This window comes from Nocardia sp. CDC519, assembly GCF_059509835.1.
In genome coordinates, this window is record NZ_CM183377.1 from 2,386,524 (window position 1) to 2,435,225 (window position 48,702).

A 48,702-nucleotide genomic window follows, 5' to 3' on the forward strand; every position below is an offset into this window, starting at 1 on the left:
GCGGCGTTCCTGGCCATGCGCGAGCTGGCCGACCGCTACGCCGAGGGTCGCTGGCTGGCGGTGGGTGGGGGCGGATACGGATTGGTCCGGGTGGTGCCGCGGGCCTGGACCCATCTGCTGGCCGCCGCGCTGGATCGCGACCTCGCACCCGAGACCGACATTCCGCAGGACTGGATCGATCTGGTGCAGGCTGCCGCACCACGGGTCGATCCACCGCGCACGATGAGCGACGGCGCCGATGTGTCGTTCCAGCGCTGGGACGGCCCCGGCGGGACCGCCGAAACCGGTGATGCCCGGACGGACCGAGCCCAACGCGCCATCGATACCGCCGTGCTGGCCACCCGCCGTGCGTGCTTCGGCCCGCTCGGCCTCGACCCGGAGGACCCCCGTGACTGAGATCGACACCCCGGACACCCCCGCGGTGCCGCCACCACCGCCGCAGCACTGGTTCGCCGATGTGCTGGCCTCCGACGGCGGTGTGGTGCGGCTGCGCCCGATCACACCCGACGACGCCGAACGGCTGCAGCAATTCCATGCCGCGCTATCGGATCGCACCAGGTACCTGCGCTATTTCGGGCCCTACCCGCGGATCTCGCCGAAAGACCTGTACCGCTCCACCCATGTCGATCATCACAATCGGGTCGGGCTGGTGGCCGAGCTGGGTGAGTCGATCATCGCGGTCGGGCGCTACGAACTGCTCGACCGCACCGGCCCGCGCGCCGCGGAGGTCGCGTTCGTGGTGGCCGATGGGCATCAGGGGCGCGGTCTCGGTTCCATTCTGCTCGAGCATCTGGCCGGCGCGGCCGCCGAGAACGAGATCGAGACGTTCGTCGCGGAGGTGCTGGCCGAGAACACGGTGATGGTGACGGTGTTCCGGGAGGCCGGCTATCAGGTGGAGCGCAGCAGGGACGGTTCGGTGCTGCACCTGGAGTTCGCGATCGACCCGACCGAGGCGCTGTTGTCGGTACGTGATGCGCGCGAACGCGCTTCGGAGGCCCGCAGTGTGGGCAACCTGCTGACACCGCGCTCCATCGCCGTCATCGGCGCAACGCCGAGCGCCGGGCGCGTCGGTGGCGCGGTGCTGACCAACCTGCTCTCGGGAGCGTTCCAGGGTCCGGTGTTCCCGGTGAATCCGGCCCGTCGTTCGGTGCGGGGCGTGCACGCCTACGCGACGGTGCGCGAAATCCCCGATGAAGTGGATCTTGCGGTGGTGGCGGTGCCCGCGGAGTCCATCGGATCGGTGCTCGACGACTGTATGGCCAAGGGCGTCAAGGGTTTGGTGGTGCTCACCGCCGGCTTCGGTGAGACCGGCGAGGCGGGGCTGGAGGCGGAGCGTGCCCTGGTCGCGGCCGCTCGCGGCCACGGTATGCGGGTGGTGGGGCCGAGCGCGCTCGGCATCGCCAACACCGATCCCGCGATCGCGCTCAACGCCACGCTGGCGCCGGTCCTGCCCGGGCGGGGGCGGATCGGATTCTTCTGTCAGTCCGGCCCCTTGGGGGCGGCGATCCTCGGTGAGGCCGCGGCACGCAATCTCGGGCTGTCCACGTTCGTCTCCGCGGGCAACCGTGCCGACGTGTCCGGCAACGACCTGTTGCAGTACTGGGACACCGACCCCGATACCGACGTGGTGTTGCTGTATCTGGAGAGTTTCGGTAACCCACGCAAGTTCTCCCGGATCGCGCGCCGGGTGGCACGGACCAAACCGATCGTCGCGGTCAGCAGCGGCCGGCTGGCGGCACGTGCCCAGCCTGCCGGTGACATGGACCGTTCGATCGTGCGGGACCTGTTCGCGCAGGCCGGAATCGTGCAGGTCGACTCTATTTCGGAGTTGTTCGACTGCGCCGCGCTGCTCGGCTATCAGCCACTCCCCGGGGGTTCCCGGTTGGCCGTGATCGGCAACAGCGCGGCGCTCGGCTGGCTGGCCGTGGATGCCGCCCGTGGTGAGGGTCTGGTGGCCGGTGAGCCGGTGGATCTGGGTCCGCAGGCCACGCCTGGCGATTATTTCGACGCGGTGCTCGCCCAATTGCGTAGCGCGGACGTGGATTCGGTGATCGTGGTCTTCGCCCCGCCGGTGCCGTTGCCGACCGGTGAGTTCGCCGCGGCGATCCGGTCCGCGTCGGAGGCCGTGCCGGAGGCGGGTAAACCGATCCTGACCACGTTCATCGCCGAGCAGGGTATTCCGAATCTGCTGGCGGTGCGGGGCGCGGGTGCCTCGGCGGTGCGCGGCTCGATCCCGTCGTATCCGGACCCCGAGCGGGCCGCACGGGCGTTGGCGCGGGTGCGCCGGTACGCGGAATGGCGTGATCGCCCGCAGTCGGCGGTGGTGCGGCCCGCCGGTATCGACAGTGTGCGCGCCACCGAGCTGGTCGCGGGGTGGATGGCCGAGTCCGGCGGACGCCGCCTGACCGACCTGGAGACAGTGGCGTTGCTGGAGTGCTACGGGATGTCGGTGGTGGAGTTCCGTGAGGTGCGCGATGCCGATGCCGCGGTGGCGGCCGCGGAGGAACTCGGCTATCCCGTAGCCGCGAAGGCCACCAGCGACGCCTGGCGGCGACGGCCCGATCTGAGCGGGGTGCGATTGGATCTGTGGCGGCCGGAGGCGGTGCGTCAGGCGTATACGGATCTCGTTGCACTCAGCGGCGATCCGGCACTGCACATTCAGCGGATGGCGACCAAGGGAGTGGGGTGCGTGCTTCGGGTGCAGGACGACCCGTCGTTCGGTTCGGTGATCGAGTTCGGCTTGTCGGGGTTGATCATCGAAATGCTGGGGGACCGCGCCTATCGCGCGCTGCCGTTGTCACCGGATGAGGCCGCGGCGCTGATCGACGCGCCACGCGCGGCCCCGCTGCTGTCGGGAACGCCGGCCAGCCCGCGGGTGGACAAGGCGGCGCTGGTCGAATTGGCGCAACGCATTTCGGCGCTGTTCGACGATCTGCCCGAGATGCGGGAGCTGTATTTCGATCCGGTGCTCGCTTCGCCGACGTCGGCCGAAATCCTGTACGCGCGAGCCCGAATCGGTCCCCAGCCCAGCCGCTTCGATACCGGCCCGCGCAGGCTCGGTTGAACGCGATGCCCGTCGTGTGCGGGGCTGCCGGCGCCCCGGTCGGGCGTCGGCGGCAGGCCGGCGGTTCGACGAGGCTCCGCGGCGCGTCCTGCACCCCCGCGCCGGGTCGCCTACCGCTAGGGCTGGGCCTGCGCGGTGACGTGCCGATCTGTCACCGCCGCCGCGGGTGTGGTCCGCTGAACCGTGCGTCGTGGCCCGTCGGCTGGGGACTCATCGGACCCCTGACCGGACGCGTCCGTTGAATACCGATCGGTGCGAGTTGAGGATGAAAGTGCCATCGTGCGCGAGCTCTCAGCGCTGGAATAGCCGCCCGCACAGACGTTTACGCCGACCGGCTCGCACGCTCCGGAGGGGGCGGGTACGTGCGGACACCGGTCGGCGTCGGGAAGGTGACCGTGGGTCACCGAGTATGGCTCGTGCCGGGAACACCGGCACGAGACGGATCAGCTGGCGTAGGCCCGCAGCCTGTCGGCGCGTTCGCCCTTGCGCAGCTTGGACATCACTTCGCGCTCTATCTGGCGGACCCGCTCACGCGAGAGTCCGAACAGCTTGCCGATCTGATCGAGGGTGCGCGGCTGGCCGTCGTCGAGGCCGAAACGCAACCGGATCACCTGCTGTTCGCGCTCGTCCAGCGTGGCCAGGACGCTGCGGACGTCGTGGTGCAGCAGACCGGCGATGACGGCGCTTTCGGCGGAGGTGGCCTCGGAATCCTCGATGAAATCGCCCAGCGGTGCTTCCTCGTCGTTGCCGACCGGCATGTCCAGGCTCACCGGATCGCGGCTGTGGTCGAGCAGATCGGCGATCTTCTCCACCGGGATGCCCGATTCGTTGGCCAGCTCGTCGTCGGTGGCCTCGCGGCCGAGCTGCTGGTGCAGTTCACGCTTGATCCTGGCGAGCTTGTTGACCTGCTCGACCAGGTGGACGGGAAGCCGGATGGTGCGGCTCTGGTCGGCCATGCCACGGGTGATGGCCTGGCGAATCCACCAGGTGGCGTAGGTGGAGAACTTGAAGCCCTTGGCGTAATCGAACTTCTCCATCGCGCGGATCAGCCCGAGGTTGCCTTCCTGGATGAGGTCCAGCAGGGGCATCCCGCGCCCGGTGTAGCGCTTGGCGAGGGACACGACCAGACGTAGGTTGGCTTCCAGCAGATGTGAGCGGGCGGCCTGGCCTTCGCGGACGATGATGGCCAGATCGCGCTTGCGGGAAGCCGACAATCGCTTGCCGGTCTCCAGCAGGTGCTGGGCATAGAGGCCCGCCTCGATGCGCTTGGCCAGCTCGACCTCGTCGGCCGCCGTGAGCAGCGCCGTACGGCCGATCCCGTTCAGGTACACGCGTACCAGGTCGGCGGCGGGGCTCTGGGCGTCGAGGTCCGAATCGCTGGCGCGCACTCGAGTGGTGGCGGGGCTTGTCATGACTTGCCTCCTGTCGGTGGTGTCTCACTCCGATCAACGGACCCGACATAGGGAAAGTTCCCTGACCGGGCGCGGGTAAACCGCTTCTGAACTGCGGTTTTCGCCACGTTCTGCTGAGAAGTTCCTGAGAACACCTCGCGACGGGAACGGCCATGCCCTGCGTCGGCCGATCCGGACCTCCCGCTACCCGGGAAGGATCAGCCCGTGGCGTACCAGTCCGGCCACCACTGCGAGGGCCTCCGCCGCGAACTCGGGCGTGACGGTGTCGGATCCGTGAGCGATGGCGAGCAGCTCGATCAATTCATGCAACGGCAGACCGTCCGGTCGCATTCCCGCGACCAGGGAGATCGTGGTCTCGTCCACTTCGTGCTGCCAGCGCGGGCCGTCACCGCGATGCAGCCGTGCCACCCGCTGCTCCCAGCCCTGTGGCCCGGGCAGATAGACCCGCTCCAGTGCGGTCGCGGGATCGACCCGGAAGCGGGCCGACCAGGCCAGGTCGTTGTCGGCGGCGACGGCGCGCAACCAGGCCGAACGTTCGAAGTAGCGGGTCGCTTCCGCGCCCAGCGGGTCGTCGAACCCGTGGGTCAGGTCCTCGGCGAGCAGCTCGGTGGGGCCGTCGATGGCACGCAGGTAGACGAATCCGAATCCGATGCCCTCGACCTCGGCGGCGGTGAAGGCTTCCAGCCACTGTTCGGCGCGCTGCTGGGCGTGCTGATCGCGCGGGTCCAGACCCGCGTCGCGCAGCCAGGTGCCCACATAGAGGGCGGGATCGGCGACATCGCGCTGCACCACCCACGCGTCGACACCATGCGCGGGCAGCCAGGAGGAGACGCGCTGGCGCCAATCCTCGCCGTCGATATGCACCCAGGCCGCCAGCATCGCCGCGGTGCCGCCCGGCGCGAGCAGCTGCGGTGCCTGAGAGATCACCAGCTCGCTGGCGCCGTCGAGGGCGAGGCCGGAATCACGGTAGGTGTGTTCGACGCGGGCCGGGCCGACCACGAACGGGGGATTGGCCACCACCTGGTCGAATCGGCGCCCGGCCACCGGCTCGAACCAGGAACCCGCCAGCAGCTCCACGTCCAGCTCGTTGAGCGCGGCGGTGGCCTCGGCCAGCCACAGCGCCCGCCGGTTGACGTCGGTGGCGGTGACGCGGCCCGCATAGGACGCGGCATGCACGGCCTGCACACCACAGCCGGTGCCCAGATCCAGCACCGAGCCCACCGGCTCGGTCGGCGTGGCCCGCAGCAGTGACAGCGACGCATGGCCGACACCGAGGACGTGGTCGGCGGTGAGCGTGCGCCTGCGCATCGAATCGTCCAGGTCGGACAGAATCCAGCGGGTGCCTGCACCTGTGTCGAGCGGACGCAGGTCCAGCGCCGCCCGCACCTGGTCGCCGTCGCGTTCCAGCAGGCCCGCCGTCACCGCCTGATCGAGCTCGACCGGCGCCAGCGCGGCGGCGACCTCGGCCTCGGGCAGCGCGTCACCGAGCAGCAGCAGGCGGATCAGCGTGCCGAGCTCACCGGCCGTCCGCGCGGCGCGGCGTACCGGTACCGGTTCGGAGCGGCCGAGGGCGGCGTGTGCGTCGTGGCCGAGGGCCTCCAGCAAGGTGTCGGCGTCGTAGCCGACCCGGATCAGCGCGGTGCGCAGGGCCGGGCACAGGGCGGTCAGCAGCGATCCCGTGGTGGTCGAACGATTCGTAGGCACATCGGTACTCTGCCACCGCGCCTGGTGGTGGCGGCCGCCACTACCCGCGCGGCCGGGTGCCCGGCTCAGCCGTCGATGGCGTTGTGCGGTCGCGATTCCAGCGCCGGACGTGGCCGATCCCAGCGGCTCGGCTCGTTCTTGTCCCGCGGCGGGCGGTCGTTGGCGATCAGGACCGCGATCCACGGCAGTGGAATCGAGGCGACGATGATCAGGATCGAGATCAGCGCATTGCTGAAGGCGCTGTAGGCGATCGCCGCCAGGATCAGCGCCGGAATGCGGAAGGACATGATCGTCAGATACCGGCGGACTCTGGCGCGGTGCTGATCCTCGAGCGACGGGGCGGCCTCGGTGATCAGGACCGGATGTTTGTCGTCTCCGGGGAAGTAGCCGGCAGAACGGCGGGGCCGGGGCGGCATCGGCGCGCCGGTCGGGTCGTCACGGCCGACGCTCTCGTCGGAAGAATCGCCGTGCTGCTGCATACCCCCGAGTCTTCCACTGTCCGCAGCGGGGCGCACACCCGGTGGTCACGACGCCTGCGACGGGATGCGGCATCATGGAAGGCGTGAGTACCGACACTCTGGTTCGCCCCGATACGACTACCGACGAGTCGACCGGCGATGACACCCCCAAGTTCTTCCACTACGTGAAGAAGGACAAGATCGCCGAAAGCGCGGTCATGGGCACCCATGTCGTCGCGCTGTGCGGTGAGGTGTTCCCGGTGACCCGTTCGCCGAAGCCCGGCTCGCCGGTGTGCCCGGAATGCAAGAAGGTCTACGAGCAGCTGCGTAAGGGCGACTGACCGCCCTCGCACCCCGCACCTGCGGTCCGGTCAGCGTTCGGGCCCGGTGCGTGAGGGCTGCGCGCTGTCCAGCGGAGGCTGCTCGCGTGCCCGGCCGTCGGGTAGTTCCGGATCGGGCGGCTGCTGCGCCCACGCCGGTTCGATTCCGGCCGATGCGCCGATGGTTCCCGGCGCCGGTTCGGCAGGTTCGCCGCGGACCTGCTCGGCCAGCCAGGCCTTCACCTGTTCCACCCGGGTGGCCCGCGCGGGCCAGAACTCCTGCACGGTCGCGTTGAACTCCGCGCCGACGATGACGGCGAAGGCGAGGAAGAACGTGAACAGCAGGAACGCGATCGGCGTGGCCAGCGCGCCGTAGCTGACGCCCGTGCGGGTGACCCACCCCAGATACCGGCGCAGTCCCTCGCTGGCCGCCATGAAGAACACGCCGGCCACCAGCGCCCCGCCGAAGAGCCGGTGCCAGGGCAGCGAGGTGTGCAGGGCCAGCTTGTACAGCGTGGTCAGGCCCACGATCAACAGCAGGCCGACGCCCGGGTAGTAGAACGCGTCGATCAACCGCAGCCCCGGCTCGCGCCAGCCGTCGGGCAGGGCCCGTCCGATCAGCACCGGGCCCAGCGCGATCAGCGGCAGGATGAACACCGCCGCCACCAGGAACTGCACATACAGCAGCAGCGCGAAGATCCGTTGCCAGACCGGGTGCCTGGCATCCTGTTGGTCGTGGGCCTCCACGATCGCGTCGACGAAGGTGGCCATGGCCGAGGACCCTGCCCACAGCGAGAGCACGAAACCCACCGAGACGAACGCCGCGCGACCCTGGCCGAGCACATCGCGAACCGTGGGTTCGATGAGGTCGTGCACCACCGTCGGGTTGAACAGGTCGCGGCTGAAGGTGAGGATCTTGGACTCGACGATCTCGACGGTGTCGGGGCCGAACCATCCGCCCACATAGCCGAGGCTGCCGAGAACGCCGAGCAACAACGGTGCCAGCGACATCGTCTGCCAGAACGCCGCCGCCGCCGATTTGGCGAAGATCGAATCCTGCCAGGCCTTGACCGCGACCCTGGCCACCAATTTCCAGGTCTGGCGCCCCGCACGTGCCACGCCGGCACCCGCACGGCGCGCGAGGGCGGCCGCGCTCGCGCGAGTGCCTGACGGGTTGCTCATGGTGTGACAAGCATCGCGCACCCGTGCCACATCGGCCGGACGGGGCGGGCATCGTGTCGGCGGGCAACAGGTGAACCGCTGGTTACCCGGGTGAGCGTTGTGATGCCGGTCGCGCCCGTCGCGTCGGTTTGGCGACTCGCGGCCTCCGACCGTTAGTGTTGGCTTCCGTGACAGGTTCGGGTGGCGCCACTGCGGCGGGAGGAGCGCTACGCGCCTGGCAGCGGCGTGCGCTCACCAAATACCTTGCGACAAAACCACGTGACTTCCTCGCGGTCGCCACGCCGGGCGCGGGTAAGACCACTTTCGCCCTGCGGGTCGCCGCGGAGTTGCTGGCCGACCGTACCGTCGACCAGATCACCGTCGTCGCCCCCACCGAGCACCTCAAGCATCAGTGGGCGCAGTCGGCGGCGCGGGCCGGGATCGCGCTGGACTCGCGGTTCTCAAACAGCACCGGCGGCACCTCCGGTGACTATCACGGCGTGGTGGTCACCTATGCGCAGGTCGCCTCGCATCCGTCCAGGCATCGGGTGCGCACCGAGAATCGGCGCACGCTCGTGATCCTGGACGAGATCCACCATGCCGGCGACGCCAAGAGCTGGGGTGACGCCGTCGCCGAAGCCTTCGGCGACGCGACCCGCAGGCTGGCGCTGACCGGTACGCCGTTCCGCAGCGACGACAGCCAGATCCCGTTCGTCACCTACGAACCCGACGAGGGCGGATTCCCCCGTTCGCGCGCCGACCATTCCTACGGCTACGCCGAGGCCCTCGCCGACGGCGTCGTGCGCCCGGTGGTCTTCCTCGCCTACTCCGGCGAAGCGCATTGGCGCGACAGCGCGGGTGAGGAGTACTCCGCCCGGCTCGGTGAGCCGCTCAATGCCGAGCAGACCGCGCGGGCCTGGCGCACCGCCCTCGACCCGGCCGGTGACTGGATGTCGGCGGTGCTGCGGGCAGCCGACATGCGGCTCGGGCAGCTGCGCGCCTCCGGCATGCCCGACGCCGGCGGCCTGGTGATCGCGACCGATCAGGAGCGGGCTCGCGCCTACGCCGAACTGCTCGAACATCTCACCGGCACACCGCCGGTGCTGGTGCTGTCCGACGATCCGACCTCCTCGGCGCGCATCGGTGAGTTCAGTGCGGGCACCCAGCCGTGGATGGTCGCGGTGCGCATGGTGTCCGAAGGTGTCGACGTGCCGCGGCTCGCGGTCGGCGTGTACGCCACCAGCGCCTCCACACCGCTGTACTTCGCGCAGGCGATCGGGCGTTTCGTGCGTGCCCGCAGGCCAGGGGAGACCGCGAGCGTCTTCCTGCCGTCGGTTCCGGTGCTGCTGGACCTGGCCGCGCAGCTGGAGCTGCAGCGCGATCACGTCATCGGCAAGCCGCATCGGGAGAAGGACGGTCTCGACGACGAGCTGCTCATCGACGCCAACAAGCAGAAAGACGAGCCGGGCGAGGACGAGAAGCCCTTCGTCGCGCTGGCCGCCGACGCCGAACTGGATCAGGTGATCTACGACGGATCGTCCTTCGGCACCGCCACCTTCGCCGGTAGCGCCGAGGAAGCCGACTATCTCGGTATCCCGGGCCTGCTCGACGCCGAGCAGATGCGCGCGCTGCTGCGGGAACGTCAGGCTCGGCAGATCGCCGACCGGGCACCGGTGGCGACGGCCGAACCGGCGCCGCAGGCGGGTGGGGCGGCCGAGCGGGTCGCCACCGCCGACCGGCTCGGCGAATTGCGGCGCGAACTCAACAGCCTGGTGGCCATGCATCACCACCGGACCGGTAAACCCCACGGGGTGATCCACGGTGAGCTGCGCCGTCAGTGCGGTGGTCCGCCGACGGCGCTGGCCAGCGCCGAGCAGTTGGGTGAACGCATCGCCGCACTAAGGCGCATGTGAGGGCCTTGCGCGCAGCGAAGTGGCCGCCCTGCGCCGCAGGGGATTCGGCGGCCGCTGTCGCTGATCAGCTCGTGGCGGCGGGTTCGGTGGCGGGCCAAGCCGCCATGGCCCGGTCGATCGAGCGCGTGAGTTCGTCGTGGCTCGCGCCGTCGCGGGCCTGCACCGACAGGCCGTAGAGCACAGTGGTGTAGAAGGTGGCCAGCCCGGCGGTATCGGTGCCCGCGGGCAGATCACCCTCAGTGACACCGCGGTCGAGCCGGGCTTCGATGTCGGCGCTGGTCTGCTTGCGCATGTCGATCAGGAATTCGCGCACCGACTCGGTGCGGGTGGTGTAGGTGGAGCCCGCGAGCACCACCATGCAGCCGTGCGGCTTGTCGGGGGCGGTGTAGGCCACGGCGTTGTCGCGCAGCATCGCCTCGATCGCGGCGCGCGCGGTGGGTTCCTCGCGCAGGGCACGGGCGGTGAGTCCGCCCTCGGTGCGGCCGTAGAGCTCGATGGCCTCCCGGAACAGTGCCTCCTTACCGCCGAAGGCGGCGTACAGGCTGGGGGAGTTGATGCCCATGGCCGAGGTGAGGTCGGTCATGGACGCGCCCTCGTAGCCGTGCTCCCAGAACACCTCCATGGCGCGACGCAACGCGACGTCGCGATCGAAAGCGCGTGGACGTCCTCGTTCGGCCATGCCGGACCCTTTCTGTGTCGATCATTAAATATACCTCTTGACGACGATCGGTCCGTGGGCTTAGCTATTTATGTACTGATCGACACATAAATGGAGGAAGCTCATGCCGGATCTGCACGGGACCGTGGCACTGGTGACCGGAGGCAGCCGCGGGATCGGCGCGGCCATCGCGCGGGAACTGGCCGCGGGTGGCGCCGATGTCGCCCTGACCTACCAGCACGCCGAAGAGCAGGCCAAGGGCGTGGTCGCCGACATCGAGGCACTCGGCCGCCGGGCCATCGCGGTGCAGGCCGACAGCGCCGACGCCGCCGCGGTGGTGGCCGCGGTACATCGCACCGCGGCCGAGCTGGGCGGGCTCGACATCCTGGTCAACAACGCGGGCATCTTCCCCAGCAAGCCGTACCAGGAATTCACGATCGAGGAGATCGACCGCGCGTTGAACGTGCACGCGCGCGCCGCGTTCGTCGCCGGACAGGCGGCGCTCGAGCATATGGGCGAAGGCGGCCGCATCATCAGCATCGGCTCCAACCTCTCCGAGCGTGCGCTGTTCGGCGGGCTGAGCCTGTACAACCTGAGCAAATCCGCCCTCAATGGCTACACCAAAGCCCTTGCCCGCGAACTGGGTCCGCGCGGCATCACCGTCAACCTGGTGCAGCCGGGCTCCACCGACACCGATATGAACCCCGCCGACGGCGCGCACGCACCCGACCAGCTCGCCCACAGCGCACTCGGCCGATTCGGTGCCGCCGAGGACATCGCCGCCACCGTCGCCTTCCTGGCCGGCCCGGCCGGTCGCGCCATCTCCGGTTCGTTCCTCACCGTCGACGGCGGCACCAACGCCTGATCACTCGGCGAAATACCGCCCCGGTGGCACCCCGACGACGCGGCGGAAGGCGGCCACATAGGCGCTGGTGGTGCGGTAGCCGACCCGTCCGGCGATCCGGGAGACCGGCAGGCCGTCGGCCAGCAGCGGTAACGAGGCGGCCAGCCGGATCTGAGTGCGCCACTGGCCGAAGGTCATTCCGGTCTCGGCGTTGAACGCGCGGGCCAGGGTGCGGGCGCTGGTGGCGACGTCAGCAGCGAATTCGTCGAGGGTGCGGGCATCGGCGGGGTCGCCCAGCAGCGCGGTGGCGACCTCGGCGGCACGCGGATCCCGTGGTGGTGTCGCGCCGACCGCGTCGTCGGCAACACCCACGTGCCGCGCGGGGTCTGCACGGTCACCACACCGTGTGCGGCCCAGGCGATCTGGTGCTGCGGGTGCTGGTGCGGCGGAAACCAGTGCCCGCGTGGCAACGTCCCCGCCCCGACCACCATGGCCGTCGCACCGGTCGCGGCGGGCATCATCAACGGTTGTCCGTCTTGCGACACAGATTGTCACCGTAGCCGGTCGTGGCCGCGGGCAGTGGTTCCTACCGTGAGGGCATGGCTATGAACCTCGTGCATCGCATGCTGTGCCGGTCCGCGCTGTGGGAGCGGACCAGCGCGACCAAGATCGTGCCGTGGGCGTTGTCCGGCCTCGAACTCGGTGGCGACACCCTCGAGATCGGGCCCGGCTACGGCGCGAATGTGAACGCTCTGCTCGCCCGCACGCGCGCGCTGACCGGTGTCGAGATCGATCCGGAGCTCGCCGATCGGCTGCGCGGACGGCACGGCGCCGCGATGACGGTGATCACCGCAGACGGCGCCGCTATGCCGTTACCGGACAGCGGTTTCGACGCCGTCGTCTGTTTCACCATGCTGCATCACGTGCCGACGGCCGATCAGCAGGACGCCGTATTCGCCGAGGCGTTGCGGGTTCTGCGGCCGGGCGGGGTGTTCGCCGGCAGTGATGGCCTCGACAGCCGGGCGTTCCGGCTGATCCACCTCGGCGACACCTGCGTTCCGGTGCCACCGGAAACGGCGGCGCGCCGCCTCGCTCGCATCGGGTTCACCGACGTCGAGATCGATACCGCGGCGAGCAGTTTCCGGTTCCGCGCACGCAAGCCCGTCTGACACCGGCGAGGCCTGTCCGGATCCGCGGTGGCGGCCGGCCGTCGCGGGGTTCAGCCCGGTACCGCGAACCATCCGACCGGGTCGAGGGTGTTGAGCGGGATCCAGCGTGCCGGTTCCACGGTGACCTCCGCGCCGGGCGGTGCGTCTGCGGCGGTGAAGTAGCCCTGGATTTCCAGGGCCAGCCGCGGTGTTTCGTCGACGCGGCGGGCCATGTCGTAGAGCACGGCCAGCACGTGCACGCACCGGTCGGTGCGGGCGGAGCAGGAACAGTCGACGGCTATCAGGGTGGGGGCCGGCGTGGTGCCGGCGTCGATGAGGCCGCGGTGCATTTCGTCGGTGAGCGTCACCGGGTCGGGGCCGATGATCGTGGCGATCGCATCGATGGCCGGCCGCGGCATCGGGGCCACCTCGAGGTGTGCCACCGAGGCCTGTCCGCCCCGGTGGATGTGCGCGCTGACGATCCGGCCGGTGACGGTGGCCTGTACGCCGTGGTTGCGGGCGACGCTGCGCGCTCGCGGCAGCAGTGGATCGGGGCGGGTCTGGCGCAGTGGTTCGGCGAGGCGCACCCAGTCCATGCCCCAGCGGGTGTAACCGAATTCGTTGTCGCCCATCAGTTCTCCCGTTTGCGGCGCAGGATCTCGATCAGCTGGTCGTCGTCCAGGCGGGCCAGTTCGGCGATGCCTGCCGCGTCACCGAGATCGGTCAGGGCCGACTTGCGTTGTTGCATGGTGGCGATGTGTTCCTCGACGGTGGTGCCCGAGGTGAGCGTGGTGACGGTGACGGTGCGGGTCTGCCCGATCCGGTGCGCCCGGTCCGAGGCCTGAGCCTCCACCGCCGGGTTCCACCAGCGATCGAAATGGATGACGTCGGCGGCGCGGGTGAGGGTGAGTCCGGTGCCGGCCGCGCGCAGGCTCAGGATGAGCACCGGCGGCCCGTCGGCGGCCTGGAAATCGCTGACGATCTGGGCGCGCTCGGCCTGATTCAGCCCGCCGTGGAAGAACGGCGCGCGCACCCCGAACTGGTCGGCGAAATGCTGTACGAGCAGCTCGCCGGTCTTGCGGTACTGGGTGAACACCAGCGTCGGCGCACCGAGATCGAGGTTGTTGGCCACGATATCGGTGCACAGGTCGAGCTTGCCGGATCGGCCGGCCAGCTCGTCGAGCTCACCGGTGATCAGGCCCGGGTGATTGCACACCTGTTTGAGGCCGGTCAGCGCGGCCAGGACCCGGCTCTGGCGTTGGGCGCCGTGGCCGAAGCCGTCATCGATGGCGCGGTCGAGCAGCTGATCGTAGAGCCGTTCCTGTTCGGCGGTGAGATCGCAGAGCAGATCGGAGTGGATCTTGGCCGGTAGGGACGCGGCGACCTGATCCTTGCGGCGGGCCAGCACCACCGGCTCGATCGCCTCACGCAGTCGCGCCGCCGCGGTCGCCGAACCTTCCTGGATGGGCCGGGCGAAGCGTCGCCGGAACTGGGTGCGATGCCCGAAAAGCCGTGGCGCGACCAGATTCAGCAATGCCCACAGTTCTTCGAGGTGGTTCTCCACCGGGGTTCCGGTCAACGCCACGGTCGCGGCGGCGTCGATGGACCGGGCGGCCTTGGACACCTGGGTGCGCGGATTCTTCAAGGCCTGTGCCTCGTCGAACACGGCGGTGGCCCAGCGGGTCTCGCGCAGGCCGGCGCCGTGCAGGCGCAAGATCGGGTACCCGGTGACGATGATCGTGCCCGGCTCGGCGTCGCATTCTCCGCCGCGCCAGGCGAGCGGTCGCAGGCCCGGCGCGAACCGCTGGATCTCGTGCACCCAGTTGCCCACCAGCGAGGTCGGGCATACCACCAGCTGCGGACCTTCGGTCGCGCGGCCGAGCAGGAAACCGATCGTCTGCACGGTCTTGCCGAGACCCATGTCGTCGGCGAGCACCGCGCCGCCGTGCTCGGCGACCGCAGCGCGCAGCCAGCTCACCCCACGGGCCTGATAGGGGCGCAGATCGGCCTTCAGCGTGTCACGGAGTTCGGTCGCGACCGCCCGGGTGGTGGCGAACGCGCCGCGTGCGTAATGGGCGGAGAGCATGGCGGTGCCGGTGGCGTTCGGTACCGCGTGCGCGGCGGGCGGCAGCGATATCTCCGCGGCGGGCAGATCATCGGCGAGGGCGTGGCGCCAGGCCCGCACCGAGGCGTCCGGCTCGGGGACGTCGACCGCGGTGAACTCCTCGGGTTCGAGCAACGTGCAGTCGACGTCGGTGATGTCGACCGTCGCGCTGCCCACCGCGGCCTGCGCCGCGGTACCGGTCGGGACGGCGAGGGCTAGCACCGCCGGTACGCCGAGCTCGCGCGGCGGACGTCCCGGACCGTGACCGGTCCACGTCCACATCGCGAACATGTTCCGGTCGGGCAGATAGGTGGCCTGTGTGCTGGGCAGAGCGGACCCCTCAAATCGTCGTATGGTGTACGGAGTAATCTGGTAACGCACACCGTAGCGGAATTGTTCCGCCGTTGGCACAAGGAGTTCGATGGCCGACCGTCCGTCACCGGCGCCTGTCGATCAGGCGGGGCAGCTGCTGGCCCTGCTGTGGCGTCGCGAGCTGCCGCTCCGCCCTGGCGGTCGCGGCCCCAAACAGGCCGTCAGCGTCGACGAGGTGGTGCGTACGGCCATCGCACTGGCCGACCGGGATGGGCTGGCGAAACTGTCGGTGCGCGCGGTGGCCGCCGAGCTGGGGCTGCGCCCGATGAGCCTCTACACGTATGTGCCGAGCATGCGGGCGTTGACCGTGTTGATGGTCGACGCGGTCGCCGTCGATGACGGACCGCTGCCCACCGATGCGCCACCCCGCACGCGCTTGGCCGCGGTGGCGCGGCAGGTGCGCGCCGAGGTGATCGCGCATCCGTGGCTGCTGGAGGTCTCACCGTGGCGGATGGTGCTCGGGCCGGGGCGGATGCGCCGGTACGAACGGCAGCTCGCCGCGGTGGCCGGGCTCGGGCTGACCGACGTAGAGATGGATCGGGTGGTCGCGGTGCTGACCGAATTCGCCACCGGCAATGCCCGCATGGCCGTCGCCGCGGCGCGGGAGGCCGCCGAGATGAGCGATGCGCGGTGGTGGGAGGTGCACGGACCGCTGCTGACGCAGGTCATGCCCGCGCACGAGTTCCCGCTCGCCGGGCGGGTGGGTGCGGCGGTGGGGGAGCTGTACCAGGCGCCTGCCGATCCCGACGGCGCCTTCGAGTTCGGGCTGGCGGCGTTGCTGGATGGGATCCTTGCTGACGGCTGACGGCTGACGGCTGACGGCTGACGGCTGACGGCTGACGGCTGACGGCTGACGGCTGACGGCTGACGGCTCACTGCGGCGGCGGTCCGGCTTTCGCCGGTGCTCGAGCGGCGGTCGGCCTCGGGGCCTGCTGCGGCCGGATCGCTGGCGAGTGCCCCCAGGACGCAGCACAGCGGGCGACCCTCGGGTCGCCCGCTGTGGTGTACGCGGTATCCGGTTGTTCGATGCTGTTGTGTCGGACGCGAGGAGCGGTCAGAGGGCGGGAGCCGATTCCGTGTCGATCACGGCGTCGAGCTCACGCAGCCTGTCCATGTGTTCATTCGCGTGGTGCTGGCAGAAGAGCAACTCTCCACCTGCGGGCAGAACGGCACGCACTCGGGCAGCCGCCCCGCAGCGGTCGCAACGATCGACCGCGGTCAGTGGGGTGCTTGTCAGGGTTCCTGGCATGACTCCTCCGTCCTGGCTCCCGGCACACAGACCGTTCACCTGGTGTGGGGCCCGTGGTCACTCCGCGGGCTCGCTACCGCTACTTCCCAGCAGTGGTATGACTACTCTGTCAGACGTTCGGGACGGGGGCTTTGTTCCCGCAAGCGAATCGATGTGTTTTCCCTAACACGACCAGTGCTTTTCGCTGTGCGCGAACGACACCTGCCAGGGGTGGGAAAGCCACTCGAATCACCGACTCGAACAGGCCGATCCAGTTGTCTACCGGGAGATTACCCGTGACCTATGACACTCACACTCTGGTTCACCTGTGCACCGGGACGGAATGGCTGGCCGCCCGGACCAGTGGTGCGCGTCGGCCGCCTTCGCTCGACGCCGAGGGCTTCGTGCATCTGTCCACGCCGCAGCAGGTGCACCTGCCCGCCAACCGCCTCTTCGCCGGACGGCGCGACCTGGTGCTGCTGCGGCTGGATCCGGCCCGGCTCGGCTCGCCCGTGCGGTGGGAGCCGGGCGTGCCGTCCGACGATCCCGGCATGCTGTTCCCGCACCTGTACGGCCCGTTGCCCGCCGCCGCGGTCATAGCGGTCGAGGATTACCGGCCAGGCGCGGACGGGACCTTCGCCGAGCTCGACCACTGACAGCCGCCGCCACTAACCGCCGCGCAGCTCACGCGCCAGGATCGCCGCCTGCACACGTGAGCGAACACCCAGCTTCGTGAGCACCCGCGAGACGTGCGTTTTCACCGTGGTCTCGCCGATGAACAGCCGGCCGGCGATCTGCGCGTTGGACAGCCCGTCGCCGAGGCATGCGAGCACCTCGAGTTCGCGCTCGGTCAGATCCGCCAGTCCGTCGGGCTCGCGGTGGACGGGGGCGCTGGGTGCGGCGGCGAAGGCGTCGATCACCTTCCGCGTCACCTCCGGTGCCAGCACACCGTCTCCGGCGGCGACCGCGCGCACCGAGGCCACCAGTTCCTGCCCGGAGACCGATTTGAGCACGAATCCGGAGGCGCCGGCGCGCAGCGTGCGGAAGACGTATTCGTCCAGGTCGAAGGTGGTCAGGATGAGTACCTTCGCGATACCGTCGGCGGTGATCCGCGCGGTGGCCGCGATGCCGTCGACCCCGGGCATGCGCACGTCCATGAGCACCACATCCGGTCGCAGCGCGCGAGCCTGCGCGACCGCCACGTCGCCGTCAGCGGCCTCACCCACCACCTCGATGTCCTCGGCCGCGTCGAGGATCATGCGCAGTCCCGCGCGGATGGCGCTGTGGTCGTCGGCGATCAGCACCCGGATCGTCATCGGCGCTCACCTCCGGTGACCGGTTCGGCCGACAGTGGCAGTTCGGCGTGCACCAGCCACTCGTGCGGTACCGCGCCTGCGGTGAACTCGCCGCCGAGGGCCGCGGCGCGCTCGCGCATGTTCATCAGGCCACGATGGGGCAGGCCGGGCTGATCGGCTCGGCCGTTCGTGCGGGGAAGCGGATTGCGGATCTCGACGGTGAGCGTCGTCGCGTCGGTGCCGATGTGTATGTCGACCTCCTGGCCGGGAGCGTGTTTCATGGCGTTGGTCAAAGCTTCCTGAATGATGCGGTAGGCGGCCTGATCGACCGCGCTCGGCAGGGGAGCCCGGTCTACACCTCCGTGCACCCGGACCGTGCTCCCCGCGGCGCGGGCGGCGTCCACCAGCAGCGACAGCTGCGCCAGCCCGCGCGGGGCGGCCAGATCCTCGGCGCCGTCGTCGCGGCGCAGCAGGCCGATCATGGTGCGCATCTCGTGCAGAGCGCTGACGCTATTGGCTCGGATGGATTCGACCACGCCGGCCAGCGCGGGGTCGCCGTCGTCGCGCCGCGCCAGCAGCCCGAGGGCGGCCTCGGATTGGATGGCGATGGCCGAGAGGTGCCCCGCGATCACGTCGTGCAGATCGCGGGCCATGGTTTTGCGTTCGTCGGCGATCGCGGCCCGCCGGTCGAGTTCGGCCACCAGTTCCAGCGCCCGCGCCTTCGCCCGTTCGGCCTGCGCGGTCTCCTTGTGCGCCCGCACGGTCAGCGCCCACCAGATCGACGTACCGAGGAAGGCCGACGAGGCCAGCAGAGTGATCACGATGGCGCGCCACTCGCCCGTCACGACCAGCGCGGTCACCGAGCCCGCGGCCGTGGCGATGATGGCCGCGCCGACCACGACGCGGGACTGGCGCCGGGTCCCGTACAGCACGCCCGCGTAGACGAGATCGGAGTAGACCAGCCAGATGGGAATCGTCGGCCCGAGCACGAAATCGATCAGCAGCGGGATCAGCCCGGCCGCCAGCGCCCACATCGGCTTGCGCCTGCGCCACATGCTCGTCGCGCACAGCAAGGCGAGCAGCGCCATCCGCAGCGTCAGCGGCGGCTGCGAGCTGTGTTCGGTCATGGCGTACAGGCCGAAGCCGTAGAGCGCCGCGCCGACGGTGAACACGAACGCGACGATCAGCGCCTCCTGCGCCGTCGCCGACAACGCCGCCCACCACTTCACCCACCCATCTCAGCACAGCTGCATGGCGGTGCGGGTCCGCCGAAGTGATGAGTCGCCGCACGCCGAGAATCGACGGGTCCGGCCCGGTCACAGCGATGCTCGAGGACGCAGGTGAGCGCGGTCGTGGTAGTGCATCGTGGCACGCTCGGCGGATCGTTCGGCGACGGTTAGCCTGGACTTGTGAATGTCGATGTCACTGCGTTACCCGGGATCGGGGTGCGAAAAGACTTCGAGGTGAAGTCCGGGCGCCGGATCGGCGTCGTCGCCCACCGCGACGGCGATATCGATCTGATCGTGTCCAAGCTCGAGGATCCGGACGCCTGTGCCGCGCAGGTCGCGTTGACCACCGACGAGGCCGCCGTACTGGCCAATCTGCTCGGCGCACCGCAGCTGGTCTCCCGGCTCAACGACGACCATCGCGACATGCCGGGCATCACCACGCGGCAGCTGCCGATCTCCGATGAATCGCCCTACAGCGGCCGCACCCTCGGGGAAACGCAGATGCGCACCCGCACCAAGGTGTCCATCGTCGCGGTGATGCGGGCCGGGCAGTTGCACCCCTCACCGGGGCCGGATTTCACCTTCACCGCTGGTGACCTGCTCGTCGTCGTCGGGACGCCCGACGGCCTTGACGCCGCGGCGAAGATTCTCACGCACGGCTGATCCGGTGTCCACGACCGCGCTCGCCCTCATCGAGCTGGGCGCGGTGTTGTTCGCACTCGGGGTTTTCGCCCGGGTGGCGGGCCGATTCGGGCTCTCGCCGATCCCGCTGTATCTGCTCGGCGGCCTCGCCTTCGGTCAAGGGGGCTTTATCCATCTCGGCGCCGCCAACGAGTTCGGGCATATCGCCGGGGAGATCGGTGTCGTCCTGCTGCTGTTGCTGCTGGGCCTGGAATACACCGCCGCCGAGCTGATGACCGGAATGCGCCGTTCCTGGCCGGTCGGCCTGCTCGACATCGTCGCGAACGCGACTCCCGGTGCGGTGGTGGCGCTGCTGCTGGGCTGGGGGCCGGTGGGCGCGCTGACCCTTGGCGGCGTCACCTACATCTCCTCCTCTGGCATCGCCGCGAAAGTCCTCAACGACCTGGGGCGGCTCGGTAACCGCGAGACGCCGGTGGTCCTGTCGATCCTGGTGTTCGAAGACCTCACGATGGCGGTGTACCTGCCGGTGCTCACCACGGTGCTGGCCGGTCTGAGCTTTGCCAGCGGGCTGAAATCCCTGGCCGTCGCGCTGATCGCGATAACGGTGGTGCTGGTGGTGACCTTGCGCTACGGACGCTATGTCTCGGCGGTGGTGGACAGCACCGACCGCGAGGTGTTCCTGCTGAAGCTGCTCGGTGCGGCCTTGCTGGTGGCCGGCGTGGCGTCGGCGCTGAACGTCTCGACCGCGGTGGGCGCGTTCCTGCTCGGCATCGCGATCTCGGGGTCGACCGCGCGGGAGGCGGTGCGGCTGCTGGAACCACTGCGCGACCTGTTCGCCGCGATCTTCTTCGTGGCCTTCGGACTCAACACCGATCCGACCGCTATTCCGCCGGTGTTGGGCTGGGCGGTGGCGCTGGCGGTGATCACCACCGTCACCAAGATCGCCACCGGCTGGTGGGGTGCGCGCAGGCAGGGCATTCGGCGGATGGGCCGGGCCAGGGCCGGGGTGGCGCTGGTGGCGCGTGGCGAGTTCTCCATCGTCATCGCGGGGCTCGCGGTCACCACCGGCGCCATCGACGGCAAACTCGCCGCGCTGGCCTCGGCCTACGTCTTGATCATGGCGGTGGCCGGGCCCATTGCCGCGCGAGTGGTGGAGCCGGTACTCGAACGGGTCTCGATCGCGCGGTGATCGCGCCACTCGCTGCGCGACGGCTGGATGGTCGCGGCCGCGGTCGCCATCGGCGGCACCGGCATCTGGGTCATGCACTTCATCGCGATGCTCGGCTTCACCATCGACGGCGCCTCGATCCGTTACAACGTGCCACTCACCCTGATCAGCGCGCTCATCGCCATGGTGGTGGTGTGGATCGGGCTCGGCGTGGCGCAGCGTCGCAGCTGGGGCCCGGTAGCGCTGCTCGCCGGTGGCGCCATCACCGGCGCGGGCGTCGGCACCATGCACTACTGCGGCATGTACGCGATGAAATCCGATGCCGCGATGGACTACAACGGATGGATCGTCGCGATCTCCATCGTGATCGCCGTCATCGCCGCGACCGCCGCACTGTGGTTCACCCTGCATGTGCGCGGCACACTCGCGACCGTCGGCGCGGCGGCCGTCATGGGTGTGGCGGTCTCCGGCATGCACTACACGGGCATGTTCGCGATGCGGGTGCAGCATGTCGCGCACGCCCATCAACCCTCCGGTGCGGGCGCGGCGCAGCTGCTCACCCCGCTGACCGTCGGGGTCAGCATGGTGACGGTCGTGTTGCTGCTGCACCTGGCCATGACCGAAGCCGGCGAAGCGGAGGCCCGCACCACCCGATCCCGTCGACCCGCCCAGTACTGGCCGACCCGGGACTGACCCACCGACGACTACGGCCCGCGCGCGGCCCCGAGAAGGGGCAGCACGCGGGCCGTAGCCGGGATTGCCTAGTCCAGATAGTCGCGCAGGACCTGAGAGCGGCTGGGGTGGCGCAGCTTGCTCATGGTCTTGGACTCGATCTGGCGGATGCGCTCACGGGTGACGCCGTACACCTGACCGATCTCGTCCAGCGTGCGCGGCTGGCCGTCGGTCAGGCCGAAACGCAGCCGGACCACGCCGGCCTCGCGCTCGGACAGCGTCTCCAGCACCGACTGCAGCTGATCCTGCAGCAGGGTGAAGCTCACCGCGTCGACCGCGACGACGGCCTCGGAGTCTTCGATGAAATCGCCGAGCTGGCTGTCGCCCTCATCGCCGATGGTCTGGTCCAGCGAGATGGGCTCACGCGCGTACTGCTGGATCTCCAGCACCTTCTCCGGCGTGATGTCCATTTCCTTGGCCAGCTCCTCCGGGGTGGGCTCACGGCCCAGATCCTGGAGCAGCTCGCGCTGGATGCGGCCGAGCTTGTTGATGACCTCGACCATGTGCACCGGGATGCGGATGGTGCGGGCCTGGTCGGCCATGGCGCGGGTGATGGCCTGCCGGATCCACCAGGTGGCGTACGTGGAGAACTTGTAGCCCTTGGTGTAGTCGAACTTCTCCACCGCGCGGATCAGACCCAGGTTGCCCTCCTGGATCAGGTCCAGGAACGCCATGCCGCGGCCGGTGTAGCGCTTGGCCAGCGAGACCACCAGACGCAGGTTCGCCTCGAGCAGGTGGTTCTTGGCTCGGTTGCCGTCGCGGATGATCCAGTTGAAGTCGCGACGCACCGCCACCGGCAGCTTCTCGCCCTGCTCGGCGAACTCGCGCATCTTCTCCGCCGCGTAGAGGCCGGCCTCGATGCGCTTGGCGAGCTCGACCTCCTCCTCGGCGTTGAGCAGCGCGACCTTGCCGATCTGCTTGAGGTAGGCACGCACCGAGTCGGCGGAGGCGGTGAGCTCGGCATCCTTACGCGCCTGGCGCAGCGCCTCGGATTCCTCCTCGTCCCAGACGAAGTCGCCGGAGGCCTTGTCCGCGGCGGTGGGCTCCTCGGCTGCTTCCTCGGCTTCTTCGGCGACCTCTTCGACCAGGTCTTCACCCTCGTCGGTCAGGTCGTCCTCGGAGACCTCGAGATCGCCGAGATCCTCCACATCCAGCGACTCGTCGTCGAGGTGTTCCTCGGCGTCCTTGCCCTTGGGTGCGGCTTTCTTGGCGGCGGCCTTCTTGGCGGGCGCCTTTTTCGCGGCGGCTTTCTTGGCGGGAGCCTTCTTGGCGGCGGCCTTCTTCGCCGGAGCCTTCTTGGCGGCAGCCTTGCGAACCGGCCGTGCTTCGGTTACATCGGCGGAGTCGGCGTCGGCCGATTCGGCGGTCTGACGGGTATTCGTGGCTACCACGTACGCCCTTTCGTGACGGTCTCGTGCGGCGTCACGCCAGAGTAGATATCCGGCGGAGCGGTCTGTCGGGTTGCACCGGCCAGCGCCGGTCGGGTTTCACCGGCTCACCGCCGGGCAGTTCCATTGTAACGATCGGACCCGCGAGGTCTCGCCTGCGATGCCCGCAACCGCTAAGGTGCGATTCCCGCATCGATGGCCATGGCCGCGCCGACGATGCCAGCGGTGTTCTTCAGGTTCGCCGGGATCACCGGAGTCCGGTTGGTCAGCAAGGGGATCCACTGCGCGGCATCGCGGCTGATGCCGCCACCGGCGACGAACACTTTCGGCCAGAACAGGTTCTCCAGGCCGATCAGCACGGTACTCACCTGGACCGCCCACTGCTGGTACGACAGGCCGTCACGGTCCTTGATCGATGCGGCCGCGCGGTGCTCGGCCTCCATCCCGCCGATCTCGACGTGACCGAGCTCGCTGTTGGGTACCAGGGTGCCGTTGTAGAGCACCGCCGAGCCGATGCCGGTGCCGAAGGTCAGCAACAGCACGAGACCGTCGAAATCCTTTGCCGCGCCGTAGCGGTCCTCGGCCATGCCGGCGGCGTCGGCGTCGTTGAGCACGGTCACCGCGCGGCCGCCGAGCGCGGCGCTGAACAGCGTCCTGGCGTCGGTACCGATCCAAGCCGGGTCCACATTGGCGGCCGAGCGGGCCACACCGTCGAGCACCACGCAGGGCAGGGTGATGCCCACTGGTCCGTCCCAGCCGGCCTGGGCGACCAGATCGGCGACCGTCTCGGCCACGGCGTGCGGGGTCGCCGGCTGCGGGGTGGCGATCTTGATGCGCTGGTGCACGAGTTCACCGGTGGCCAGATCCACCGCGGCGCCCTTCACGCCGCTGCCGCCGATATCGATTCCGAATGCGTGCCCCCGAGCAGACATGACAGTTCCTCGTTCCCTGTGCCGGCCAGTACGGAATACGCGCCGTCGCACGGGGGCTTCGCGACCGCCAGCCGGGGCGCGAAGGGGGTGCCCGACGACGGCGCTGTGTCGTGCACGACAAGAGTAGTGGGCGGTCGCGGCTGCGCGGTCCGCAGGATCTGTGGTGCGATGGAGGACGTGCCGCATTCGTCGTCCTCGCCCCAGTCCACCGTCCTGACCACCGAGAACTCCCCGATCGCCGCACCCGACGCCGCAGCGTTGCGCCGCCTCGCGGTCGAGCTGGCCGAGGCCGCCGCCGCGCATGTACGAACACGCAGGCCCGAGGTGTTCGGGCCCGCCGGTGACGCGGACGGCGTCGTGCGATCCAAGAGCACCCCCACCGATCCGGTGACGGTGGTCGACACCGAAACCGAGCAGCTCATCCGCACCATGCTGGCCCGGCTGCGTCCGGCCGATCACATCCTGGGTGAAGAGGGCGGCGGCGATCTGGGCCGCGCCGACGACGACACCGTGGTCTGGGTGGTCGATCCGATCGACGGCACCGTCAACTTCCTGTACGGGATACCGGCCTACGCTGTCTCGGTGGCCGCCATGCGCGGCGGGCGCTCGATCGCCGGTGCGGTGGTCGACGTCGCCGCCGAGCGGACCTATCACGCCGGGCTCGGCCTCGGCGCCGAACGCGTCGACGCCGACGGGTCGGTGCACCCGCTGCGCTGCACCCCGGTCGAAGAGGTGCGCATGGCGCTGGTCGCCACCGGGTTCGGCTACGGCGCGGCGCGGCGGGCGCGCCAGGCCGCGCTGGTCGCCGAGGTGCTACCGCGGGTGCGTGACATCCGCCGCATCGGTGCGGCCGCGCTGGATCTGTGCATGGTGGCCGAGGGCCGGGTGGACGCGCACTACGAGCACGGTCTCAATCCCTGGGACTGGGCCGCCGGCGCGCTGATCGCCACCGAGGCCGGGGCGCGGGTGGTGGCCCCGCCCGCGCATTCCACCGGCGCCGCGGGGGAGTTGTTCGTCGCGGCCGCGCCGGGAATCGCCGACGAACTGCTGGCCCTGCTGGACGAGCTCGGGGTCAGCGCGCCGATCCCCGAGCCCTGACCTGCCCTGCTCAGCAGCGGGCCTGCCTGGCCGCCTCGAGGAGATCGATATCGAGGGCCGGGGTCTCGCCGGAGGCCGGGTTCTTCAGCGAACGCAGCACTTCTTCGGCGTCGTTGGACGGCTGGATATCGCGGAACAGCGAGCCGAGCACCAGATCGACGGTGTCGTTCTCGCGCTTGTCCTCGATCAGTTCCGCGCACGGAACGGCCAGCTGCACCGAGGCCGCGGCCCGGCGGCCGTTCACCCCGAAGCGGATCTGGCCCATGCATTCCAGATCGCCGTTGACGTATATCGAATCGTTGCCATAGGCCTCATTCGGGACGCTGCCGAATCCGAGGTCGCCGAGCTGGGCGGCGGCATGGGCGGCCTGCCCGCGCTGGTTGTTGGCATTGAGGACGCGCACCTTGGTGTCGGCCAGCGCGGCCGGTTCCACGTTCTCGAGCCGGCTCGGCCCCACTCGCTGCCCCAGCGCGGGCTGCGGTTCGGCGCCCGGATCGGTGGCCGGGCTCGGCGAATTGCACGCCATCGCCGTGTAGTCGGTGTCCTCGGTGGTCAGCGCCTTGATCCACACGATCGTGCAGATGAGGGCCAATACCGCGACCAGGACGAGCCAGGGCTGCAGGCGCCGCCGGATGAAGGGTCGTCCCCGCGAATCCGTTGCGCTGCCTTCGGTGATCAGTGAAACCACCAGCACACTCTACGAAAATGTCCGGGCGAACCTTGCAGCCGCCGTGCCGTCGGTCTCGATTCGTGACGCCGATGGTGTCGATTCCCTGACGGTTTCGACTCGGCTGTGTTTTGATTGCGACTTTTGTCTGGGGGTCCGCTATTGTCTGGCGGCCCAGATCGAAACACCGGCCCGAAAATCGGTGGTTGGTCGCGGGAACAAGCAGGGCATGTTCAGCGTTGTCCGACTGCTATCCGGTGCAGAACCTCAGAATCTGCCCTGATAGGGGACCGGTACACGTGTGATGTGTGCCACCGGCGGGCGGTGTGGACAACCGCGAGGAATGTCCGCGCCGATCCGGGATATACGGAGTAAGGACGAGGGGAAGACGACATGGCAACCGACTATGACGCACCGAGGCGCACCGAATCCGACGACGTGTCGGAGGATTCGCTGGAGGAGCTGAAGGCTCGTCGCAACGAGGCTCAGTCCGCCGTCGTGGATATCGACGAATCCGATACCGCGGAGTCGTTCGAGCTTCCCGGCGCGGACTTGTCCGAAGAAGTGCTGACGGTCCGGGTGATTCCGAAACAGGCCGATGAGTTCACCTGCTCGAGCTGTTTCCTTGTGCACCACCGCAGCCGACTGGCCAGCGACAAGGGCGGTCAGCTGATCTGCATGGACTGCGCGGCCTGAGCGCGCGCCCGATATGGCGACGGCCCCGCGAACCGGGATCCGAGATCCCCTCGCCGGGCCGCTACACCGCGCTGTCGCACCGCGGTGTCAGTCCGCGCTCGGCAGTCCGAGTGCGGCGAGGACCTGTTCGGGCCGGCGGGTACTGATCAACCAGTACGGCGTCGGATCGTCCGGGTCGTCCAGCACGAGCAACACCATCGACCCGATCCACGGGCGATGTTGCACATAGGCGGCGGGGTCGAGTTGACGACCCAGCGCCGCGCTCTTGGCGCTCGCGGGCACCACGGCCGCGCGGGCGATGAATTCCACCGGTAGATGGGCGCGATCCACCCGCAGTTCCGGCGCACCGTTCGGATCGGCCGCCACCGCGATGCGGTGCCTACTCAGCCACAACAGCACCCACACCGGCACGGGGAACAGCAACACGTAGGGCAGCCAGGCCCGCACGCCCGGCGCGCCCATGTGGATTTCGGCGGCCAGCAGGCCTGCGATCGCGAACGCCACCGGCCACCACCACAGCGGCACCCACAGGCGCTCGGTGTAAGCGGGCGGACCGGACCGGGTCGAGCGCTGGGTATCGGCTGGTACGGGCTGGTCGGACACAACTCAAGAGTAAGCCAGCGGCTCGCCGGGATGGCGTGCAGGTACGGCCGGGAAAACGCGTAGGCTCGTGCTACGTGAGCGCACTTTCACCGATACCTCTGCTGCGGCTCGATCCCGGCATCCCCGTGCCGACGCGCGCCCATCCCGGCGACGCGGGCGTGGACCTGTGCACCACCGAGGACGTCATCCTGGAACCGGGAGAGCGGGTGCTGGTCGGCACCGGCATCGCGGTCGCCCTTCCGGTGGGCACCGTCGGATTGATCCATCCCCGTTCGGGGCTGGCGGCCAAGACCGGTCTGTCGGTGGTGAATGCGCCGGGCACCGTCGACGCCGGCTACCGCGGCGAGATCAAGGTGTGCCTGATCAACCACGATCCGCGGACCCGGATCGAATTGCGGCGCGGCGACCGGATCGCCCAGCTGCTGGTGCAACGGGTGGAGCTGGTGGATTTCATCGAGGTCGACCGGCTCGACGAGACCACGCGGGGTGCGGGCGGCTACGGCTCGAGCGGTGGGCACGCGAGCCTCGACGCCTCCGCTACGGCGTCGGCCGCGACCGGCAAGGAGGAATGACGCGATGTTCGGGAAGAAGAAGTCCACGCGCCGCGACAGATCCGTCGACGACGACCGCTACGACGAACCCGGCGATTACGCCGAGTTCGACGGCGACGAATACGACACCGACGAATACCCGGAGTACTCCGACGATTTCGCCGACGCGATCGCCGAGGACGATTACGACGACGACTCCGATTACCGTCCGGCCGAGCATGCCGCGCCCGACGACGAGGCGCCGGCCACCGGCCCCTACGACTACGAGGAAGTCGCCGAACTGCTCGAGTCGGTCGCCGATCAGCGCCTCGACCTCGGCTCGGTGATCCTGCCGGTGCCGCCGGGCGGTCAGCTCCAGGTGGAGATGACTCCCGAGGGCACCCCGCAGGCGGTGCATCTGGCCACCGAGCACGGGCGGATCACCGTCGCGGCCTACGCGGCGCCGAAATCACCGGGCCAGTGGCGCACGGTGGCCTCGGATCTGGCCGACTCACTGCGCAAGGACGGCGCGAAGGTGGCCATCGAGACCGGGCCGTGGGGCCGGGAGATCTTCGCCGTCACCGAGGGCGCGGATCTGCGCTTCATCGGCGTGGACGGCTATCGCTGGATGGTGCGGCTGGTGGCCGCGGGCCCGTCGGGTGCCGCCGACGCCGACACCCCGCTGGTCACGGCCGCGCGGGCGATTCTCGCCGAAACGGTAGTTCGCCGTGGCACCGATCCGCTGCCCGTGCGCGAACCGCTGCCGGTGGTGCTGCCGCAGGAATTGGCCGATCAGCTCGCCGCGGCCCATCAGCAGCAGATCCAGGCCCAGCAGCAGGCGATCGCGGCCCAGCAGCAGGCGCTGGCCGCCCAGCAGGGCACACCGGGCGTGGTGCCGGGTATCGCGCCGGGCGCGGGCCGTCCGGTGATGCCCGATCAGCCGCGGCGCGGTGCCGACGGTTCGGCCATGCAGCAGCTCGGTCGCAACTAGCGGGCCGGCATCGGTCGGCAGCCCGGCGTGACAGCATCGCCGGGCTCAACCGAAGGCAGCCAGCCCCAGATGGCCGAGGACGGCCGGGTCGGCGCCCAGTTCGTCGAGGGTGAGTTCCTCCAGCACCGAAGTCGCGATCAGGCCGGCCCATTGCTGGGCGACCGGCCACGGGTGCACCGGATCGTCGACCGCGCCGAGCACCGCCACCGGCGTGGTCAGTGTCTCCAAGAGTTGCGGCTCCGGCCATTTGTAGGCTGCCGCCTCCTCCAGCGCCTGCGGCAGGTCCGGCCATTGGGATCGCCAGGAGCGATCCAGCGCCTCACCCAGCCATGCGGGACTGCCTGCCCACATCCTGGCCACCACCTCGTCGAGGCCGTCGGCGCGCAGGGCCGCGGCGGTACCAGCGGCGCTGGCCGCGGCGGGACAGCCGATGCTGTCGGGTCCGGTCCAGGCGGGCAGCGCGGCGATGACCCCTGCCGCGGCCTCGGGGCGAGTGCTCGCCCATTCGATGGCCACCGCGGCTCCGAGTGAGATACCCGCCACCAGCACCGGGCCGCGGCGTGCGGCGTCGTCGAGGGCCGCGACATAGCTGTCGACGACGGCGCGAGGGTTCGGATCGACGGCGATCAGCTCCAATCCGCGAGCGGTGCACGCGGGCTCGAATGCCCGGCGCGCGAAGTGGGCGTCGGAGCCGGTACCTGGGAGCCCGACAACGACGGCGGGCGTGGGTGAGTCGAACATCGGAGGTGAGCGTAGCGGTGCGATGGTTGCCCATCTACAGTGGCGGTGTACGGCCGCAGACGGTCGTGCGAACAACGAGATGGTCGTGCGACCCACGTCCATCAGCTCTACAGGAGACCGAGCGATGTCTTCCTTCGGAGGAAGAAAGGCGGCTTCGAACCCCGCCTCGGGATATTTTCGCAGGCTCGGACGCAGACTGACCGAGGACATCGATCAGCTCGACGCCGAGGAGCTGGCCGAAACGGCCGACGCCTCGGGAGCCTGCCTGGCATCGGAGTGTCGCCGCGGCGACGAAGCGACGATGCTGGGGCGCCTTCGCAGTGTCGAGGCGTGCCCCCAGTCCGCCGGCGCGAGTGTGCAGGCGGAGTTCTACGACGGCACCGACGCCATCACCCTGGTGTGGATCGGTCGCAAGCGCATCCCCGGCATCGAATCGGGGCGGCGCATCATGGTCCGCGGTCGCGTCGGCGACCGTGACGGCCGCAAGGTCATGTACAACCCCTACTACGAATTGCGCGGGAACAGCTGACGTATGCCATCGAGCGACGAAAACCTACCGACGCCCGCCGAACTCGCCACCACCACCGCGCCGGAGCCCGCGCCCGCCGGCACCGCTGGTGAGGAGGTCGAGGCCGAGGTAGCCCGCCAGCAGACGCTGCTCGAACAGCTCGGTGGTTTCAGTGGCCTGATCTATTCGACCCTTCCGGTTCTGGTCTTCGTCCCGGTCAACACCGTGGCCGGGCTCACCGCCGCGATCTGGGCTTCGCTCGGTGTGGCCGCGGCGATCCTGGTCTGGCGGTTGGTGCGCAGGGACCCGGTGCAGCCGGCGATCTCCGGGTTCATCGGCGTCGGCATCTGCGCGTTCATCGCCTACCGGATGGGCGAGGCCAAGGGCTTCTTCCTGTTCGGCATCTACACCAGCCTGGTGTACGGCGGTGTGTTCCTCGCCTCGATCCTGGTGCGCTGGCCCCTGGTCGGCGTCATCTGGGGGGTGCTCAACGGCCACGGCAGCGAATGGCGCACCGACCGGCGGGTGGTCCGGCTCTACGACATCGCCACGCTGGCCTGGGTGCTGGTCTTCGGCTCCCGGTATCTGGTGCAGTCGCACTTCTACGACACCGACCACACGGGTTGGCTCGCTTTCGCGCGCATCGCGATGGGCTGGCCACTGACGGCGGTCGCGCTCACGGTCACGGTGTGGGCGGTGCGCCGGGCCGGGCATCTGCCCGCCGCAGGCCGTCCCGCCGCCGGCCGTCACGCCAAAGCTTGATTCCGCGGGTCGGTCTCGACCCGCCGCGAAGGTGGGGCCCTACCCACCCTGGGGTATCTGTCGGCAGTCTCTGGATCGGCGCAGGATCGTTTCATCACCGCGAACGATCGCTGAGAGGACTGGCGAATTGGCTACCCAGCGCACCACCGCCACTACCCGTACGGGCCGCAGGCAGGACAATCCGGCCCTGTCGGAGAGCCGCCGGATCTCGGCCGAACTGAACAGCCTCATCGGTCCCGCCGCCGCGGGCGACAGCCGGGCCATCAGCGATGTGCTGCGACTGATCCATCCGCTGGTGTACCGCTATTGCCGGTCCAGGATGGGCAACACCGCACACCTTCAGGTCACCGCCGATGACGTCGTGCAGGAGGTCATGCTGGCCACCGTGCACGCCATCCCGCGCTACCGGGAGCAGGGCAAGTCGTTTCTGGCCTTCGTCTACGGCATTGCGGCGAACAAGGTCGCCGACGCCTTCCGCCGCGCCCAGACCCACCCGGTCTATCCGACCGACGACATGCCCGACGCCGCCTCACTGGCGGCCGGACCCGAGGAACGGGCCCTGGTGTCCGAACGCCAGCGCGCCACCCGTCAGCTGATGCAGGTGCTCGCCCCCGTGCACCGCGAGGTGCTGGTGATGCGGATCATCCTCGGCTGGACCGCGGCCGAGACCGCCGATGCCATCGGCACCAGCCCGGGCGTGGTGCGCGTGATGCAGCATCGGGCGTTGAACAAACTGCGCGCCGAATTGAAGGTGGCCTCCTGAGCGCTGTGTTCAGGAGGCGGCGCCGTGTGAGGCGAGGGCCGCGCGCAACTCTTCCTCGCCCTCCGGTGAGGTGACGAACAGCAATTCGTCCTCGCCTTCGAACGGGTCGTCGGCCTCGGGCACGATGACCCGTCCGCCGCGCAGGATCGTCACCAGCGCGGTGTCGCGGGGCAGTGTGAGGGTTCGCACCGGTTTGCCCGCCAGCGATGTGTCCGGCGGGAGAGTCAGTTCCACCAGGTTCGCCTGGCCCTGCCGCAGCGTCATGAGCCGCACCAGATCACCGACCGACACCGCCTCCTCCACCAGCGAGGCGAGCAGCCGCGGGGTGGAGACCGCGACGTCCACACCCCAGGAGCCGTCGAAGAGCCATTCGTTGCGTGGATCGTTGACCCTGGCCACCACCCGGCGAACGCCGAATTCGGTCTTGGCGAGCAGGCTGTGCACGAGGTTGGCCTTGTCGTCGCCGGTGGCGGCGATGACGACCTCATAGGTTTCCAGGTCGGCGTCTTCGAGCAGGGCGAGCTCGCAGGCGTCGGCGTGTACCCAGATCGCGTCCGGGATGGCCGCGGGATCGATGTGGTCGAGCTGACGTTCCAGCAGCATCACCTGGTGCCCGCTGCGCAGCAGCTCCCTGGCGATGGATCGGCCGACGGCTCCGGCGCCGGCAATGGCCACCTTCATATCTCAGTCCTCGTTCGCTGGGGGCTTACCGGCGAGGGCGACGGCTTCGCCGACCGACCCGGATGTGGCGGCCACATAGATGATGTCGTCGGCCTGCACCACGGTCTTGCTTTCCGGCAGCACGCCCTGGCCGAAGCGGATGATGAAAGCCACTCGCGCGCCGACGGTGCGTTCCAGATCGCGCACCGTGCGCCCGTACCAGTCCTCGTGCAGGGTCAGCTGGGCGACGGCCACCGTGCCGGTCGGGTCGCGCCAGGTGGTGGTGCCCGCGTCGCCGATCAACGTGTGCAGGAACCGGTCGGTGGTCCACGGCACGGTGGCGATGGTGGGGATGCCGAGCCGTTCGTAGACGGCGGCGCGTTTGGCGTCGTAGATCCGCGCGACCACGCGTTCGACGCCGAACATCTCCCTGGCCACCCGCGCGGAGATGATGTTGGAGTTGTCGCCGGAGGAGACGGCGGCGAAGGCGCCGGCGCGTTCGATCCCGGCCCGGGTCAGCACGTCTCGGTCGAATCCGACCCCGAGCACCCGCTCACCGGGGAAGTCCGCGCCGAGGCGCCGGAACGCGCTCTGATCGCGGTCGATCACGGCGACCTCGTGACCTATCCGGACCAGGGCGCGCGCCAGCGACGAGCCGACGCGTCCGCACCCCATGATCACTACGTACACCGTGCAACCTCGTTCCTGGAAACCGTGGCGTCCGGTCTGTTCGTCCGTCCGGGATCGAACCGTACTCGCCGCGTGTCCCCGCAGCCATGTTCCCCCCACCAGGTCACATCAAACATGTCGGCACCGCATCGAACAGGGGAACTACCGTGACGTCCCGGGGCGCAGCGTTTCAGCGGGGCCTATGCTCGCTCCAGTGTCCAAGTTGACGACAGCGGCGAAGCGGATGCTGCTCGGCAGGCCGTTCCGCAGTGATTCGCTCGGTCATACCTTGCTGCCGAAGCGAATCGCGCTGCCCATTTTCGCCTCCGATGCCATGTCGTCGGTCGCCTACGCGCCCGAAGAAATCTTCCTGGTGTTGTCGGCGGCCGGGATCTCGGCCTTCGTGTACGCGCCGTGGGTCGGCATCGCGGTGGCGATCGTGATGGCCGTGGTGGTCGCCAGCTACCGGCAGAACGTGCACGCCTATCCGTCGGGCGGCGGCGACTACGAGGTGGCCACCACCAATATCGGTCCCAACGCCGGTCTGACGGTCGGCAGCGCGCTGCTGGTGGATTACGTACTCACGGTCGCGGTCTCGATCTCCTCGGCGGCCTCCAATATCGGCTCGGCCATCCCGTTCGTCGCCACCCACAAGGTGCTGTTCGCGGTGGTGGCCATCGCCGTGCTGACCGCCATCAATCTGCGCGGTGTCCGCGAATCGGGCAAGACCTTCGCGATCCCCACCTATGCCTTCATCTTCGGCATGTTCTTCATGCTCGGCTGGGGGCTGCTGCGCATCTATGTCTTCGGCGAGGACCTGACCGCGGAGTCGGCCGGATTCGGACTGGAGGCCGAGGACGAGCACCTGTACGGCATCGCCTTCGCGTTCTTGATCGCGCGGGCGTTCTCCTCCGGATGTGCCGCGCTGACCGGCGTCGAGGCGATCAGCAACGGTGTGCCCGCATTCCGGAAACCGAAGTCGCGCAATGCCGCCACCACCCTGCTGCTGCTGGGCACCATCTCGATCACCCTGCTGATGGGCATCATCATGCTCGCCCAGAAGATCGGGATCGTGTACGCACACAACCCGGAGCACCTGGTCGGCGCTCCCGCCGACTACCAGCAGAAGACGCTCATCGCGCAGCTGGCCGAAACCGTCTTCGCCGGTTTCCCGATCGGCTTCTTCTTCCTTACCGTGGTCACCGCGCTGATCCTGGTGCTGGCCGCCAACACCGCGTTCAACGGGTTCCCGGTGCTCGGCTCGGTACTCGCCCAGGACCGCTACCTGCCGCGTCAGCTGCACACCCGCGGTGACCGGCTGGCATTCAGCAACGGCATCCTGTTCCTGTCCGGGGCGGCCATCGCCTTCGTCGTGCTGTTCGACGCCGAGGTGACCAAGCTGATCCAGCTCTACATCGTCGGCGTGTTCGTCTCGTTCGTGCTGAGCCAGTTCGGCATGCTGCGGCATTGGACCAGGTTGCTGCGCACCGAAACCGACAGCGCGCAGCGATCGAGGATGAAGCGGTCGCGGGTGATCAATGCCGTCGGTCTCACCATGACGGGCACCGTGCTGGTGATCGTGCTCATCACCAAGTTCTTCGCCGGTGCCTACATCGCCATCTTCGTGATGATCGCGATCTTCGTGGTGATGCGGATGATTCGGCGCCACTACGATTCGGTGGCCCGCGAGCTCGACGAACACGAGTGGGACGGTGTGCTGCCCAGCCGGTCGCATTCGATCGTGCTGGTCTCGCGGCTGCACCTGCCGACCCGCCGGGCCCTGGCCTACGCACGCGCCACCCGGCCGGACACGCTAGAGGCGATCACCGTCAACGTCGACGATCCCGATACCAGGGCCCTGGTGCGCGAATGGGAGCAAAGCGATATCAACGTGCCGCTGAAGGTGATCGAATCGCCGTACCGCGAGATCACCAAACCGGTGCTCGATTACGTCAAGCGGGTGCGCAAGGACGCACCGCGCGATGTCGTCACCGTGTTCATCCCGGAGTACGTGGTCGGCCACTGGTGGGAGCAGTTGCTGCACAACCAGAGCGCGCTGCGGCTCAAGGGCAGGCTGCTGTTCGAGCCCGGCGTGATGGTGACCAGCGTGCCCTGGCAGCTGAGCTCCTCGGCCAAGGCGCGCGCGGCCGGGGTGACCAACGCACCCGGCGCGGTGCGGCGAGGATATGAGGATCGCTCATGACCGCGCGAGGCGAGTACGGGCCGCGGCGATGAGCGACTGGTCCGGGCACACCGTCGAGATCCGGCTGGGCCCGCCCGGCCACGGCGGGTTCTGCGTCGGACGCCACGAGGGCCGGGTGGTGTTCGTCCGGCACGGCCTGCCGGGTGAGCTGGTGCGCGCCCGCGTCACCGAGGACGCCGGCGGATCGTTCTGCCGTGCCGATGCGATCGAGATCCTGGAGGCTTCGCCGGACCGGGTGCCCGCCACCTGCCCGGTGTCGGGCCCGGGTGGCGCGGGCTGCTGCGACTTCTCGCACGCCACGCCCGCCGCGCAGCGCGGACTCAAGGCCGCGGTGGTGGCCGAACAGCTCCGCCGGATCGCCGGGCTGGACCGGGAGATCGTGGTCGAGCCACTGGACGCCGGCACCGAGACGGGCGGCTGGCGGACCCGCGTGCGGCTACCTGTCGACGCGGCAGGCCGCGCGGGGGCCCACCGGTATCGGAGCACCGAGGTCATCGCCGATCTGCGGTGCCCGCAGCCGGTAGCGGGCGCGCTGGACGGGATCGCCGACCGGCTCTGGACCCCTGGCGCCGATCTTGTGGTGGCGGTCGACGGTGACGGCACCCGTCACCTCGTGGAACTGGCTCCGCCGGTCGAAACCGACCTGGGCCGCGACCGGGACCGGCGCGGCGATACCGCCGACCCTGGACGCGAAGGCCCGCGCCGTAGCCGTGCCGGCGACCGTCCGCATCACGGCAAGCGCGGGGGACCGCGCGGCCGCCGCGGCGAATCCCGCCCCGGCAACGCCGAACGTCAACGTGCGGCCGCGCATCGCGCCGCCGCGCACGCGGCCAGGGACGAATGGCTGATCGAGGGCAGCGGCCGGGCCGTCGAATACGTGGCGGGCCGGCGCTGGGAGCTATCGGCGACCGGCTTCTGGCAGGCCCACCGTGCTGCCGCGCAACGTTATTCGGATGTGGTGGCGGGGTGGTCCGCCCTGGCACCGGGGGATACGGCGTGGGATCTCTACAGCGGTGTCGGTGTCTTCGCGGCCCGGCTGGCCGAACAGGTCGGTCCGTCCGGTGCGGTGCACGCGGTGGAATCGGGGCGCACCGCGGTGGCCGACGGCACGCTCGCACTGGCCGATCTGCCCTGGCTGCGGCTGGGTAGCGGCCGGGTCGAGCGCTGGGTGGCCCAGCACACCGGCGGCGCGCCTCGGGTCGTCGTGCTCGACCCGCCGCGCGCGGGCGCGGGCAAGGCCGTCGTCGGCGCGGTCACATCCGTCGCACCCGAGCGCATCATCCACATCGGCTGCGATCCCGCCTCCTTCGCCCGCGACCTCGGTCTCTACCGCGCGGCCGGCTATGAACTCACCGGCCTGCGCGCTTTCGACGCCTTCCCGGCGACCCACCATGTCGAATGCCTTGCGCTTCTGGAGCGTTGAGCCGGACCGCTGGAGCGTTGGGCGCGGCGCGGGTCACGAAGGTCGTCCGTCGTGCCACGGCCACGTGGCGATCGCCCGATGGGGCCCGGTGCGTCCGGTCGACTACCGCGGCGCCACTGGACGCGGACCTGCTCCCGCGCTCGGGACCGAGTACGCCGGAGTGTCGGCGGTTCAGTCGAGTTCCCAGGTGACCCGCACGTCGGCGGCGAGTTCGGATTCGCCGAGCTCCACCGGCACCGCTGCTGCGGCATAGGCGATTTCGCTCGCTCCACGCGCACGGGGGCGGGGAACCGGGACCGGCGCCGAGGTGTCCTCGGTGATCTCGACGACAGCACCGAGGGCGCGTCCGGCGCGCTCGGCGTACTGCTCGGCCTTGGCTTTGGCGTCGTCCCAGGCCGCGTCGCGGGCGGTGCCGAGCAGGGCGTCCGGGTCGGCGACGGTGAGTTCGAGCCCACCGAGACGGACATCGTCGCCGCCGGCGTCGACACAGTGCGCGATGATGGTGGCGGGGCCGGGGTCGGCATCCTCGCCGATCTCACGCAGCGTGATCGTCAGCGACGTGGTCGCCAGATAACCGGTGATCTTGTTGCCGCCGCCCTCCACCCAGACGGTCTCGGTCCGCACCGACAGCCCACTGGTGGCGATATCGGTGCTCGGCACGCCGTAGGAGCGCAGCGAGGCGGTGACCGCGGCGACCCGCTCCCCGGCGCGCCCATAGGCCAGGGCCACCTTGCTCGCGCGGCTTTCCACCGACAGGGTCACGCGCATGAGGTCGGGGGTCGCGTGGACGGTTCCGTGCCCGAACGTGGTGACCGCGCCCGACGACTTCTTCTTGCCCACGAGTTCTCCTGTCCTCGGTTGTTCGCGCACGCCTACGAGCCCACTCTAAGCTGGGCATCGTATGTCGAGTCTCACATTCGCCGGCCATGTCCGCTGGTGGGGATCCGTCGTCGTGTGAGGCACACAGAGTGGCTCCGTAGACTGATCGGATCAGATGCGCTATCCGGAGGGAGCGAGTTCAGGTGGGAATGCTTTCCCGGGTCGACACGCCCGAAGACCTGCGGCAGCTGACGGTGCCGCAGCTGCGCGAGCTGGCGGCGGATATCCGTGAGTTCCTGGTCCGCAAGGTCGCGGTCACCGGCGGTCACCTCGGCCCCAACCTCGGCGTGGTCGAATTGACCATCGCCCTGCACCGGGTCTTCGACTCGCCCGCCGACCCGCTGATCTTCGACACCGGCCACCAGGCCTACGTGCACAAGATCCTCACCGGCCGCAAAGACCAGTTCGACACCCTGCGCACCCAGGGCGGCCTGTCCGGCTACCCGAGCCGCGCGGAGAGCGCGCACGACTGGGTGGAGTCCTCGCATGCCTCCGCCGCGCTGTCCTACGCCGACGGTCTGGCCAAGGCGTTCGCGCTGACCGGCCAGGACCGGCATGTGGTGGCGGTGGTCGGTGACGGCGCCCTCACCGGCGGCATGTGCTGGGAAGCGCTGAACAATATCGCCGCCGCACCCGATCGCCCGGTGGTCATCGTCGTCAACGACAACGGCCGCTCCTATGCCCCCACCATCGGCGGTCTGGCCCAGCGGCTCACCGCGCTGCGCACCCAACCCGCCTACGAACACGCCCTCGACGCCGGCCGGCGGCTGCTCAAGAGCATCCCCCGGGTGGGCGACTCGGCGTACTCGATGATGCACGCGGTGAAAGCGGGCATCAAAGACGCGGTCAGCCCGCAGGAGCTGTTCAGCGATCTCGGACTCAAGTACGTCGGCCCGGTCGACGGGCACGATATCGCCGCACTCGAGGGCGCGCTGCGCCACGCCAAGGACTTCGGCGGTCCGGTGGTCGTGCACGCCGTCACCCAGAAGGGCCGCGGCTTCGAACCGGCCGAGAACCACGAGGCCGACCAGATGCACGCCTGCGGACCGATCGACCCGCTGACCGGTGAGCCGGTGGGCAGCAGCAAGGCCAAGGACTGGACCTCGGTGTTCTCCGCCGAGCTGATCGAACACGCGCAGCGCCGCGACGACATCGTCGCCATCACCGCCGCCATGCCCGGCCCCACCGGCCTGGCCGCCTTCGGTGAGCGATTCCCGGAGCGGATGTTCGACGTCGGGATCGCCGAACAGCATGCGGTGGCCTCGGCGGCCGGTCTGGCGCTCGGCGGCATGCATCCGGTGGTCGCCATCTACTCGACTTTCCTCAACCGGGCCTTCGACCAGCTGCTGATGGATGTCGCGCTGCTGAAGCAGCCGGTCACCCTCGTGCTCGACCGCGCGGGCATCACCGGCTCCGACGGCGCGAGCCACAACGGGATGTGGGACCTGTCGGTGCTCGGCATCGTGCCCGGTATGCGGGTCGCCGCGCCGCGCGACGCGGTCACCCTGCGCGAGGAACTGGGTGAGGCGCTGGCCGTCACCGACGGGCCCACCGCGCTGCGTTTCCCGAAAGGCAGTGTGGTCGAAGAGATCACGGCGGTGGAGCGGCTCGACGGCGTCGATGTGCTGCGCCTGCCCGAGGGCGACGGCACCGCCCGTACCCAGCACGGTGACGTCCTGCTGGTCGCGGTCGGCTCGTTCGCGTCCATGGCCGTCGAGGTTGCCGAACTGCTGGCGCCGGAAGGTATTTCGGTCACCGTCATCGACCCGCGCTGGGTGCTTCCGGTCTCCGACACCATTGTCAAGCTGGCCGAGAACTACCGCATGGTGGTCACCGTCGAGGACAGCGGCCTGCACGGCGGCATCGGCTCCAGCGTGTCCGCGCGCCTGCGCACCGCGGGTCTCGACGTCCCCACCCGCGATATCGGTGTGCCGCAACAGTTCCTCGATCACGGCACCGTCGCCCAGGTCCGGCAGGAGCTGGGTCTCACCGCTCCCGACATCGCTCGCCGCATCGCGAGCTGGGTCGACGCGGGCTGAGCCGGAGTTACCCGCCCACCTCAGTCGCGGGTCGCGCTCGCGATGAACACCGGCACGGCGACCATGAGCCGATCGTGTGCTGCGATCTCGAGGATTTCACCCGCTGCCCGAGTTTCCGGTCCGCGATCGCCGCGACTACGGCCGGGGGGTGATCCGGGCGGTGTGGCGGCGAAATGCCAGGACCGACTGCCGCAATCAGGGTGCGGGAGGCGACTAGACCAGCTCGACTCCGTCGAACGCGACGGTCATATGGTGGCGCCGCTCGCGCAGTACACCACCTTCACGGTGGACGGTCCCTTCGCTGAATTCGATACGCATCCGGGCGCCACGGGCGTCGACCACGCCGCAGAACCCGCTGAACGGCCCGTGCGGAAAGTAGCCGACGTCACCCGGTGCGTAATTCCCACGCCGCCAACGTAATCCACTCAGTCGCCGTCTGCCGGTTCGTGCGGCGGCTCGGCGACGATCAGCGCGACGGTCAGGCGCGGCACGGCCAGTTCGCGCTGCCAGGGCCGGGCGCCGGCGGAGCGGAGGAACTCGTCGATCTGTTTGCCGAGCTCGGTGGCCGAATCGGGGCCGAAGTCGTAGCTGGGGAGCCCGTCCCAGCACAGGCGCCGCACCACGTCGGGGGTGAGCAGGTTTTCCACCGGGACCAGGACTTCGGTCGACAGCTCGCCCATGGCGGCACGGGCTCGGGTCAGGCGGGCGGCGGCCACCGGGTCACGGCGCTCCCAGCGGTTGACCGGCGGCGGCCCGTCGTAGGGCTGGGACAGCGGCGGTAGCTCGGTATCGGGCAGCGTCCTGGCGCGCTCGACGGCGCTGAGCCATTCCCGCGAATACCGGCGCTGGCGCGGCCCGCCGAAAACCGGCAATTCGCGCAGTTGGGCGATGGTGCGGGGTTCGGCGTTGGCGGCGGCGATGATGGCCGAATCGGGCAGGATGCGCGAGGGCGCGATATCGCGGTGGCGGGCCAGTTCGTCTCGGGTGGTCCACAGTTCGCGCACCGTCGCCAGCTGACGTGCTCGCCGCAGGGTGTGGATGCCGGAGGTGCGCCGCCAGCGGTCGGCCTTCGGCGCGGGCGGCTCGGTGAGCCGGACGTGCTCGAATTCCTGTGCCGCCCACTCGGTTTTGCCCTGCTGATGCAGCGCGATCGCCACCGCTTCGCGTAGCTCGAGCAGTAGTTCGACATCGAGGGCCGCGTAGTTCAGCCAGGCCTCCGGCAGCGGCCGGGTCGACCAGTCCGCGGCGCCGTGCCCTTTGCGCAGCGCACGCCCGAGCAGCCGCTCCACCATAGCCGCCAGTCCGACCCGGTCGAACCCGGCCAGCCGCCCGCCGAGTTCGGTGTCGAACAACGCCGCCGGACGCAACCCCAGCTCGGCGAGACCGGGCAGGTCTTGGTCGGCCGAATGCAGCACCCACTCGAGATCGTTGATCGCCTCGGCCAGCGGTGCCAGCGCATCGGCCACCGGGATCGGGTCGATCAGGAAGCTGCCCGCTCCCGCGCGCCGCAGCTGGATCAGGTAGGCGCGAGCCGAGTAGCGGAAACCGGAGGCGCGTTCGGCATCCACGGCCAGCGGACCGGTACCCGCGGCGATCCGGGTGGCGGCCTCGGCGATCTCGGCTGGAGTGCTGAGCACCGGCGGCACACCGTCGGCGGGGACGAGCAACGCCACCGCGGTCTCGGTCTCGGCGTCCGCCGAGACCTGCGTGGTCGTACTGTCCGTCTCGCCGCTGTCCACGTCGCGGCCGGCCCCGTCTGCTTCCGGCATAGAGGTGAACTCTACGTGGCGCTCAGCTGCGGTCGTTATTGGTGTACGACTGTGGCCGCAAATCTGTGATACCGGCCGGTGGCAGCCCGGCGGCGAAGGCCAGTACCTCGGCGAAGGCTTCCACGTGCGGACGCATCTCGGTGGTCATCGCGGTCCAGGAGGCGCGCAGCTCCAGCTGGTGGGCGCGCGGCGGGCCCGCGATATCGCCGTAACGGACCGAACTGGTGGAGGTGACGGTGCCGCCGAGCGCGGTGAACGGCTCCCCCCGCGATTCCAGCGCGTCCACCAGCCAGCTCCACGCCACCTCGGGCAGCAGCGGGTCGGTGGCCAGGGCGGCGTCGATATCGGCCTGGATGTAGGCGACCAGCCGGAACGTGCCGTGCCAGGCCTCGTCACCGTCGGGGTCGTGCAGCAGGATCAGCCTGCCGAACGCATCGCCCTCGGAGTCGATCGGCACCACACCGGTCTCGGGGTGTTTGACCTCGGCGCCGAGCGCATAGGAATACGGGGCCAGCCGTTGCGGCGGACGGATAGGGGCCAGCTCGATCCGGGGATGCACTGTTGCGGTGCCCATCGCCTCGACCGCGGCACGAAAGGAAGCTGGTTCGCCGTCGGAGCCCTCGGTCGATGCGGCGCCGTCGCGGTAGTCGAGCGGTGTCACGAGAGGTGACGGTAGACCTACCGTCCCCGGCGCAGTCGGAGGCGCGCCGCTGAGGGGCGGGTGGACCCGCCTACGATAACGATGGTGAGCACACAGACGCGCCGCCGGTTGACCGATGCCCCCTTCCTGGCCGCCGCCACCGGCGGCGAGCCGAGCCGGCGTCCGGTGTGGTTCATGCGCCAAGCCGGCCGCTCGCTGCCTGAGTACCGGGAGCTGCGCGCGGGCATCGGCATGCTGGAATCCTGCTTCGATCCGGAACTGGTCTGCGAGATCACCATGCAGCCGATCCGCCGCCACGGGGTGGATGCGGCAATCCTGTTCTCCGACATCGTCGTTCCGCTCAAGGCGGCAGGCATCGACCTCGATATCGTGCCGGGTGTCGGCCCGGTGGTGGCCGCGCCGGTGCGCAGCACCGCCGATGTGCGGGCGTTGCCGCGGCTGCGACCGGAGGAGGTCGGCGCCGTCACCGACGGGATCGGGCTGCTGCTCGACGCACTGGGGCAGACGCCGTTGATCGGGTTCGCGGGCGCACCGTTCACGCTGGCGTCGTACCTGGTCGAGGGCGGTCCGAGCAAGCATCACGAGCGCACCAAGGCGATGATGCATGCCGATCCGCAGACCTGGCACGAGCTGCTCGGCGTGCTCACCGACATCACCATTGCCTTCTTGCAGGCCCAGCTCGCGGCCGGAGTGGACGCGGTGCAGGTGTTCGACTCCTGGGCCGGTGCGCTCTCGCAGGCCGATTACCGCCGGTTCGTGCTGCCCCATTCGGAGCGGGTGTTCGCCGAGGTCGCCGCGGCCGGTGTGCCGCGCATCCACTTCGGGGTGGGCACCGGTGAGCTGCTGGGGGCGATGGGGGAGGCGGGCGCCGACGTCGTCGGAGTCGACTGGCGGGTGCCGTTGACCGAAGCCGTGCGCCGGGTCGGTCCTGGAAAAGCGTTGCAGGGCAACCTGGATCCGGCGATCCTGTTCGCCGGGTGGGACGCGGTGGAGGCCGAGGCGCGTCGCATCACCCACGAGGCCGACGAGGCCATCACCCTCGGCGCCGCCGGTCATATCTTCAACCTCGGCCACGGGGTGCTGCCCGATACCGATCCGGGTGTGATCACCGCGCTGGTCGAACTCGTCCACCAGTTGTGATGTCCGCCGCAGCCCGGCGCGTTGCACTGATCGCGCCGGGGCGGAATGCCTTTCTGCGATACCGATTCCACGGCGTAGCAGCAATTTCCGGCGATTGATACCGCGTTGCCGCATGCCCTGATCCGGCGCCTAAAAACCGCACGAATTCGCGTAATTAAGAACACCCGTCCGGAATTGGTTTCCGGAGTCCCGGGCTCGGTAGCTTCGATGCCATGCAGCTGACTCGCTTCACCGATATCGGGCTCCGGGCCCTGATGCGGTTGGCGGTGAGTGACGAGGCCGATAACCGGGTCACCACTCGGTTGATCGCCCGGCAGGTCAACGCGTCCGAACGTCATGTGGCGAAAGCGGTGACGCAACTGGTCGAGCTGGGTTTCGTGCAGGCGCAGCGTGGCCGCTCCGGTGGGTTGTTCATCACCGAGACCGGGCGCGGCGCGTCGGTCGGCGCGCTGGTGCGTGCCCTGGAAGGTGACCGCGAAGTTGTGCTGTGCGAGGGCGATCATCCCTGTCCGCTCGCCGGTTCCTGCCGGTTGCGCCGAATTCTCGCGGACGCCAAGGAAGCGTTCTATCGAGAATTGGATCGTTATACGGTCACCGATCTCGTCACCGGACCTGCCGTCGAATTGCTGCATCTGCTCACCATTCCCTCGGTGGGCGGTGGTTCCGAGGTAAAGGAAAGTCAGTGAACACCGACAGCGTCGTCCGTGCCCTACCCGAACTCGACCCCGAGCATGCCGAAACGATCCGCGCCACCCTGCCCTTGGTCGGTGCCCATATCGACGAGATCACCACGGCCTTCTATCGCCGGCTGTTCGGCAACCATCCCGAATTGATCCGTGATCTGTTCAACCGTGGCAACCAGGCGCAGGGTTCCCAGCAGCGTGCGCTCGCCGCCTCCGTCGCGTCCTTCGCCACCTACCTGGTCGATCCGCGGCTGCCGCACCCGTCGGCCATGCTGTCGCGAATCGGGCACAAGCACGCATCGCTCGGCATCACCGCCGATCAGTACCAGGTGGTGCACGACAACCTGTTCGCCGCGATCGTCGAAGTGCTCGGCGCCGACGTGGTCACCGACCCGGTGGCGGCCGCCTGGGATCGCGTCTACTGGTTGATGGCGGACTCGCTGATCGACCTGGAGAAACAGCTGTATGTGGCGGCCGGTGTCGAACCCGGCGATGTGTTCCGGGACGCGGTGGTCGTGGGACGTGAGGACGATCCGGCCGGTGCTGCGATCTTCACTGTCGAGTCGGCTGATCCCTCCGCGCCGTTCCCGGAATTCCTGCCGGGGCAGTATGTTTCGGCCGGCGTCCGGTTGCCCGACGGTGCGCGTCAGCTACGCCAGTACAGCCTGGTCAACAACCCGGGCGGCGGAAAGCTGACGTTCGCCGTCAAACGCGTGGACGCTGTCGCGGGCTGTCCCGCCGGCGAGGTGTCGAGCTGGTTGCACGACAACCTCACCACCGGCGACCACCTCGAGATCACCCTGCCCTTCGGCGACCTGACCGTCGACACCGACGCGACCACCCCACTGGTCCTCATCTCCGCTGGCATCGGCATCACCCCGATGATCGGCACCCTCGAATACCTGGCCGCCCACCGATCACCCCGGACCGTCCTGGCCCTGCACGCCGACCGCACCCCACGCACCCACCCCCTGCTGAACCGCATGCGCACCCTCATCGACCGCCTCGACGCGGCCACCCTCGAACTCTGGTACCAAGACGAGGCGGGCGAAGCCCACCAGGGCCTACTGGACTTGTCCACGATCACCCTCCCCGCCGACGCGGACATTTACGTCTGCGGAGCGGACGGATTCTTGGATGCGGTCCGCTCCCAGCTGACAGCCGTGGGCGTCCCGAGCGATCGGGTGCACATCGAACAGTTCACCCCGACCGATTGGCGGACCGGCGTCTGCCCGGTCTGAGCGGGTTCCCGCCGTCGCCGCGACTGAGCGCGGCCGGGCCGGACATCAGGGCTCGGAAACCCTGACCGAAAACACGCATGACGGCGCCCCGTGGCCGATCTGGTGGTCACGGGGCCGTCGCAGATTTCTCGGCGCCGGTGGACTGTGCCGACCCTGGCCTGCGATTCGGTGGTCGGCCGAATCTGTCGGTGGTCTGCCATAAGATCACCGCATGAGACGGATTTTCGGTTGGGGCGCAACAAAATCCGAGGCGCCGGCGCGGGAGGAAAGTGGGGCCGTCGAGTCGGGCGAGGCTCGTGGCGAACGTGCTGCGGCGACGGCCGCCCGGGCGGCGCGGGTGTCGCGGGAGCTGCGCGGTGTGCGCCGATACTGGCGGCGCAATAGACCCATCGAACGGTCGCCCTACTCGAACAACCCGTCCATGCCGGGATAGCTCTGCCGGGGCGCCCGCGGCTCGATCGTCGCGTCGCCGGGTGCCGCGCGCAGGCTGTGATCCTCACCGCGTCGCCGATGCGGTGACCTGCGGTTTCGCCGACCACCGTGACGGCCGGTCACGGGCGGGGATTACCGTCGTCGGTATGAGAATCGCGGTCGTCGGCGGTGGTATCAGCGGGCTGGTTTCGGCGTATCGGTTGCGTGGGCTGCTCGGGCCGCAGGCCGAGATCGTCGTGGTCGAGCGCGGGGAGCGGCTCGGCGGCATTCTCTACACCGGTGAGATCAACGGGGATCCGGTCGATCTGGGTGCCGAGGCGTTCGTCGGGCGGCGGCCCGAGGTCATCGCACTGCTGGCGGAGCTCGGGCTCGACGATCAGCTGGTGCGGCCCGCGGGGCTGCGTCCGCTGATCTGGGCCGAGGGGAGCACACACCCACTGCCTGCCCGGACGCTGATGGGAATCCCATCCGATGCCGACACGCTGCGCGGACTGGTGTCCGAGGAAACCCTGCATCAGGTCGCCACAGAACCCGAACGGCCATTCAGCTGGCAGCCTGGCTCCGACATCGACGTGTACAGCCTGGTGGCCGACCGGTTCGGTGCGGAAGTCGCTGACCGCAGCGTCGATCCGCTGCTCGGCGGGGTGTACGCGGGCAGCTCACGATCCATCGGGGTGCGCGCGGCCCTGCCTGGTCTGGCCGCCGCTCTCGACAACGGCGCCCCCAGCCTCACCGCCGCGGTCACCGCGGCCCTGCCGCCACCATCGGATGCACCCGTCTTCGGCGGAATCCGCGACGGCTATCAGGTCCTGCTCGAAGCGCTCGCGCAACGATCCGGCGCGACGTTCGTGACCGCGGAAGCCACCGGACTCACCAGGACGGCGACGGGGTGGCAGCTCGAACCGGTGGGTGCGGTGGACGCCGTCGTCCTCGCCACGCCCGCCCCGGTGACTGCCCGCCTGCTCGCTGCGGAAGCGCCCGCCGCGTCGTCGGCGCTGGCCGGAATCGAGCTCTCATCCTCGGCCCTGGTCGCACTCGCCCTCCCGCGCGACACCCCGCTGCCGCAGAACTCCGGCATCCTCGTCGCCACCGGAGAACCGTTGAGCGCCAAGGCCTTCACCCTGTCGAGCCGCAAATGGCCGCATCTGGCCGCCCGCGAGATCGCGCTGGTCCGCGCCTCCTTCGGCAAATTCGGCGATGACGCCGCGCTGTCCTGGCCGGACGGCGAACTCGCCGCCGCCGCCGTCGCCGACCTCGCCACCGTCACCGGCGTCCCCATCTCCCCACTCTCGGCCACTGTCCAACGCTGGCCCGGCGCCCTCGCTCAATACGCCCCCGGCCACACCAGCCGCATCGCCGAGATCGAGTCCGCCACAGCCGAATTCGACACCCTCGCCATCACCGGAGCCTACCTGCACGGCGTCGGCGTCCCCGCCTGCGTCGCCTCCGCCACCACCGCCGCCAGGCATATCGCGGCAGCGCTCACCTGACCGCCCGCCATATCGCTGCGGCGCTCGCCTGGCCGGGCGTCTGTCGCTGCGGCTCGTCTCGTGGTGGGGCGAGTCAGCGCGGCGAAATCTCCCGGCGGCCATGGTGTCGGGGAGGAAGCGGCAGTGTCCGGGGAGCTCCTGGCCGGTGTGAAGCCGATGCGGAGACGATGATCTAGGCGAGTGCTTCCCGAAGCGCGTGCGGCAGGGGAAGGAATGCCGGAGACGTCAGTCGCAGCATTCGCAGTCGTGCCCTGCGGATCCCTTCGTGGCGAGCGCCGCGGCCGATGCGGGGCAGCAGGTGTCGCCCTTCCAGGCGTTGCGGCCTTCTTTCACCGCGATGGCGGCGATGACGAGGGCGGCGATCGGGTCGGCCCACGACCAGCCGAACAGGCTGTTGAGCAGCAGGCCGACGAGCAGCACTGCCGACAGGTACGTGCACAGCAGGGTCTGTTTGGAATCGGCGACGGCGGAGGCCGAGCCGAGCTCACGGCCGGCGCGGCGTTGCGCCCAGGACAGCACCGGCATGACGACCAGGCTCACGGCGGCGAGTCCGATGCCGATCGGGGAGTGCTCGGCGTCGCCCATGCCGAGCAGGCCGCGGATCGACTCGACGGTGACGTAGGCGGCGAGGGCGAAGAAGGAGAACGCGATGACCCGCAGGGCGAGCTTCTCCCGTTTCGCTGGGTCGCGTCCGGCGAATTGCCACGCCACGGCGGCCGCAGAGGAGACTTCGATCACCGAATCCAGCCCGAACCCGATCAGCGCGGTCGACGACACCCGTGCGCCCTCGGTGAGCGCGATGATCGCCTCGACCACGTTGTAGGCGATGGTCGCCGCGACGAACCAGCGAATCCGCCGCGCCAGCACCGCTTTCCGGCTCGCGCTCGGCTTCGCCCGCACGGTCGGCGTTCTCGGCGAATCCATCAGCAGCACTCCTGGGTATCCGCGACTGGGCAGCACGCCGGATCCACGACAAGCACCAATCCGAGCAGATCAGACAGTGCGGCCGAAATCCTGGCATCGGCCAGCTCGTAGCGGTTGCGCCGCCCTTCCGGCACGGCGACCACCAGCCCGCATCCGCGCAAGCACGCCAGATGGTTGGACAGAATCTGCCGCGTGACCCCGATCTGCTCGGCCAGCTCCGACGGATAGCCGGGACCTTCGCGCAGGCTCAGCAGGATTCGGGTGCGCGTCGGGTCGGACAACGCATGACCGAACCGGGCCAATGCATCGTGATGCAGCGAGGTCTCCATACCCGAACAGTACATGGAAATCTGTATTCAGAAAATAGTGAACATTGACGCTGCGCTTGCTCGTCGGCCGTCACACGACCGGATCGCCGCGCGCCCTGTTCGCTGGGGCACAGTCATGGGGTTGCCGAGTCGGCCTTCGGCAGCACACGTCTCGCGCTCGGTCCGGCGCGCGGCGCGGCACGACGTCCGGGCGGGGATGGCGGCGGCGGGAAAAGCGCCGAGTGGCACGATGGGGGTATGGCGCGACTCGACTACCAGGCTCTCAATTCGACTATCCGGTACCTGATGTTCTCGGTGTTCCAGGTGCAACCCGGTGCGCTGGGTGACGACCGGGAGGCGGCGATCAAGGAGGCGCGCGCCTTCTTCGACGGTCTGGCCGATCGCGGGGTGGTGCTGCGCGGCATCTACGACGTCGCTGGTATGCGCGCCGATGCCGACTTCATGCTGTGGACGCACGCCGAACGGGTCGAAGATCTGCAGGCGGTCTACGCCGACTTCCGCCGCACGACCGCGCTCGGCAAGGCCAGCGCGCCGGTGTGGAGCAATGTGGCCATCCACCGGCCCGCCGAGTTCAACAAGAGCCATATCCCGGCGTTCCTGGCCGGCGAGGACCCGGGCAACTACATCTGCGTATACCCGTTCGTGCGGTCCTACGAGTGGTACCTGCTGCCCGACGAGGAGCGCCGCAAGATGCTGGCCGATCACGGCAAGGCCGCCCGCGGGTACCCGGATGTGCGAGCCAACACCGTGAGCTCGTTCGCGCTCGGCGACTACGAGTGGATCCTGGCCTTCGAGGCCCCGGAACTGCACCGCATCGTGGACCTGATGCGCGATCTGCGCGCCACCGAGGCCCGCCTGCACGTGCGCGAGGAAGTGCCGTTCTTCACCGGCCCGCGTGTCGAGGTCGAGCAGCTGATGACCGCGCTGCCCTGAACCCAGTACCGGGGGGGGGCAAAGAGGGGGGGGGGGGGGGGGTGGGGGGGGGGGGGGGGAGGGGGGGGGGAGGGGGGGGGGGGTGGGGGGGGGGGG

General features: G+C 69.5%; 50 protein-coding genes (1 of these 50 cut by a window edge). 27 read left to right on the top strand and 23 right to left on the bottom strand.

Annotation, left to right across the window (positions count from 1 at the left end; genetic code table 11):
* On the top strand, positions 1–396 hold the end of the coding sequence (locus tag AC5W7N_RS10705) for an acetoin utilization protein AcuC (RefSeq protein ID WP_194990016.1). 873 nt of this gene lie to the left of the window's left edge; only the last 396 of its 1,269 coding nucleotides appear in the window; the start codon falls outside the window, past its left edge; its stop codon occupies positions 394–396.
* Positions 389–3,064 carry a bifunctional acetate--CoA ligase family protein/GNAT family N-acetyltransferase gene (locus AC5W7N_RS10710; RefSeq protein WP_195019669.1) on the top strand — a complete coding sequence of 892 codons (2,676 nt, stop codon included), beginning with the start codon at positions 389–391 and terminating at the stop codon, positions 3,062–3,064. The genes AC5W7N_RS10705 and AC5W7N_RS10710 overlap by 8 nt, the downstream gene beginning before the upstream one ends.
* A gap of 443 nt (positions 3,065–3,507) precedes the next feature.
* On the opposite strand, the gene AC5W7N_RS10715 is transcribed toward AC5W7N_RS10710, so the two are convergent.
* The 3 genes from AC5W7N_RS10715 to AC5W7N_RS10725 all read right to left on the bottom strand — a co-directional run bounded on the left by AC5W7N_RS10715 (position 3,508) and on the right by AC5W7N_RS10725 (position 6,596).
* Positions 3,508–4,476, bottom strand: a complete 969-nt coding sequence (locus AC5W7N_RS10715) for a sigma-70 family RNA polymerase sigma factor (RefSeq protein ID WP_163814387.1) — start codon at positions 4,474–4,476, stop codon at positions 3,508–3,510.
* Between the two features lie 183 nt (positions 4,477–4,659).
* Positions 4,660–6,180, bottom strand: coding sequence for a DUF7782 domain-containing protein (locus tag AC5W7N_RS10720; protein WP_194990014.1), 1,521 nt, complete (start codon positions 6,178–6,180; stop codon positions 4,660–4,662).
* A 65-nt stretch (positions 6,181–6,245) separates the two neighbouring features.
* On the bottom strand, positions 6,246–6,596 hold the full coding sequence (locus AC5W7N_RS10725; protein WP_138455166.1) for a DUF3099 domain-containing protein: 351 nt from the start codon (positions 6,594–6,596) through the stop codon (positions 6,246–6,248).
* A 146-nt stretch (positions 6,597–6,742) separates the two neighbouring features.
* Between AC5W7N_RS10725 and AC5W7N_RS10730 the strand changes: the two genes are divergently transcribed.
* Positions 6,743–6,979, top strand: a complete 237-nt coding sequence (locus AC5W7N_RS10730) for a DUF3039 domain-containing protein (RefSeq protein ID WP_036538019.1) — start codon at positions 6,743–6,745, stop codon at positions 6,977–6,979.
* A 30-nt stretch (positions 6,980–7,009) separates the two neighbouring features.
* Here the strand turns inward: AC5W7N_RS10730 and AC5W7N_RS10735 are convergent, their stop codons facing one another.
* Entirely contained in the window at positions 7,010–8,140 is a 1,131-nt protein-coding gene (locus AC5W7N_RS10735; protein ID WP_194990013.1) for a YihY/virulence factor BrkB family protein, read from the bottom strand.
* Positions 8,141–8,307: 167 nt separating this feature from the next.
* On the opposite strand from AC5W7N_RS10735, the gene AC5W7N_RS10740 reads away from it, so the two are divergent.
* Complete coding sequence (locus AC5W7N_RS10740; RefSeq protein ID WP_175585927.1) at positions 8,308–10,032, top strand: DEAD/DEAH box helicase; 1,725 nt, start codon at positions 8,308–8,310, stop codon at positions 10,030–10,032.
* Positions 10,033–10,096: 64 nt separating this feature from the next.
* Here AC5W7N_RS10740 and AC5W7N_RS10745 read toward each other — a convergent pair whose 3' ends face one another.
* Positions 10,097–10,711, bottom strand: coding sequence for a TetR/AcrR family transcriptional regulator (locus AC5W7N_RS10745; RefSeq protein WP_195019668.1), 615 nt, complete (start codon positions 10,709–10,711; stop codon positions 10,097–10,099).
* 103 nt (positions 10,712–10,814) lie between these two features.
* On the opposite strand from AC5W7N_RS10745, the gene AC5W7N_RS10750 reads away from it, so the two are divergent.
* Complete coding sequence (locus tag AC5W7N_RS10750; RefSeq protein ID WP_163814382.1) at positions 10,815–11,555, top strand: SDR family NAD(P)-dependent oxidoreductase; 741 nt, start codon at positions 10,815–10,817, stop codon at positions 11,553–11,555.
* Here the strand turns inward: AC5W7N_RS10750 and AC5W7N_RS10755 are convergent, their stop codons facing one another.
* Entirely contained in the window at positions 11,556–11,906 is a 351-nt protein-coding gene (locus AC5W7N_RS10755) for a helix-turn-helix domain-containing protein (protein ID WP_280213805.1), read from the bottom strand.
* Positions 11,907–12,133: 227 nt separating this feature from the next.
* Between AC5W7N_RS10755 and AC5W7N_RS10760 the strand changes: the two genes are divergently transcribed.
* Entirely contained in the window at positions 12,134–12,703 is a 570-nt protein-coding gene (locus AC5W7N_RS10760) for a class I SAM-dependent methyltransferase (protein ID WP_195019667.1), read from the top strand.
* A gap of 50 nt (positions 12,704–12,753) precedes the next feature.
* Here the strand turns inward: AC5W7N_RS10760 and AC5W7N_RS10765 are convergent, their stop codons facing one another.
* Positions 12,754–13,314 carry a hypothetical protein gene (locus tag AC5W7N_RS10765; RefSeq protein WP_195019666.1) on the bottom strand — a complete coding sequence of 187 codons (561 nt, stop codon included), beginning with the start codon at positions 13,312–13,314 and terminating at the stop codon, positions 12,754–12,756.
* The gene (locus AC5W7N_RS10770) at positions 13,314–15,077 is read right to left on the bottom strand and encodes a DEAD/DEAH box helicase (protein ID WP_195019665.1); all 1,764 of its coding nucleotides are present in this window, start codon (positions 15,075–15,077) and stop codon (positions 13,314–13,316) included. The genes AC5W7N_RS10765 and AC5W7N_RS10770 overlap by 1 nt, the downstream gene beginning before the upstream one ends.
* Before the next feature lie 130 nt (positions 15,078–15,207).
* On the opposite strand from AC5W7N_RS10770, the gene AC5W7N_RS10775 reads away from it, so the two are divergent.
* Entirely contained in the window at positions 15,208–15,963 is a 756-nt protein-coding gene (locus tag AC5W7N_RS10775; RefSeq protein ID WP_195019664.1) for a TetR/AcrR family transcriptional regulator, read from the top strand.
* 249 nt (positions 15,964–16,212) lie between these two features.
* Here AC5W7N_RS10775 and AC5W7N_RS10780 read toward each other — a convergent pair whose 3' ends face one another.
* The gene (locus tag AC5W7N_RS10780) at positions 16,213–16,407 is read right to left on the bottom strand and encodes a DUF7455 domain-containing protein (RefSeq protein ID WP_036538000.1); all 195 of its coding nucleotides are present in this window, start codon (positions 16,405–16,407) and stop codon (positions 16,213–16,215) included.
* A gap of 275 nt (positions 16,408–16,682) precedes the next feature.
* Here AC5W7N_RS10780 and AC5W7N_RS10785 point away from each other — a divergent pair, with 275 nt between their 5' ends.
* The gene (locus tag AC5W7N_RS10785; protein WP_163814378.1) at positions 16,683–17,042 is read left to right on the top strand and encodes a DUF952 domain-containing protein; all 360 of its coding nucleotides are present in this window, start codon (positions 16,683–16,685) and stop codon (positions 17,040–17,042) included.
* A gap of 12 nt (positions 17,043–17,054) precedes the next feature.
* Here the strand turns inward: AC5W7N_RS10785 and AC5W7N_RS10790 are convergent, their stop codons facing one another.
* Together AC5W7N_RS10790 and AC5W7N_RS10795 are read right to left on the bottom strand one after the other, a co-directional pair.
* On the bottom strand, positions 17,055–17,702 hold the full coding sequence (locus AC5W7N_RS10790; RefSeq protein ID WP_163814377.1) for a response regulator: 648 nt from the start codon (positions 17,700–17,702) through the stop codon (positions 17,055–17,057).
* Positions 17,699–18,910: a sensor histidine kinase gene (locus AC5W7N_RS10795; RefSeq protein WP_324197321.1), complete on the bottom strand. Its 1,212-nt coding sequence runs from the start codon at positions 18,908–18,910 to the stop codon at positions 17,699–17,701. Before AC5W7N_RS10795 ends, AC5W7N_RS10790 begins: the two co-directional genes overlap by 4 nt.
* 180 nt (positions 18,911–19,090) lie before the next feature.
* Between AC5W7N_RS10795 and AC5W7N_RS10800 the strand changes: the two genes are divergently transcribed.
* From AC5W7N_RS10800 to AC5W7N_RS10810, 3 genes are read left to right on the top strand one after another with little or no spacing between them, the layout of a single operon-like run.
* Positions 19,091–19,573 carry a cation:proton antiporter regulatory subunit gene (locus AC5W7N_RS10800; protein ID WP_104359228.1) on the top strand — a complete coding sequence of 161 codons (483 nt, stop codon included), beginning with the start codon at positions 19,091–19,093 and terminating at the stop codon, positions 19,571–19,573.
* A 4-nt stretch (positions 19,574–19,577) separates the two neighbouring features.
* The gene (locus AC5W7N_RS10805) at positions 19,578–20,741 is read left to right on the top strand and encodes a cation:proton antiporter (RefSeq protein ID WP_163814376.1); all 1,164 of its coding nucleotides are present in this window, start codon (positions 19,578–19,580) and stop codon (positions 20,739–20,741) included.
* Positions 20,742–20,768: 27 nt separating this feature from the next.
* Positions 20,769–21,413, top strand: coding sequence for an MHYT domain-containing protein (locus AC5W7N_RS10810; protein ID WP_324191370.1), 645 nt, complete (start codon positions 20,769–20,771; stop codon positions 21,411–21,413).
* A gap of 68 nt (positions 21,414–21,481) precedes the next feature.
* Here the strand turns inward: AC5W7N_RS10810 and AC5W7N_RS10815 are convergent, their stop codons facing one another.
* Positions 21,482–22,843 carry an RNA polymerase sigma factor gene (locus AC5W7N_RS10815; RefSeq protein ID WP_104359231.1) on the bottom strand — a complete coding sequence of 454 codons (1,362 nt, stop codon included), beginning with the start codon at positions 22,841–22,843 and terminating at the stop codon, positions 21,482–21,484.
* Between the two features lie 170 nt (positions 22,844–23,013).
* Positions 23,014–23,772, bottom strand: coding sequence for a polyphosphate--glucose phosphotransferase (ppgK, locus tag AC5W7N_RS10820; RefSeq protein ID WP_195019662.1), 759 nt, complete (start codon positions 23,770–23,772; stop codon positions 23,014–23,016).
* Positions 23,773–23,940: 168 nt separating this feature from the next.
* Here ppgK and AC5W7N_RS10825 point away from each other — a divergent pair, with 168 nt between their 5' ends.
* The gene (locus tag AC5W7N_RS10825; RefSeq protein ID WP_195019661.1) at positions 23,941–24,870 is read left to right on the top strand and encodes an inositol monophosphatase family protein; all 930 of its coding nucleotides are present in this window, start codon (positions 23,941–23,943) and stop codon (positions 24,868–24,870) included.
* 10 nt (positions 24,871–24,880) lie between these two features.
* On the opposite strand, the gene cei is transcribed toward AC5W7N_RS10825, so the two are convergent.
* Positions 24,881–25,558 (bottom strand): envelope integrity protein Cei, encoded by a 678-nt coding sequence (cei, locus tag AC5W7N_RS10830; protein WP_163814372.1) that lies wholly within the window; start codon positions 25,556–25,558, stop codon positions 24,881–24,883.
* Here cei and AC5W7N_RS10835 point away from each other — a divergent pair.
* Positions 25,542–25,820, top strand: coding sequence for a hypothetical protein (locus AC5W7N_RS10835; protein WP_163814371.1), 279 nt, complete (start codon positions 25,542–25,544; stop codon positions 25,818–25,820). The genes cei and AC5W7N_RS10835 overlap by 17 nt on opposite strands.
* A gap of 110 nt (positions 25,821–25,930) precedes the next feature.
* Complete coding sequence (locus AC5W7N_RS10840) at positions 25,931–26,233, top strand: DUF4193 domain-containing protein (protein ID WP_138447349.1); 303 nt, start codon at positions 25,931–25,933, stop codon at positions 26,231–26,233.
* An 87-nt stretch (positions 26,234–26,320) separates the two neighbouring features.
* On the opposite strand, the gene AC5W7N_RS10845 is transcribed toward AC5W7N_RS10840, so the two are convergent.
* Positions 26,321–26,836 carry a DUF3093 domain-containing protein gene (locus AC5W7N_RS10845; protein WP_163814370.1) on the bottom strand — a complete coding sequence of 172 codons (516 nt, stop codon included), beginning with the start codon at positions 26,834–26,836 and terminating at the stop codon, positions 26,321–26,323.
* A 74-nt stretch (positions 26,837–26,910) separates the two neighbouring features.
* Between AC5W7N_RS10845 and dut the strand changes: the two genes are divergently transcribed.
* Positions 26,911–27,408 carry a dUTP diphosphatase gene (gene dut, locus AC5W7N_RS10850; RefSeq protein WP_495923612.1) on the top strand — a complete coding sequence of 166 codons (498 nt, stop codon included), beginning with the start codon at positions 26,911–26,913 and terminating at the stop codon, positions 27,406–27,408.
* A gap of 4 nt (positions 27,409–27,412) precedes the next feature.
* A complete protein-coding gene (locus AC5W7N_RS10855; protein WP_195019660.1) occupies positions 27,413–28,357 on the top strand; it encodes a DUF3710 domain-containing protein in 945 nt (314 codons plus the stop codon).
* A gap of 45 nt (positions 28,358–28,402) precedes the next feature.
* Here the strand turns inward: AC5W7N_RS10855 and AC5W7N_RS10860 are convergent, their stop codons facing one another.
* A complete protein-coding gene (locus AC5W7N_RS10860) occupies positions 28,403–29,098 on the bottom strand; it encodes an alpha/beta fold hydrolase (RefSeq protein WP_195019659.1) in 696 nt (231 codons plus the stop codon).
* Positions 29,099–29,222: 124 nt separating this feature from the next.
* On the opposite strand from AC5W7N_RS10860, the gene AC5W7N_RS10865 reads away from it, so the two are divergent.
* The 3 genes from AC5W7N_RS10865 (at position 29,223) to AC5W7N_RS10875 (ending at position 31,131) form a co-directional block, all read left to right on the top strand.
* Complete coding sequence (locus AC5W7N_RS10865; protein ID WP_036537982.1) at positions 29,223–29,627, top strand: OB-fold nucleic acid binding domain-containing protein; 405 nt, start codon at positions 29,223–29,225, stop codon at positions 29,625–29,627.
* A 3-nt stretch (positions 29,628–29,630) separates the two neighbouring features.
* Positions 29,631–30,368, top strand: a complete 738-nt coding sequence (locus AC5W7N_RS10870; RefSeq protein WP_228806827.1) for a DUF3159 domain-containing protein — start codon at positions 29,631–29,633, stop codon at positions 30,366–30,368.
* A gap of 127 nt (positions 30,369–30,495) precedes the next feature.
* Positions 30,496–31,131, top strand: coding sequence for a sigma-70 family RNA polymerase sigma factor (locus AC5W7N_RS10875; RefSeq protein ID WP_163814366.1), 636 nt, complete (start codon positions 30,496–30,498; stop codon positions 31,129–31,131).
* Positions 31,132–31,140: 9 nt separating this feature from the next.
* On the opposite strand, the gene AC5W7N_RS10880 is transcribed toward AC5W7N_RS10875, so the two are convergent.
* On the bottom strand, positions 31,141–31,812 hold the full coding sequence (locus AC5W7N_RS10880; RefSeq protein WP_163814365.1) for a potassium channel family protein: 672 nt from the start codon (positions 31,810–31,812) through the stop codon (positions 31,141–31,143).
* A 3-nt stretch (positions 31,813–31,815) separates the two neighbouring features.
* On the bottom strand, positions 31,816–32,481 hold the full coding sequence (locus AC5W7N_RS10885; protein WP_036537979.1) for a potassium channel family protein: 666 nt from the start codon (positions 32,479–32,481) through the stop codon (positions 31,816–31,818).
* 193 nt (positions 32,482–32,674) lie between these two features.
* On the opposite strand from AC5W7N_RS10885, the gene AC5W7N_RS10890 reads away from it, so the two are divergent.
* Both AC5W7N_RS10890 and AC5W7N_RS10895 read left to right on the top strand, forming a co-directional pair.
* The gene (locus AC5W7N_RS10890) at positions 32,675–34,663 is read left to right on the top strand and encodes an APC family permease (protein ID WP_163814364.1); all 1,989 of its coding nucleotides are present in this window, start codon (positions 32,675–32,677) and stop codon (positions 34,661–34,663) included.
* A 28-nt stretch (positions 34,664–34,691) separates the two neighbouring features.
* A complete protein-coding gene (locus tag AC5W7N_RS10895) occupies positions 34,692–36,086 on the top strand; it encodes a class I SAM-dependent RNA methyltransferase (RefSeq protein WP_195019658.1) in 1,395 nt (464 codons plus the stop codon).
* Positions 36,087–36,257: 171 nt separating this feature from the next.
* Here the strand turns inward: AC5W7N_RS10895 and AC5W7N_RS10900 are convergent, their stop codons facing one another.
* Positions 36,258–36,926 (bottom strand): SIMPL domain-containing protein, encoded by a 669-nt coding sequence (locus AC5W7N_RS10900; protein WP_194992157.1) that lies wholly within the window; start codon positions 36,924–36,926, stop codon positions 36,258–36,260.
* 182 nt (positions 36,927–37,108) lie between these two features.
* Here AC5W7N_RS10900 and dxs point away from each other — a divergent pair, with 182 nt between their 5' ends.
* Positions 37,109–39,004 carry a 1-deoxy-D-xylulose-5-phosphate synthase gene (gene dxs / locus AC5W7N_RS10905; RefSeq protein WP_163814361.1) on the top strand — a complete coding sequence of 632 codons (1,896 nt, stop codon included), beginning with the start codon at positions 37,109–37,111 and terminating at the stop codon, positions 39,002–39,004.
* Between the two features lie 425 nt (positions 39,005–39,429).
* Here dxs and AC5W7N_RS10910 read toward each other — a convergent pair whose 3' ends face one another.
* Together AC5W7N_RS10910 and AC5W7N_RS10915 are read right to left on the bottom strand one after the other, a co-directional pair.
* Complete coding sequence (locus AC5W7N_RS10910) at positions 39,430–40,773, bottom strand: HRDC domain-containing protein (RefSeq protein ID WP_495923616.1); 1,344 nt, start codon at positions 40,771–40,773, stop codon at positions 39,430–39,432.
* Between the two features lie 22 nt (positions 40,774–40,795).
* A complete protein-coding gene (locus AC5W7N_RS10915) occupies positions 40,796–41,347 on the bottom strand; it encodes a DUF3000 domain-containing protein (RefSeq protein ID WP_048834261.1) in 552 nt (183 codons plus the stop codon).
* Positions 41,348–41,515: 168 nt separating this feature from the next.
* Here AC5W7N_RS10915 and hemE point away from each other — a divergent pair, with 168 nt between their 5' ends.
* The 4 genes from hemE (at position 41,516) to AC5W7N_RS10935 (ending at position 46,420) form a co-directional block, all read left to right on the top strand.
* A complete protein-coding gene (gene hemE / locus AC5W7N_RS10920) occupies positions 41,516–42,574 on the top strand; it encodes a uroporphyrinogen decarboxylase (protein ID WP_163814359.1) in 1,059 nt (352 codons plus the stop codon).
* A 212-nt stretch (positions 42,575–42,786) separates the two neighbouring features.
* A complete protein-coding gene (locus tag AC5W7N_RS10925; RefSeq protein ID WP_194992190.1) occupies positions 42,787–43,260 on the top strand; it encodes an RrF2 family transcriptional regulator in 474 nt (157 codons plus the stop codon).
* Entirely contained in the window at positions 43,257–44,498 is a 1,242-nt protein-coding gene (locus AC5W7N_RS10930) for a globin domain-containing protein (protein ID WP_194992189.1), read from the top strand. The genes AC5W7N_RS10925 and AC5W7N_RS10930 overlap by 4 nt, the downstream gene beginning before the upstream one ends.
* 578 nt (positions 44,499–45,076) lie before the next feature.
* Positions 45,077–46,420 (top strand): protoporphyrinogen oxidase, encoded by a 1,344-nt coding sequence (locus AC5W7N_RS10935; RefSeq protein WP_495923618.1) that lies wholly within the window; start codon positions 45,077–45,079, stop codon positions 46,418–46,420.
* Positions 46,421–46,645: 225 nt separating this feature from the next.
* Here the strand turns inward: AC5W7N_RS10935 and AC5W7N_RS10940 are convergent, their stop codons facing one another.
* Together AC5W7N_RS10940 and AC5W7N_RS10945 are read right to left on the bottom strand one after the other, a co-directional pair.
* The gene (locus AC5W7N_RS10940) at positions 46,646–47,344 is read right to left on the bottom strand and encodes a cation efflux transmembrane domain-containing protein (RefSeq protein WP_495923620.1); all 699 of its coding nucleotides are present in this window, start codon (positions 47,342–47,344) and stop codon (positions 46,646–46,648) included.
* Positions 47,344–47,673: an ArsR/SmtB family transcription factor gene (locus AC5W7N_RS10945; protein WP_495923622.1), complete on the bottom strand. Its 330-nt coding sequence runs from the start codon at positions 47,671–47,673 to the stop codon at positions 47,344–47,346. The genes AC5W7N_RS10940 and AC5W7N_RS10945 overlap by 1 nt, the downstream gene beginning before the upstream one ends.
* Before the next feature lie 237 nt (positions 47,674–47,910).
* Between AC5W7N_RS10945 and hemQ the strand changes: the two genes are divergently transcribed.
* The gene (hemQ, locus tag AC5W7N_RS10950) at positions 47,911–48,606 is read left to right on the top strand and encodes a hydrogen peroxide-dependent heme synthase (protein ID WP_163814353.1); all 696 of its coding nucleotides are present in this window, start codon (positions 47,911–47,913) and stop codon (positions 48,604–48,606) included.
* The last annotated feature ends 96 nt before the right edge of the window (positions 48,607–48,702 follow it).

Excerpts from the sequence above, each read along its gene's own strand:
- AC5W7N_RS10765 (WP_195019666.1), bottom strand. The coding sequence starts at position 13,314 with ATGGGCGACAACGAATTCGGTTACACCCGCTGGGGCATGGACTGGGTG.
- AC5W7N_RS10750 (WP_163814382.1), top strand. The coding sequence starts at position 10,815 with ATGCCGGATCTGCACGGGACCGTGGCACTGGTGACCGGAGGCAGCCGC.
- AC5W7N_RS10735 (WP_194990013.1), bottom strand. The coding sequence starts at position 8,140 with ATGAGCAACCCGTCAGGCACTCGCGCGAGCGCGGCCGCCCTCGCGCGC.
- AC5W7N_RS10895 (WP_195019658.1), top strand. The coding sequence starts at position 34,692 with ATGAGCGACTGGTCCGGGCACACCGTCGAGATCCGGCTGGGCCCGCCC.
- AC5W7N_RS10780 (WP_036538000.1), bottom strand. The coding sequence starts at position 16,407 with ATGCCAGGAACCCTGACAAGCACCCCACTGACCGCGGTCGATCGTTGC.
- AC5W7N_RS10945 (WP_495923622.1), bottom strand. The coding sequence starts at position 47,673 with ATGGAGACCTCGCTGCATCACGATGCATTGGCCCGGTTCGGTCATGCG.
- AC5W7N_RS10865 (WP_036537982.1), top strand. The coding sequence starts at position 29,223 with ATGTCTTCCTTCGGAGGAAGAAAGGCGGCTTCGAACCCCGCCTCGGGA.
- hemE (WP_163814359.1), top strand. The coding sequence starts at position 41,516 with ATGGTGAGCACACAGACGCGCCGCCGGTTGACCGATGCCCCCTTCCTG.
- AC5W7N_RS10790 (WP_163814377.1), bottom strand. The coding sequence starts at position 17,702 with ATGACGATCCGGGTGCTGATCGCCGACGACCACAGCGCCATCCGCGCG.
- AC5W7N_RS10810 (WP_324191370.1), top strand. The coding sequence starts at position 20,769 with ATGGTCGCGGCCGCGGTCGCCATCGGCGGCACCGGCATCTGGGTCATG.
- AC5W7N_RS10940 (WP_495923620.1), bottom strand. The coding sequence starts at position 47,344 with ATGGATTCGCCGAGAACGCCGACCGTGCGGGCGAAGCCGAGCGCGAGC.
- AC5W7N_RS10935 (WP_495923618.1), top strand. The coding sequence starts at position 45,077 with ATGAGAATCGCGGTCGTCGGCGGTGGTATCAGCGGGCTGGTTTCGGCG.
- AC5W7N_RS10725 (WP_138455166.1), bottom strand. The coding sequence starts at position 6,596 with ATGCCGCCCCGGCCCCGCCGTTCTGCCGGCTACTTCCCCGGAGACGAC.
- AC5W7N_RS10855 (WP_195019660.1), top strand. The coding sequence starts at position 27,413 with ATGTTCGGGAAGAAGAAGTCCACGCGCCGCGACAGATCCGTCGACGAC.
- AC5W7N_RS10770 (WP_195019665.1), bottom strand. The coding sequence starts at position 15,077 with ATGTTCGCGATGTGGACGTGGACCGGTCACGGTCCGGGACGTCCGCCG.
- AC5W7N_RS10880 (WP_163814365.1), bottom strand. The coding sequence starts at position 31,812 with ATGAAGGTGGCCATTGCCGGCGCCGGAGCCGTCGGCCGATCCATCGCC.
- AC5W7N_RS10775 (WP_195019664.1), top strand. The coding sequence starts at position 15,208 with ATGGCCGACCGTCCGTCACCGGCGCCTGTCGATCAGGCGGGGCAGCTG.
- hemQ (WP_163814353.1), top strand. The coding sequence starts at position 47,911 with ATGGCGCGACTCGACTACCAGGCTCTCAATTCGACTATCCGGTACCTG.
- AC5W7N_RS10860 (WP_195019659.1), bottom strand. The coding sequence starts at position 29,098 with ATGTTCGACTCACCCACGCCCGCCGTCGTTGTCGGGCTCCCAGGTACC.
- AC5W7N_RS10910 (WP_495923616.1), bottom strand. The coding sequence starts at position 40,773 with ATGCCGGAAGCAGACGGGGCCGGCCGCGACGTGGACAGCGGCGAGACG.
- ppgK (WP_195019662.1), bottom strand. The coding sequence starts at position 23,772 with ATGTCTGCTCGGGGGCACGCATTCGGAATCGATATCGGCGGCAGCGGC.
- AC5W7N_RS10715 (WP_163814387.1), bottom strand. The coding sequence starts at position 4,476 with ATGACAAGCCCCGCCACCACTCGAGTGCGCGCCAGCGATTCGGACCTC.
- AC5W7N_RS10870 (WP_228806827.1), top strand. The coding sequence starts at position 29,631 with ATGCCATCGAGCGACGAAAACCTACCGACGCCCGCCGAACTCGCCACC.
- AC5W7N_RS10915 (WP_048834261.1), bottom strand. The coding sequence starts at position 41,347 with ATGGGCACCGCAACAGTGCATCCCCGGATCGAGCTGGCCCCTATCCGT.
- AC5W7N_RS10760 (WP_195019667.1), top strand. The coding sequence starts at position 12,134 with ATGGCTATGAACCTCGTGCATCGCATGCTGTGCCGGTCCGCGCTGTGG.
- AC5W7N_RS10840 (WP_138447349.1), top strand. The coding sequence starts at position 25,931 with ATGGCAACCGACTATGACGCACCGAGGCGCACCGAATCCGACGACGTG.
- AC5W7N_RS10825 (WP_195019661.1), top strand. The coding sequence starts at position 23,941 with ATGGAGGACGTGCCGCATTCGTCGTCCTCGCCCCAGTCCACCGTCCTG.
- AC5W7N_RS10925 (WP_194992190.1), top strand. The coding sequence starts at position 42,787 with ATGCAGCTGACTCGCTTCACCGATATCGGGCTCCGGGCCCTGATGCGG.
- AC5W7N_RS10745 (WP_195019668.1), bottom strand. The coding sequence starts at position 10,711 with ATGGCCGAACGAGGACGTCCACGCGCTTTCGATCGCGACGTCGCGTTG.